The following is a 52,861-nucleotide window of genomic DNA, read 5'->3' as shown; positions in this document are numbered from 1 at the left end:
AGCGAGACGACGTAGCGCCGGATCGCCGGGTCGACGTAGACGCGCCGGACCAGTGCCTGCAGCTCGACGACGTCGGCCAACGTGGCGACCGGCTCGACCCGGTCGGCGTGCTGGCCGAGCGTGTCGTCGCCGATCCGGTCGAGCACCATCAGCTCGTCGGCTTCCTCGGGGTAGTCGACGACCTCCTTGAGGAGGAAGCGGTCCATCTGCGCGTGGGGGATGACGTAGGTGCCCTCCTCCTCGATGGGGTTCTGGGTCGCGAGCACCATGAACGGCCTCGGCAGTGGGTGGATCGTGCCGGCGATCGAGGTCTGCCGCTCCTGCATCGCCTCGAGCATCGCCGACTGGGTCTTCGCGCTCGCCCGGTTGATCTCGTCGAGCAGCACGAAGTGGGCGTGCACCGGGCCGAGCTGGGTCTCGAACTCGTGGTTGCGGGGGTCGTAGACCTGGGTGCCGATGATGTCGCTCGGCAACAGGTCGGGGGTGCACTGGATGCGCGAGAAGTCCGCGCTCACCGCCTGCGCCAGCGTCGAGGCGGCGAGCGTCTTCGCCAGGCCCGGCACCGACTCCAGCAGGATGTGGCCCTCGGAGAGCAGCGTCACGAGCAGCGCCGTGCGCACCTTCTCCTGGCCGACCACGCGGCTCGAGAAGGCCGCGGATATGCGGTCGACCGCTTCGGTCGCGCGGGCCACGTCGGTGGCGGTGAGCGGTGTGCTCGGCTCTGCAGTCCCCAGGGTGTTCATCGCCGGACAACTTACCTGGGTGCCGGTCAGCTAGTCCCGGCTTGCGAGGCGTTGGCGGAGCTCGTCGTCGCGGCGCAGCCGCGCCAGATCACGGTCGCGGCGCTCGGCGATCACGGCGCCGAGCACCAGCTCGACGGGGGCGTCGGCGGGCGGCAGCGGGGCGACGTAGCGCCGTACGTCCTCGAGCAGGTCGGTCCCCACCCGGTGCCGGGTCGCGGGGTCGAGCGTCGGGAGGCGCGCGATGTATTGCCGCACCGCGAGGGCGAGCCCGGTCGGGAGCGTGGCGACGTCGGCGGTGCGTGCCCACTGGGCGAGCTGGGGCGGCATGGGCGGTGGCATCGGCAGGCGCAAGCCGACCCGGTCGCGGATGACGTAGGTGCCGGCGGCGAGGTCGCCCAGCCGCTTGCCGCGGTGGTTGACCAACATCGAGAAGAAGGCCAGCGCGCCGGAGGCGAGGTAGATCTCGACGAAGCCGATCAGGGCTCGCACGACGGCGTGGTGGAAGGAGATCGGCCCGGCGTCGTCGCGCACCGTGCGCAACCCCATCGCCAGCTTGCCCAGCGACCGGCCGCGGGTCAGCGTCTCCAACGTCGTCGGGAACACCACGAAGGTGAGGATGATCGCGACGACGAGCGCCAGGGCGATCAGGTCGTCGGAGCCGCGCGCGGTCGCGATGACCAGCACGAAGAGGGAGACGAGGAACAGCACCACGGTCGCGACGGCGTCGATCAGGCCCGAGGTGAGCCGCAGCCCGAGGCTGGCCGGCGGCAGGTCGAGGGCGACGCCCTCGCCGGTGACGAGGTCGTCGGTCGTGATCGTCGCGAACTCCACCTGAGGGGTGGGCGCGGGCTGTGTCGACATCGCCGCGATCGTACGACGTAGTCTGCACGCGTGCCGCGCATCGACCTCGACGCCTACGTCGTCGCGCACTCGCGCGAGTGGGCCCGGCTCGAGGAGCTGGTCAACCGGCGGCGGCGCACCGGCGCCGAGAGCGACGAGCTCGTCGACCGCTATCAGCAGGTCGCCACGCACCTCTCGCTGATCCGGACGTCGGCGCCGGACGCGCAGGTCATCGCCTACCTCTCGTCCCTGCTGGCCAAGGCCCGGATCTCGATGCTGGGCGCGCGGGTGCTCAGCTGGCGAGCGTTCGTCGGGTTCTTCACCCAGCAGTTCCCCGCCGCGCTCTACCGGATGCGCTACTGGTGGCTGGGCAGCACGGCGGTCAACGTCCTCGTGATCGGCGTGCTGATGTGGTGGTTCCTCGACCACCCGCAGGTCGAGCAGACCCTGATCTCTCCGAAGGAGATCGACTCGTTGGTCAACCACGACTTCGAGGACTACTACAGCTCCGGACCGGCCCAGGACTTCGCCGGCCACGTGTGGATCAACAACGCCTGGGTGGCGGCTCAGTGCATCGCGCTCGGGATCACCGGCGTCGGCGTGATCTATGCGCTCTACGCCACGATCCTCAACCTCGCGGTCATCGGCTCGATCATGATGCGCCACGACCGGGGCGACCTGTTCTGGGGCCTGATCCTCCCGCACGGCCTGCTCGAGTTGACCGCCGTCTTCGTCGCCGCGGGGGTGGGCCTGCGGCTGTTCTGGTCGTGGATCGCTCCGGGCGACCTCGGTCGGGGCGCGGCGCTCGCCCACGCCGGACGTACGGCGATCACCTGCGCGCTCGGACTCGTCGCCGTGCTCTTCGTGAGCGGCGTGATCGAGGGCTTCGTGACGCCCTCACCTCTGCCCACCTGGGCGCGAATCGGGATCGGCGTGCTCGCCGAGATCGGGTTCCTCGCTTACGTCTTCATCGTCGGCAGGCACGCCGCCGCGGCCGGCCACACCGGTGACATCAACGCCGACCTCCTCGAGGACCGGGTCGCCACCGCTGGCTAGAGCCGCCGCTGGCTCAGAGCCGCCGCTGGCTCAGAGCAACCCTTGCGCCTTGAGCATCAAGTAGTGGTCGGCCAGTGCGGGCGGCAGCCGCTCGGCGTCGGCGTCGACCACCTGGACCCCGAGCCGTTGCAGGACCTCGGACGTCCAGTCGCGCCGCCGCAGCTCCTGCTCGGCGGCCGCGGCACCGTAGACCTCGTCGAGGGTGTCGCGCTGGTCGGCGAGCAGGTTGAGCTCGGGGTCGCGGACCGACGCGATGACCACCCGGTGGTGCTGGGTCAGCGCGGGCAGGATCGGGAGCAGCCCGTGCTGGATCGCGGAGGGCTCCACCGGGGTCAGGAGCACGACGAGCGCGCGCTGCTTCCCGAATCCCTGGATCGCGCCGGCGAGGGTGTCCCAGTCCGCCTCGGCGATGACCGGTTCGAGCTCGGCCATCGACTCCTGGAGCCGGAGGGCGATGTCGCGCGCCCCTGCCGAGCGCAAGCGGGCGCGGACCCGGTGGTCACCGGCGACGAAGTCGACCCGGTCGCCGGCCCGGGCGGCGAGGGCCGCAAGCAGGAGTGCGGCGTCCATGGCGGCATCGAGCCGCGGCACGCCGTCGGCGCCGCCGACCCGCCCCGCCGCCGTACGCCCGGTGTCGAGGACGAGGACCACGCGCCGGTCGCGCTCAGGCTGCCACGTGCGGACGACGACGTGGGGAGTGCGGGCGGACGCGCGCCAGTCGATGGATCGGACGTCGTCGCCGCGGACGTATTCACGCAGGGAGTCGAACTCGGTGCCCTGGCCGCGGATCCGTACGGCAGCGCGACCGTCGAGCTCGCGCAGCCGCGCGAGCCGTGAGGGCAGGTGCTTGCGGGACTCGAACGGCGGCAGTGAGCGCACCGAGCCCGCCACGTCGTAGGTGTGCTGCTTGGCGGCCAGGTGGAGAGGGCCCCAGGAGCGGACGGTCACGCCGAAGGCGCGCAGGTCACCCCGTCGCCACGGCCGTAGCGGCGTACGGAGGACCTGGCGGTCCCCGGCGCCGAGGGTGAGCCGGTGCCGGTTGTCCGTCGCGCCTGCGGTCGGCTGCCAGGCGTCGCGGACCTGGAGCCGCAGCGCGCGCCGCCCCTCGTTGGTGAGCGTGAGCCGCGACTCGGCCGGGTCGCCGAGGCGGACCGTGCCGGGAGGTCGTCGGGTGATCCCGGCAGCCGCCGACGTGGGAGCCAGCAGCAGGTCGGCGGCGACGAGCAGCGCGACGGCGAGCAGCCACAGCACGACGGTGCCGCCGGAGGGCCGCAGCACGACAGCCACGACACCCAGCAGCACCAGCAGCGGCACCCGACCGGAGATCACCATGACGAGCGCCCCACTAGCGGGGGACCGGCACCGAGCCGAGGGCCGAGGACAGCACCTTCGCCACGTCGACGCCCTCGAGCTCGGCCTCGGGACGCAGGCCGAGCCGGTGGACGAGGGCAGCGTGGGCGAGCGCCTTGACGTCGTCGGGAGTCACGAAGTCGCGCCCCGAGAGCCAGGCCCACGCCCGCGCAGCGCGGAGCAGCGCGGTGGCGCCTCGGGGGCTCACGCCGAGCGAGAGGGACGGGGACTCACGGGTGGCGCGGGCGATGTCGACGATGTAGGTCGCCACCTCGGGGGCGACCTGCACCTGCTTGACCGCCGCCTGCGCGGCCTCGATGTCGGCGCCGGAGGCGACGGCACGTACGCCGGCGGCCGCCACGTCCCGCGGGTCGAAACCCGCTGCGTGGCGGGTGAGGATCGCGATTTCGTCGGTGCGCGGCGGCACCGGCAGCACGACCTTAAGCAGGAACCGGTCGAGCTGCGCCTCGGGGAGGGGGTAGGTGCCCTCGTACTCGACCGGGTTCTGGGTCGCGGCGACGAGGAACGGGCGGGGGAGCGGCCGCGTCACGCCGTCGGCGGAGACCTGACCCTCCTCCATCGCCTCGAGCAGCGCCGACTGCGTCTTGGGAGGCGTCCGGTTGATCTCGTCGGTGAGCAGCAGGTTGGTGAAGACGGGGCCCTCGCGGAAGGACAGTTGGCCGCCCTGGCCGCCCGTGCTATCGATGACGAGCGAGCCGGTGATGTCGCCGGGCATCAGGTCGGGGGTGAACTGCACCCGCCGGGTCTCCACCGAGAGCGTCGCCGCGAGGGTGCGGACGAGCAGCGTCTTCGCCGTACCGGGGACGCCCTCCATCAAGACGTGCCCGCCGCACAGGAGCGCGACCAGCAGCCCGGAGACGGCGGCGTCCTGGCCGACGACGGCCTTGCCCACCTCGTGACGTACGGCGAGCAGCCGCTCCCGCAGGGCGTCGTGCTCGCTGGCGCTGTGAGTGGTCGTTTCGGTCATCCGCGGCGTACCTCCGTGTCGAGCTGCGTGAGAGTCTGCGCCAGTCCGACCAGGTCCTGGTCGTGCAGGGGCGCAGGGGCATGGTGGGCGAGGAGAGCACCGATCTCGTCCTCGCGGCGGCCGACGTGCCGCGCGACGGCGGTGATCACCTCGGCCTCGGTGGCGCCGCGGCCGAGCCGCAGGTGCTCGGCCAGTCGGCGGCGGGCCGCGGAGCGCAGGGCCGACGTCGCGTAGGCGCGGTCGTCGACCTGTCGGTAGAGCCGGCCGCGGCTGCGCGTCGTCTCCACGGCGCGGACGACCACGGGAAGCGGCTCGACGGCGAGCCGCCCGAGCCGGCGGCCCCGCCACCACATGACGGCGACGATCGCGAAGAAGCCCAGCCACAGCGACGGCACCAGCCACCGCGGGGCGAACGACCACAGGCTCACGGTCTCGTCGGCCGCGGCGTCGTCGAAGGTCGGGAGGTACCAGACCAGCCGGTCGTGGGTGCCTAGCAGGCGCAGGGCGACGGCGGCGTTGTCGCCGCGCAGGACCTGGTCGTTGGTCAGCGCCTGGTCGGCGCCGAAGTAGGTCGTCTCCCCTGGCCCGCGGGCCAGGACGTAGCCGCCGCGGCTCGCGAAGCAGCCGGTCGAGGTGGCGTAGGCCTCCGCGCGGTCGACGGTCAGCGTGAGGCCGTCGAACCGGTCGTCGGCGCAGTCCCCGGTGGTCTCATCAGCCGCGATCGAGGTGTCGAGCCCGGTCTGGACGGCATCGAGCAGGTAGGGCGGCGGCTGGACCAGGACGACCTCGGCGCCGCGGGTGTCACGCTGCAGCCGGTCCAGGGTGCTCGGCGCGAGCTGGTCGGTGCCGGTCACCAGCACGGTGGTGCCGTCGCCGGCACCGGCCGCGTGGAGCTCGTCGGCCGACCTTGCGACGTCGACCTCGACGCCCCGGTCCTCGAGCACCCGCGCGAGCGCCTGGGCGCCGTCGGGATCGGGGTTGTCCGGGTCGAGCGGGCGGGTGCGGCTCTGGTCGCCGCTGCTGGCCCAGATGGAGATGGTGATCGCCACCAGCACGGCGGTGACGACGCCGATCCACAGGCGATGGCGACGGACGAAGCTCATCGCGCCCGCTCCCTGCGCCCGCTCAGCTCGTCATCGAGCGCCAGGACGTCGATCGCCTGCTCGCGGGTGGCGGGGTGGTCGCCGTAGAGGACTGCGTCGAACAGGTCGGCGCTCCGGTCGACGAGGTGGCGCTGCGCCGGGAACTCGCGGCCCAGGGCGGCCGCGAGCTCGTGGGCGGTCGCCTGGGGGAGGTCGTCGACCCGGCCGCGTTCGACCTGCTGCACCGCGAGGGCGCGGTAGGCGTCGACCAGCGCGTCGTCGAAACGCCCTTCCGCGAGCGCCGCCTCGGCCCGAGCGCGCAGCTGGGCCGCGGTGACCGACTCGTCACCGAGGGCGGGCTCCCGCCCGGCCCGGGCCTGCGCCGTACGGCGGGCGCGCGAGGCGAGCATCCCGACGCCCACCACGAGCAGCAGCACCACGAGGATCGCGGCGAAGGTGCCGATCACCGGGAAGTCGGCCGCGGCGCCGGTGCCGTCGTCGAACAGGCGTGAGACCCAGTCGATGATCCGCTCGATCGGGTTGGTCTCGTTGTACTCCGGCTTGGCGAGCTCCTTGCGCAGCCACGACCGGGCCTCCCCGCCGCTCGGGTCGAGCGGTGGGTCGGAGAGGCGCACGGCCGCCATGCCGAGGAGGGAGACCAGGGGAGTCACCGCGGGATCAGCCCGGCCTCGCGCATCAGCTCGACGTCGTAGGCCTCCTTGCGCATGCGCTGGTCGAGGTATTGCAGCGACGTGACCGCGGCCGTGAAGGGCGCGACGAACGCGTTCTGGATGACCAGGGTCACCGCCTGGGTGACCACGAGGATCGCGACGCCCGACTCGATGAAGACGCCCGACAAGATGTTGCCGACCAACGAGACCGGAGTCGTGAGGATGCCGCCCGCGACACTGACGATCACGACGGTGAGCAGGGCGATGCCGAAGACCCGCCACCACGCACCGCGGGTGAGGTTCCAGCAGCGGCCGAAGGCGGCGAAGACCCCGATCGGTTCGAGCACGAGCGCGGGGGTCGCGAGCGACACCAGCTTGACCCACAGCCAGACGTAGAGCGGCACCGCGGCACCGATCAACGCCAGCGACAGCAGGATCGTCGCGAGCACGTCCTGGGTGGCCACCGCGACCAGCACGATCAAGACGATCAGGACCGCGATCGCCAGCAGGCCGATGATGCCGACCAACATCGCCTGGCCGAGCAGGCGCCACCGCTTGCCGAGGGTCGCGGCCCAGGCCTCGGCGAGGGTGAGCTTGCGACCGACGGCCGCGGCGCGGGTGACGTGGGCGATCATGCCGGTCACGAAGATGACGCCGACCTGGGCGGCGTAGATGCCGATGAACAGCGAGCCGAAGGAGCCGAGCAGGCCGAGCGTCTCCGCCGTGCTCGAGCCGTCGTCGAAGCCGCCGCTCGCGTCGAGACCGCTGCCGACGGTGAAGGCGGTCACCGTGCTGACGACGACCGGCAGGACCATCGCGACGGCCGTGACGAGCGCGGCCGCGCCGACCGTCGCCTTCGGGTTGAAGCGGATGATCCTGAAGGCACCGTCGTACATGTCGCCGAGGCTCAACGGGCGCAGGGCGATCGCGCCGGGCTTGTGGGCGGCACCGAGCATCCCGGGCATCGGAGACGCGCTGCGCGGGGGTGGGGGAGGCGGCGGAGGGGCGTACGGCGCACCTGTCGGCGCAGCGCTCGGCTCCTCGGGCAGCGGTGCCCCGGGCGGTGGGTAATGATGTGATCCCGTCATCGCGGGCCATCCTTGCATCCGCCCTCGCCAAGATCGGGTGCGGTCAATTTGGTGCGGTGCCCGGACCTCTGCCAAGATGTCCAGGTTGCTCCGACGGCTACGTCGGGGCGTGGCACATCTTGACTCCTGAATCGGTCTTCCAACGCACGGGGATTCGTCCGCGCGCGGTGAGCCTGCTCGGCGTTGTCATGTGTCACGCCTCGTGAAGATCGATCAGGACAACAGTGGCTCGAATCCCCAGGGAGACGTGCGTGCCGAAAAAGTTGCTTGAAGGCGCGACACGCCCGACCTCGGGGGTCGGAGCGGACCAAGACCGGTTGAGTTGAGACGAGAAGGACGAGAGAGACCTATGGCGGGACAGAAGATCCGCATCAGGCTCAAGGCCTATGACCACGAGGTGATCGACTCCTCGGCGCGGAAGATCGTGGACACCGTTACCCGTACGGGTGCGAAGGTTGCCGGCCCGGTGCCGCTGCCGACCGAGAAGAACGTCTTCTGTGTCATTCGCTCGCCGCACAAGTACAAGGACTCGCGCGAGCACTTCGAGATGCGCACGCACAAGCGCCTCATCGACATCATCGACCCCACGCCGAAGACCGTTGACTCGCTCATGCGTCTCGACCTGCCGGCCGGTGTCGACATCGAGATCAAGCTCTGAGGTAGTTGTCATGACTGTCGAACGCAACGTGAAGGGCCTGCTGGGCACCAAGCTCGGCATGACCCAGCTCTGGGACGAGAACAACCGCATCGTCCCCGTGACCGTGGTCGCCGCGACCACCAATGTGATCACCCAGGTCCGCCAGCCCCAGCCGGACGGCTACAACGCCATCCAGATCGGCTACGGCGAGATCGAGGGTCGCAAGGTCAACCAGCCGCAGGCGGGTCACTTCGCCAAGGCCGGCACGACCCCGCGCCGTCACCTGGTCGAGATCCGCACCGCGGACGCCTCCACCTACACCGTGGGCCAGGAGCTGCCGGTCGACACGTTCGAGGCCGGCCAGGCCATCGACGTGACCGGCACCAGCAAGGGCAAGGGCTTCGCCGGTGTCATGAAGCGTCACGGCTTCGCCGGCGTGAGCGCCTCCCACGGTGCCCACCGCAACCACCGCAAGCCGGGCTCGATCGGCGCCTGCGCCACCCCCGGCCGTGTCTTCAAGGGCATGCGCATGGCGGGTCGGATGGGTAGCGACACGGTCACCACCCAGAACGTCACCGTGCACGCGGTCGACGTCGAGAAGGGCCTGATCCTCCTCAAGGGTGCCGTCCCCGGCCCCAAGGGCGGCGTCGTCGTCCTCCGGACCGCTGCGAAGAAGGGCTGATTTCCCCATGGCCATCAAGACCGTCAAGGTCGATCTCCCCGGCGAGATCTTCGACGTCGAGGTCAGCGTCCCGCTGATCCACCAGGTCGTCGTCGCCCAGCAGGCTGCTGCGCGTCAGGGCACGCACTCCACCAAGTCTCGCGGCGAGGTCCGCGGTGGTGGACGCAAGCCCTACAAGCAGAAGGGCACCGGCCGCGCGCGTCAGGGCTCGACCCGTGCGCCGCAGTTCGCCGGCGGTGGCGTCGTCCACGGCCCGCAGCCGCGTGACTACAGCCAGCGGACCCCCAAGAAGATGAAGGCGGCCGCCCTGCGCGGTGCCCTCACCGACCGGGCCCGCAACGAGCGCATCCACGTGGTGGAGGGCCTGGTGTCCGGCGACAAGCCGTCGACCAAGGTCGCCCTGGCTGCCCTCAAGGGCCTCACCGACCGCAACAACTACCTCGTGGTGCTCGAGCGCACCGACACCATCACCTGGCTGTCGCTGCGCAACGCTCCCGAGGTGCACCTGGTCGCCGTTGACCAGCTGAACACCTACGACGTGCTCGCGAGCGACGACGTGGTCTTCAGCAAGGGCGCTTACGAGGCGTTCGTCTCCGGCACGGCCTACGGCAAGAAGACGGAGGGCGACAAGTGAGCACCCTGCACAAGGACCACCGCGACATCCTGCTCGCGCCGGTGGTGTCGGAGAAGAGCTACAGCCTCCTCGACGCCAACAAGTACACCTTCTTGGTGCACCCCGACGCGAACAAGACCGAGATCAAGATCGCGGTCGAGAAGATCTTCAACGTCAAGGTCACCTCGGTGAACACGCTCAACCGCCAGGGCAAGACGCGCCGCACCAAGTACGGCATCGGCAAGCGCAAGGACACCAAGCGCGCCATCGTCAGCCTGGCCGAGGGTCACCGCATTGACATCTTCGGAGGACCGAACTGATGGCTATCCGTAAGTACAAGCCGACCACCCCGGGCCGTCGTGGCTCCTCGGTGGCCGACTTCGTCGAGATCACCCGGACCACGCCGGAGAAGTCGCTGACGCGTCCGCTGCCCAAGAAGGGCGGCCGCAACAACCAGGGCCGGATCACCACCCGGCACCAGGGCGGCGGTCACAAGCGTGCCTACCGCATCATCGACTTCCGTCGCTACGACAAGGACGGCGTGCCGGCCAAGGTCGCTCACATCGAGTACGACCCCAACCGCACCGCGCGCATCGCGCTGCTGCACTACGCCGACGGCGAGAAGCGCTACATCATCGCGCCCAAGGACGTTGTCCAGGGCCAGCGCATCGAGTCCGGCGTGGGTGCCGACATCAAGCCCGGCAACAACCTGCCGCTGCGCAACATCCCGGTCGGTACCACCATCCACTGCGTGGAGCTGCGTCCCGGCGGCGGTGCCAAGATGGCCCGCTCCGCTGGCAACAGCGCCCAGCTCGTCGCCCGTGAGGGCTCGCACGCCACGCTGCGTCTGCCCTCGGGTGAGATGCGCTACGTCGACGTGCGCTGCCGCGCGACGGTGGGCGAGGTCGGCAACGCCGAGCAGTCCAACATCAACTGGGGCAAGGCCGGCCGCATGCGGTGGAAGGGCAAGCGCCCGACCGTTCGCGGTGTCGTCATGAACCCGGTCGACCACCCGCACGGTGGTGGTGAGGGCAAGACGTCCGGTGGACGCCACCCGGTCTCCCCGTGGGGCAAGCCCGAGGGCCGCACCCGCAGGCGCAAGGCCTCCGACGCCCAGATCATCCGTCGCCGCAAGTCCGGCAAGGGTAGGAAGTAACTGACATGCCTCGCAGCCTGAAGAAGGGCCCCTTCATCGACGGCCACCTCCTCAAGAAGGTGGACGCGGAGAACGACAAGGGCACTCACAACGTCATCAAGACCTGGTCGCGCCGGTCGATGATCATCCCCTCGATGATCGGTCACACCATCGCGGTCCACGACGGTCGTAAGCACGTGCCGGTGTTCGTGTCCGACTCGATGGTCGGCCACAAGCTGGGCGAGTTCGCCCCGACCCGCACCTACCGCGGCCACGTCAAGGAAGACCGGAAGGGGCGTCGTCGATGACTGCCACTGACCGCCAGCGCACGAGCGCGCGTCGCGAATCCGTGCTGGGCGACCAGCCCGGTGCGTTCGCGAGCGCCCGCTACGTCCGCATCACCCCGATGAAGGCCCGCCGGGTCGTCGACATGGTCCGCGGCCTGCCCGTGGCCGAGGCGCAGTCGATCCTGGCCTTCACTCCCCAGGCAGCCGCCAAGACCGTCGGCAAGGTGCTCGACAGCGCCGTGGCCAACGCCGGGACCACCGAGGGCCTGCCCACCGGTGACCTGGTCGTGTCGGTCGCGACCGTCGACGAGGGCCCGACGATGAAGCGTTGGCGTCCGCGTGCGCAGGGCCGGGCCACCCGGATCAACAAGCGCACCAGCCACATCACCATCGCGGTCCAGCCGGCCGACGTCGTCGCCGGGAAGGGCGGTAAGAAGTAATGGGTCAGAAGATCAACCCGAACGGCTTCCGTCTCGGCATCTCGACCGACCACAAGTCGCGTTGGTACGCCGACAAGCTGTACAAGGCATACGTCGGCGAGGACGTCGCGATCCGCAAGCTGCTCTCCAAGGGCATGGAGCGGGCCGGCATCGCCAAGGTCGAGATCGAGCGCACCCGTGACCGGGTCCGCGTCGACATCCACACCGCCCGGCCGGGCATCGTCATCGGCCGCCGCGGCGCGGAGGCCGACCGGATCCGCACCGAGCTCGAGAAGCTCACCGGCAAGCAGGTCCAGCTCAACATCCTCGAGGTCAAGAACCCGGAGATCGACGCTCAGCTCGTCGCTCAGGGTGTGGCCGAGCAGCTGTCGGGCCGTGTCCAGTTCCGCCGTGCGATGCGCAAGGCCATGCAGACCTCGATGCGTTCGGGTGCCAAGGGCATCCGGATCCAGTGCTCGGGCCGCCTCAACGGCGCCGAGATGTCGCGCACCGAGTTCTACCGCGAGGGTCGCGTCCCGCTGCACACGCTGCGCGCCGACATCGACTACGGCTTCTACGAGGCCAAGACCACCTTCGGCCGCATCGGCGTGAAGGTCTGGATCTACAAGGGCGAGGTCGCCGGCACCCGTGCCGAGCGTCAGGCCCAGGCCGCTGCCCGCGCCGGTGTCCCCGGCCGTGGCGGCAGCGGTCGTCCCAGCCGTGGCGGCGACCGTCCGACCCGTGGGTCGCGCGGAGACCGTCCGACCCGCTCGGACCGCGACGGCGCTCCCGCCGCGGAGGCCCCGGCTGCCGAGCCCAGCACCGGAACGGAGTCCTGACCCATGTTGATGCCGCGTCGCGTCAAGCACCGTAAGCAGCACCACCCCAAGCGTCGGGGTGCTGCCAAGGGTGGCACTTCGCTCGCGTTCGGTGACTACGGTATCCAGGCGATCGAGGGTCACTACGTGACCAACCGACAGATCGAGTCCGCTCGTATCGCCATGACCCGCCACATCAAGCGTGGCGGCAAGGTCTGGATCAACATCTACCCGGACCGCCCGCTCACCAAGAAGCCCGCTGAGACCCGCATGGGTTCCGGTAAGGGCTCGCCCGAGTGGTGGGTCGCCAACGTCAAGCCCGGTCGCGTCATGTTCGAGCTGTCCGGTGTCCCGGAGGATGTCGCCCGCGAGGCGATGCGCCGTGCCATCCACAAGCTGCCCATGAAGTGCCGCTTCGTCACCCGAGAGGCTGGGGAGTTCTGATGAGCCAGGACGTCAAGGCCCACGAGCTCGACGAGCTCAACGACATCGACCTCGAGGCCAAGCTGCGCGAGGCCAAGGAGGAGCTGTTCAACCTCCGGTTCCAGGCGGCCACTGGCCAGCTGGAGTCGCACGGTCGGCTTCGCACGGTCAAGAAGGACATCGCCCGGATCTACACCGTGGTGCGCGAGCGCGAGCTCGGCATTCGCACCACGCCGGGCTCGGAGGAGGAGAGCGCATGAGCGACCAGACTGTGGAGCGCAACACGCGCAAGACCCGTGAGGGCCTCGTCGTGAGCGACAAGATGGACAAGACCGTGGTCGTGTCCGTCGAGGACCGCGTCAAGCACGCCCTGTACGGCAAGGTCCTGCGCCGCAACACCCGCCTCAAGGCGCACGACGAGCAGAACGACTGTGGCGTCGGCGACCGGGTCCTGATCATGGAGACCCGCCCGCTGTCCGCCACGAAGCGCTGGCGCGTCGTCGAGATCCTCGAGCGCGCTAAGTAATCCACCGTTCGGCCAGGCTCAGCCCCCGTCGTGGGACTGAGAACCGGCACGACAACCAGGAGAAGAAATGATTCAGCAGGAGTCGCGACTGAAGATCGCCGACAACACCGGTGCCAAGGAGATCCTTTGCATCCGCGTGCTCGGCGGCTCCGGTCGACGCTACGCCGGGATCGGCGACGTCATCGTCGCCACCGTCAAGGACGCGATCCCCGGTGGCAACGTCAAGAAGGGTGACGTCGTCAAGGCTGTCGTCGTGCGCACCGTCAAGGAGCGCCGTCGTCCCGACGGTTCGTACATCAAGTTCGACGAGAACGCCGCCGTGATCCTCAAGAACGACGGCGAGCCCCGTGGCACCCGCATCTTCGGCCCCGTGGGTCGCGAGCTGCGGGAGAAGAAGTTCATGAAGATCATCTCGCTCGCACCGGAGGTGCTGTGATGACCGCCTCGAAGAAGGCCCCGAAGATCGCCCTGAAGAAGGGCGACACCGTCAAGGTGATCGCGGGCAAGGACAAGGGCGCCGAGGGCAAGATCATCAAGGTGCTCCGCGAGGAGCAGCGGGTGATCGTCGAGGGCGTCAACCGGATCAAGAAGCACACCAAGGTCGTCAACCAGGGCGGTCGCGCCGGCACCACCGGCGGGATCATCACCACCGAGGCCCCCATCCACGTCTCCAACGTGATGCTGGTCGAGGGCAAGGGCGTCACCCGGATCTCGTTCAAGCGGGTCGAGGTCACCAAGCGTCGCCCCGACGGCTCGGAGTACCAGTCGACGCGCAGCGTCCGGGTCTCCCGCAAGACCGGTAAGGAAATCTGAGATGACCGAGACGACTGACGCTCCGGTGGCCGAGAAGGTCACCCCGCGCCTCAAGGCCAAGTACCGCGAGGAGATCGCCCCGGCGATCAAGTCCGAGTTCGAGATCGCCAACGTCATGCAGGTCCCCGGTCTGGTCAAGATCGTGGTCAACATGGGTGTCGGCGAGGCTGCTCGCGACTCGAAGCTGATCGAGGGCGCGATCCGCGACCTCACCCTCATCACCGGCCAGAAGCCGGCGGTGACGAAGGCTCGCAAGTCCATCGCGCAGTTCAAACTCCGTGAGGGCATGCCGATCGGCACCCACGTCACCCTTCGCGGCGACCGCATGTGGGAGTTCCTCGACCGGCTGCTGTCGCTCGCGCTCCCGCGCATCCGCGACTTCCGTGGCCTGAACCCCAAGCAGTTCGACGGCAACGGCAACTACACGTTCGGTCTCACCGAGCAGGTCATGTTCCACGAGATCGACCAGGACAAGGTCGACCGTCAGCGGGGCATGGACATCACGATCGTCACCTCGGCCACCAACGACGAGCAGGGTCGCGCGCTGCTGAAGCAGCTCGGCTTCCCCTTCAAGGAGAACTGACATGGCGAAGACTTCGCTCAAGGTCAAGGCCGCCCGCAAGCCCAAGTTCGCGGTTCGTGGCTACACCCGCTGCCAGCGGTGCGGTCGCCCGAAGTCCGTCTACCGCAAGTTCGGCCTGTGCCGTATCTGCCTGCGGGAGATGGCCCACCGCGGCGAGCTGCCCGGCGTCACCAAGTCGAGCTGGTAATCACCACTAACAGCTGAAGGTCCGACCCGCCGCGAGCAGGCGGAAACCGCAGCAGAAGGAATCACACATCATGACGATGACTGACCCGATCGCAGACATGCTGACTCGTCTGCGCAACGCCAACCAGGCGTACCACGACACGGTTGCGATGCCGTACAGCAAGCTCAAGCAGGGCGTTGCCGAGATCCTCAAGCAGGAGGGTTACATCTCCTCCTTCGACGTGGCCGACAACGACAACGGCGTGGGCAAGACGCTCACGATCACCCTCAAGTACGGCCGTAGCCGCGAGCGTGCGCTCGCCGGCGTCCGCCGCATCAGCAAGCCCGGCCTCCGGGTCTACGCCAAGCACACGGGTCTCCCGAAGGTGCTCGGCGGCCTCGGCGTGGCGATCATCTCCACGAGCCAGGGCCTGCTGACCGACCGTCAGGCCAACCAGAAGGGCGTGGGTGGGGAAGTCCTCGCCTACGTCTGGTAACGAGACCAGGAAGAGAGGCACAGCATGTCCCGCATTGGCAAGCTCCCCGTCCCGGTCCCGGCCGGCGTCAACGTGACGTTCGACGGTCCGCAGGTGACGGTCCAGGGTCCCAAGGGCACCCTGTCGCACGTTGTGGCTGCCCCCATCGTGGTCGAGCAGGGCGAGGGCGTCCTCGACGTCAAGCGCCCCGACGACGAGCGCATCAGCAAGTCGCTCCACGGCCTCACCCGCACCCTGATCAACAACATGGTCGTGGGTGTGACCGAGGGCTACGAGAAGAAGCTCGAGATCGTGGGCGTCGGTTACCGCGTCCTGTCCAAGGGCCCGACCCAGCTGGAGTTCCAGCTCGGCTACTCGCACGTGATCATCTTCGACGCGCCGGAGGGCATCACCTTCACCGTCGAGAGCCCCACCAAGCTCGGCGTCGTCGGCATCAACAAGCAGCAGGTCGGCGAGGTCGCTGCCAACATCCGCAAGCTCCGCAAGCCCGAGCCCTACAAGGGCAAGGGCGTCCGGTACGCAGGCGAACATGTCCGTCGCAAGGTCGGAAAGGCTGGTAAGTGACCATGGCGATCACACTCAAGCACCAGCGGCACCTGTCGGCGCGCGCGAAGTCGCGTCTGCGCCGTCAGATCCGTGGCCGCAAGAAGATCAACGGCACCGCCGAGCGTCCGCGCATGGTGGTCACCCGGTCGACCAAGCACATCACTGTGCAGGTCGTCGACGACCTGGTCGGCAAGACCCTGGCGTCGGCCTCCACCATGGAGGGCGACCTGCGGTCGTTCGACGGCGACAAGACTGCCAAGGCGAAGAAGGTCGGCGAGCTCGTTGCTGCCCGTGCCAAGGAGGCCGGTGTCGACTCTGTCGTCTTCGACCGAGCTGGCAACAAGTACCACGGTCGCATCGCGGCCCTGGCCGACGGCGCCCGCGACGCCGGCCTGACCTTCTGATCGCGATAGCAAGGACTGAGGAGAAATCATGAGCGGACCCCAGCGCGGACAGCGTTCTGGTGGCGACCGCGGCGGACGCGGTGGTCGTGACGACCGCCGCGGCGGCGCGGAGAAGAGCCAGTACGTCGAGCGGGTCGTCGCGATCAACCGTGTTGCCAAGGTCGTGAAGGGTGGTCGTCGCTTCAGCTTCACCGCCCTCGTGGTCGTCGGTGACGGTGACGGTCTGGTCGGCGTCGGCTACGGCAAGGCCAAGGAGGTGCCCGCGGCGATCGCCAAGGGTGTCGAGGAGGCGAAGAAGAACTTCTTCCGCGTCCCCCGCGTCCAGGGCACCATCCCGCACCCGGTGCAGGGTGAGAAGGCGGCCGGTGTCGTCTTCCTGCGTCCGGCTGCGCCCGGTACCGGTGTGATCGCCGGTGGCCCGGTGCGCGCCGTTCTCGAGTGCGCCGGCATCCACGACGTTCTCAGCAAGTCGCTGGGCTCGTCCAACCAGATCAACATCGTCCACGCGACTGTTGCTGCCCTCCAGCTGCTCGAGCAGCCCGAGGCCGTGGCCGCCCGTCGGGGTCTCCCCGTCGAGCACGTGGCCCCGGCCGCGCTGCTCAAGGCGAAGGCTGCTGGCGAGGCCGAGGCCGCTTCGGCCAAGGCCGCCGCAGGGGTGAGCTCCTGATGGCGCAGCTCAAGGTCAAGCAGTTGAAGTCGGGCATCGGCCGCAAGCAGAACCAGCGTGAGACGCTGCGTTCGCTGGGGCTGAAGCGCATCGGCGACGTGGTCATCAAGGAGGACCGCCCGGAGATCCGCGGCATGGTCCAGACCGTCCGTCACCTGGTGACGGTTGAGGAGGTCGACTGACATGGGTGCTCTCAAGCTGCACCACCTGCGTCCGGCGCCGGGGGCAAAGAAGGCCAAGACCCGCGTCGGCCGTGGTGAGGGTTCCAAGGGAAAGACCGCTGGTCGAGGCACCAAGGGCACCAAGGCCCGCTACCAGGTGCCGGTGGCCTTCGAGGGTGGACAGATGCCCATCCACATGCGGCTCCCGAAGCTCAAGGGCTTCAAGAACCCGTTCAAGGTGACCTTCCAGGTCGTCAACCTCGACCGCATCAGCACCCTGTTCCCGGAGGGCGGCGACGTCACCCCGGAGCTGCTCGTGGCCCGTGGCGCGGTTCGCAAGGGCGAGCCCGTCAAGGTGCTCGGCCAGGGCGAGCTGACGGTCAAGGTCGCGGTGAGCGCCAACGCCTTCTCGACCTCCGCCAAGGAGAAGATCGAGGGCGCGGGCGGCAGCGTCACTGTTCTGTGACGCTCTCCTGAGTTGAGGCGCGGCCGGCCTGGTCTACAGGGCGGCCGCGCCTTTCTCGCTCCCTGTTAGGCTTCCCGACGGCCCTCAGGTGTGGTCGGCCCCGTCAGAAAGAGGACCTTCAGTGCTCAGCGCGTTCGTGAACGCATTCCGGACACCGGACCTGCGGCGCAAGCTGCTGTTCGTCTTCCTGATCATCGTCGTATTCCGGGCAGGTTCGCAGATCCCCGCCCCGGGTGTGCACGTCGCCAACGTGCAGCACTGCCTCGGCGACGCAGCCAACAACACCGGCGTCTACAACCTGATCAACCTGTTCTCAGGCGGGGCGCTCCTCCAGCTGACGATTTTCGCGCTGGGGATCATGCCCTACATCACCGCGAGCATCATCCTGCAGCTGCTCGTCGTGGTGATCCCGCGCCTCGAGGCCCTCAAGAAGGAGGGTCAGGCCGGTCAGACGAAGATCACGCAGTACACCCGCTACCTGACGCTTGGGCTCGCGCTGCTCCAGGCCACCGGCATCGTCGCGCTCGCGCGCACCGGCAGCCTGCTGCAGAACTGTGACACCGCGACCTATCCGCTGCTCCACAACGACAGCACCACGACGTTCCTGGTCCTGGTCATCACCATGACCGCCGGCACCGCGGTCATCATGTGGCTCGGCGAGCTCATCACCGAGCGCGGCATCGGCAACGGCATGTCGATCCTCATCTTCACCCAGGTCGTCGCGACCTTCCCGACGACCCTGTGGTCGGTCCAGAAGAGCCAGGGCTGGTGGACCTTCGCCCTGGTCATCGGCATCGGGCTCGCGCTGGTCGGCGCGGTCATCTTCATCGAGCAGGCGCAGCGCCGGATCCCGGTGCAGTACGCCCGCCGGATGGTCGGCCGCAAGATGTTCGGCGGCAGCTCGACCTACATCCCGCTGAAGGTCAACCAGGCCGGCATCATCCCGGTCATCTTCGCCTCCTCGCTGCTCTACCTGCCGGCGATGGCGGTCCAGTTCAACCAGACGAGCGATTCCGCCTGGGTGAAGTTCGTCGCTGACCACTTCGTCCGCGGCGACCACCCGCTCTACATGGCGAGCTACTTCCTGCTCATCATCTTCTTCACCTACTTCTACGTTTCGATCACCTTCAACCCGCAAGAGGTGGCCGACAACATGAAGAAGTACGGCGGCTTCATCCCCGGGATCCGGGCGGGCAAGCCGACCCAGGACTACCTGTCCTACGTCCTTTCCCGCATCACGCTGCCGGGTGCTCTCTACTTGGGTCTGATCTCGCTGATCCCGCTGATCGCGCTGGTGCTGATCGACGTCAACCAGAACTTCCCCTTCGGCGGAACGTCCATCCTGATCATGGTTGGCGTCGCGCTCGACACGGTGAAGCAGATCGAGAGCCAGCTCCAGCAGCGCAACTATGAAGGATTCCTGCGTTGAGGCTTCTGATCATGGGCCCCCCGGGCGCCGGTAAGGGCACCCAGGCGGTGGCTGTCGCCGAGCACATCGGTGGCGCGCACATCTCCACGGGCGACATCTTCCGCGCCAACGTCGCGGGCGAGACCGAGCTCGGCAAGACCGCCAAGCAATACATGGACGCGGGCAAGTACGTCCCCGACGAGATCACCAACGCGATGGTGCGTGACCGGCTCGCCGAGCCCGACGCCGCCGCGTTCGTCCTCGACGGCTACCCGCGCACCGCCGAGCAGGTCGCCGTGCTCGACGACATCCTCGGGAGCCTCGACGAGAGCCTCGACGTCGTCTTGTCGCTCGTGGTCGCCGACCGCGAGGAGCTCATCCAGCGGATGCTCAAGCGCGCCGAGACCAGCGGCCGTGCCGATGACACCGAAGAGGTCATCCGGCACCGTCAGGACGTCTACGAGGCCGAGACGGCGGTGCTGCTGCCGATCTACCGCGAGCGCGGTCTGCTCGTCGAGGTCGACGGCGTGGGCACCATCGAGGACGTCCAGAAGCGGATCTTCGAGGCGCTCGACGCCGTGCCGCAGGCCTGACGCGACACCCCACGTTGTTCGGCACCAGCCTGGAGATCAAGACTCCGGAACAGATCCTGCGCATGCGGGAGGCGGGGCTCGTCGTCGCCGACGCGCTGGCAGCAGTCCGCGACGCCGTACGACCGGGCATCACCACCGGTGAGCTCGACCGGGTCGCCGAGGACCTGATCCGGTCGCGGGGGGCGACGCCGTCGTTCCTCGGCTACGGCGTCCCGCCGTTTCCAGCGACGATCTGCGCCTCGGTCAACGACGCGGTCGTGCACGGCATCCCCGGGCGTCAGGTGCTCGCGGAAGGTGACGTCGTCTCCATCGACTGCGGGGCCATCGTCGCCGACAGCGACGGGCAGGGGTGGCACGGTGACGCGGCCATCACCGTCGCGGTGGGAGAGGTCCCGGACACGGTGACCGAGCTGATGCGGGTCACCCAGGAAGCGCTGTGGCAGGGCATTGCGGCTGCCCGCGTCGGTGGCCGCGTCGGCGACATCTCCCACGCCATCGAGCACTACCTGCACCACCAGGGTGACTACGGCATCGTCGAGGACTACACCGGCCACGGGATCGGCACCGAGATGCACCTCGAGCCCGACGTGCCCAACTACGGGCGTGCCGGCCGCGGTCCCCGCCTCAAGCGCGGTCTCGCGCTGGCCGTGGAGCCGATGGTCACGCTCGGCACCCACCAGACGCGCGTCGCCAGCGACGACTGGACCGTCGTGACGACCGACGGGTCCGTGGCGGCCCACTTCGAGCACACCTTCGCGTTGACGGAGACGGGCATCTGGGTGCTGACGGCCCACGACGGCGGCCAGGCCGCCCTCGAGCGGCTGGGTGCCCCTTATGGCGGTTCCTGAGCGTCGCGCGAGCCGACGTACCATCGATGGCATGTCCCTGCCGTCGCGACCGCTGCTCTTCGCCTCCGGTGAGGACGCCTACGTCGCCGACCGGGTGATCCGTTCGTGGACCACCGAGGACGGGGCCGACGCCGCGTGGGCATCCGAGGTCATTGCCGCACTGCCGGCGGGGGAGCGAGCGATCGGCGCACTCTCCTTCGCAGCGGGCGCGCCGGGGATCCTGCACCAGGTCGTCGGGTCCGAGCGGCCGCTGGTCGGTCCGGAGACCACGCCGCGCGAGCGCAAGTACGAGGTCTACGAGTTCCCCACCGCGGAGGCCTACGCCGACATGGTGCGTGCGGTCCTCGACAAGATCGCCGCGGGCGTGGTCCGCAAGGTCGTGATCGGTCGCTGTCTCGACGTGATCAGCGACCCGCCGCTCGAGCCCGCCGAGATCATCGACCGCCTGCTGGAGACGCGGCCGGGGCGCTACGTCTTCTCCGTGCCGCTCACGGAGTCACTCGTCGACGGCCCGTTGTTGGTCGGCGCCAGCCCGGAGCTGCTGGTCAGCCGCCACGGCGACCAGATCGCCTGCACCCCGCTCGCCGGGTCGGTGCCGCGGTCCGCGGATCCTGATGAGGACGCCCGCCGCGCCACGGCGCTCCAGGCTTCCGACAAGGACCTCGCCGAGCACGCCTTCGTCGTCGACGCCATCGTCCACGCGCTCAAGGAGGTCTGCGTCGACGTCGAGCCGCCGACCGGACCCACGATGCTCGCGACCGACACCGTCTGGCACCTCGCCTCGCCGATCACCGCCCGGCTGGAGGACCCCGCCACTGGCCCGAGCGCGCTGCACCTGGCCCAGATGCTCCACCCCACGCCCGCCGTCGGCGGCGTGCCTGCTGCGGCGGCTGCAGAAGCCATCGCCGACCTCGAGGGCGACCTCCGCGACTACTTCGCCGGCTGCGTCGGCTGGGTCGACGGCTCCGGCGACGGTGTCTTCGCGATCACCATCCGTGCTGCCGTCATCGACGGCGCCCGGATGCGCCTCTTCGCCGGCGCCGGCATCGTCGCGGGCTCCGACCCCGACTCCGAGGTCCGCGAGACCGGCGCCAAGCTCGCGACCATGACCAAGGTCGCCGGGCTCTCCTGACCCACGAAGTGTCGGGTGAATCGGCGTCAGCCGAGGGTTGTGCGAGGATGAGGGCACCAGAGGGGAGTATTCCTCCGCTGCGTTCTCGTCATCACGATCGGTAGCAGGTCTGAACCGGTCCGGGAGCGTGGGTCGCCGCAAGGCGGCGGAAGAGACCTCGGGCGACCGGCCGACCCCGATCACCGAGAGGCAACTCTGTGGACGTCACCACCCTCGAATGGACCATCACCATCGCCGCCACCATCGGCGTGCTGCTCTTCGACGTCATCGTCATCGCTCGTGACCCGCACGAACCGACGTTGAAGGAGTGCGCGGTCGCGCTCTCGATCTACGTCGGCGCGGCGATCGCGTTCGGGATCTGGACCTTGTCCTTCCACGGCCACGACTACGGCGTGCAGTTCTTCGCCGGTTGGCTGACCGAGTACAGCCTGTCGATCGACAACCTCTTCGTCTTCATCATCTTGATGGGGGCGCTCAAGGTGCCGAGGAAGTACCAGCAGGAGGCGCTGCTCGTCGGCATCGTCTTGGCGCTGATCTTCCGCGGTGTGTTCATCGCGCTCGGCTACACCCTCATCGAGAACTTCAGCTGGGTCTTCTACCTGTTCGGCGCGTTCCTCGTCTACACGGCCGTCAAGCTCGTCAAGGCCTACGGCAGCCACGAGGACGAGCACCCGGAGGACAACGCGGTCGTCAAGCTCGCCCAGCGCCACCTCAACGTCGGCACGGCCTACCACGGCCTCAAGCTCTGGTACGTCGAGAACGGCACCCGCTTCGTGTCGCCGATCCTCATCGTGATCATCGCGCTCGGCATCACCGACGTCTTGTTCGCGCTCGACTCGATCCCGGCGATCTTCGGCATCACCCAGGAGCCCTACCTGGTCTTCACGGCCAACGTGTTCGCCCTGATGGGTCTGCGGCAGCTCTACTTCCTGCTCGGTGGACTCCTCCAGCGGCTGGTCTACCTCTCGCTCGGCCTCTCGTTCATCCTCGCCTTCATCGGCGTGAAGCTGATGCTCCACGCGCTGCACGAGAACGAGCTGGCCTTCATCAACGGCGGCGAGCACGTGACGGGCGCACCGGAGATCTCCTCGCTCGTGAGCCTCGGCGTGATCATCGTGACGCTCATCGTGACCGCGGTGGCGAGCCTGCGGAAGGCGCCGGCGCCTGCCGCTGATGGCGAGCCGGTCCCGGTCGACGTCGACGATACGCCGGGGCCCGACTGGAGGGAGTGACCCGTGGGCGGGGCGGAGATCCAATAGGGTGATTCCGTCCCCGCACCCGAGCTCCCCGAGGCCCATGACGAACGCACCGGACCGCTCCGGCGGCCAGCACCACCTGCGCGTGGAGTGGGCAGGATCGACGCAGACCTTCGAAGGCGACCGCGTCGTGATCGGTCGCGAGGCCGACTGCCAGGTGCAGGTCTCCGAGAGCAGCGCCTCGCGGCACCACGCGGTGCTCCAGCGTGAGGGCGGCGACTGGGTCGTCGTCGACACGAGCAGCAACGGCACGTTCGTCCGTGGTCAGCGCATCACGCGCCTGGTCGTGCCGATGAGCCCGCTCAGCCTGCACCTGGGCGGGCCGGCGGGCGAGGCCGTGGTCGTCAGCCTGGTGCCGGTGGCCCGGCCGCAACCGGTCGCACCCGCCCAGCCGGTCATGCCGCCGCCGTACAACCCGTCGCGACCGACGCCCGCGGCGCCGGCACCCCAGCCGCCCCAGCCGCCGCCGGCCGACGACTGGTGGCGCAACCTGCCGCCGCCGCAGCTGCCTGCCCAGGCCGCTCCGGTCGACGCCTGGCAGCCGCAGGCGGTGCTGCCGCCCGGACAGCTGGCGCACGGCCACTCGGTGGTGCTGCCCCAGCTGGCGGCGTCGGGCCGCCCCCTCAGCATCGGTCGTACGGCGGACAACGACGTCGTCCTCGACGACGCCCTCGTGAGTCGGCACCACGCGCTGCTCCACGTCGGTGGGCCCGGCCAGCCGGCCCTGCTGCAGGACCTCGGCAGCTTCAACGGGAGCTATGTCAACGGCCACCGCGTCCAGGGCACCGTGCAGCTCGCGGTCGGGGCCGAGGTCATCTTTGGCAACCAGACCTTCCGCTGGGACGGCAGCCAGCTGCTCGCCTCGGCGACGACCCACGAGTTCACGCTCTACGCCGACGGCCTCACGACGGTGCTCCCCGGCGGCAAGCAGCTGCTGCAGAACGCGTCGTTCCAGCTGAAGCCGTCGAGCCTGACTGCGGTGATCGGCCCCTCCGGCGCCGGCAAGTCGACCCTGCTGCGCGCGCTGACCGGGCTGCGCCCCGCGACGCACGGACGGGTCATCTGGCAGGGCCACGACCTCTACGCCAACTACGACCAGCTGCGCTTCCAGATCGGCCTGGTGCCGCAGCAAGACATCCAGCACCCCCAGCTCAAGGTGCGTCAGGCGCTCCGGTTCGCCGCGCAGCTCCGTCTGCCTCCGGATACCACGCGTCAGGAGCAGGAGGCCCGGGTCCTGCAGGTCGCCGAGCAGCTCCAGCTGACCTCGCGGCTCGACAACCGGATCGGCACCCAGCTCTCGGGCGGGCAGAAGAAGCGCGTCTCGATCGCGACCGAGCTGCTGACCGCGCCGCCGCTGCTGTTTCTCGACGAGCCGACCTCGGGCCTCGACCCCGGTCTCGACCTCGAGGTCATGAAGCAGCTGCGCATGCTGGCCGACGGTGGTCGCGTCGTCATGGTGGTGACCCACTCGGTGCTCGCGCTCGACGTCTGCGACAACGTCATGGTGCTGGCCCCCGGCGGCCGGATCGCCTACTTCGGCCCGCCCTCCGGCGTGCTCGCCCACTTCCGCCGGCCGAGCTATCCGGAGGTCTTCGACCTCCTCGACGACCCGAACCTGTGGTCGCAGATCCCGGCACCACAGGCACCAGCCGCGACCACCGGCGCGATGCCGGCCGCGACGGCCGCCGTACCGCCACCGCCGCGGCAGTCGCCCGGTCGTCAGCTGTCGACGCTCGTGCGCCGCAACACCGCGGTCGTGGTCTCCGACCGGCTGCTCCTCGGCATGCTGCTCCTGCTCCCGCTGGTGCTCGGTGGGCTCAGCCGTCTGGTGCCCGGTGGTTTCGGGCTGTCCCTCGACGAGTCGCTCATCTGTCCGGGGCGCACCGAGTCGATCGGCGACGGCAAGTGCTCCGCGATGCAGGGCGGGGTGCCGGTCGGCGACGTGATCAACATGGTCTTCCAGCAAGGTGAGGCCCGACAACGCCTCATCGTGCTGCTCGTGTCGGCGTGCCTGATGGGCACAGCGATATCGATCCGCGAGCTGGTGGGGGAGCGCCCGATCTTCCGGCGGGAGTACGCCGTCGGCCTCTCGCCGAGCGTCTACTTCCTGAGCAAGGTGCTGGTCCTCGGCAGCGCGGCGTTCTTCCAGGGCCTCATGGTGACCGTCATCGCGATGGTGGGCCTGCCCGGGCCCGACGGCCGGCTCGGGGCGCTGCGCATGTGCCTGGCGGTCGCGCTCCTGGCCTTCACCATGGTGATCGTCGGGCTGACCCTCTCGGCCCTGGTGAAGAGCAACGAGCAGACGATGCCGACCCTCGTCGGCGTCATCATGATCCAGTTGGTGTTGTCCGGATCGCTCTTCGGCGTCGCTGGTCGGCTCGGGCTCGAGCAGATCGCGTGGCTGGCGCCGTCCCGATGGGGCTATGCGGCGACTTCGTCGACGATGGGGCTGGTGCGCGGGCTCGGGCCGGGGGAGAGCGACTGGATCGCCAACGCCGGCGCCGGCCACTACCTGATGGCGCTCGTCATGCTCGGTCTGCTCTGCGCCGGCACGTTCGTCGTCGGCATGTGGCTCACCGCTCGCAGCAGCGCGGAGGAATAGCAGCAGGGTCCGCTGGCTTGGACAGAGCGATGTCTCTCGCTCTCTCCGTCCTCGATCTCGTGCCCGTCCGCGCCGACCAGACCTCGGCCGACGCCGTCGCTGCGTCGCTCGACCTCGCCCGCGCCGCCGACCGGCTCGGCTACCGCCGCTACTGGGTGGCCGAGCACCACAACATGCCGGCCGTGGCCGCCACCAACCCACCGGTGCTCATCGGGCTGATCGCGGGACGCACGGAGCGGATCCGGGTCGGCTCGGGCGGGGTGATGCTGCCCAACCACGCGCCGCTGGTCGTGGCCGAGCAGTTCGCGCTCCTCGAGGCGGCCTTCCCCGGCCGGATCGACCTCGGCATCGGCCGCGCTCCCGGCACCGACCCGGTCACCAGCTGGGCGCTGCGCCACGGCGCGGGCGGTGTCAGCGACGAGGCCGTGAGCCAGTTCCCCGAGTACGTCGACAACGTGCTCGCGATGATGGAGCCGGCCGGCGTCGGGCTGGCCCTGCGCGGCCGCACCCACGTGCTCAAGGCGACGCCGTCGGCGAGCTCGGTCCCGACGATCTGGCTGCTGGGGTCCTCCGACTACTCCGCGCGGTTGGCGGCGGAGAAGGGCATGCCCTACGTCTTCGCCCACCACTTCTCCGGATCGGGCACCGCCGAGGCCCTCGACCTCTATCGGAGCACCTTCCAGCCCTCGCCCGAGCTCGCCGAGCCGCGCACCTTCCTCACGGTCAACGCCGCCGCAGCCGACACGGCCGAGGAGGCCGCCCGGCTCGCGCTGCCGCAGCTGCTCCAGATGGTCGCCCTGCGCACCGGACAGCCGCTGGGACCGCAGCGCCTGGTCGAGGAGGCCGAGGCCGCGGCCGCGGAGGGGCTCCCCGACGCCCACCGGTCCCTGCTCGAGGCCATGCGCAAGCGCTGGGTGATCGGTGATGCCGCCGGTGCGCGAGCAGAGATCGAGCGGCTTGCGGCGTCGTACGGCGTCGACGAGGTGATGATCAACCCGGTTGCCGGCGCCCTGGCAGGGACACCCGGAGCGAGCGCGCCGGGGCGGGTGCGCACGCTCGAGCTGCTGGCCGGCTGAGGGCGACTCCCTCAATTGGGAGATTGTGAAGCCGTCCGACTAGACTGGCATGTCGGCCCAACGTGGGTCTGTGTCGTCATGCTCGCGGCTGCCCCTGCGCGGATTCATTTTCGCGCTCGGGGAAGAGCGAGGCGACACGGCTGCACGAGGTCCACCATCCTGCCCGGTGCGCGTCCCAGGACGCTCCCAGGTCAGGGCGGAGGTTCCCGGGCCAACCGGTAGACCAACCCCAACCAGAAGGACGGCATGGCGAAGAAAGAAGGCGTCATCGAGATGGAGGGCTCCGTTGTGGAGGCCCTTCCGAACGCGATGTTCCGTGTCGAGCTGAGCAACGGCCACAAGGTCCTCGCTCACATCAGCGGGAAGATGCGCCAGCACTACATCCGGATCCTCCCCGAGGACCGGGTCGTGGTCGAGCTTTCGCCGTACGACCTCTCTCGCGGGCGCATCGTCTACCGCTACAAGTAACCGATAGCCGCTAGCGGTACTGATTTGAGAAAGGGCTGACATGAAGGTCAACCCGAGCGTGAAGCCGATCTGTGACAAGTGCAAGGTGATCCGTCGCCACGGCCGCGTCATGGTGATCTGCGAGAACCCGCGCCACAAGCAGCGCCAGGGCTGAGCACCGCTCAACCTGCGCAGCACCACAACTGAATACGACATCTACGTGATCGCTTAGCCGTCAGCTCACTTGAGCAGACGGTGAACAACCTCCGGAGCGGATGGCCGGAGCCGGCACTACGAGCACAACCAGCTGGACGCATCACGACCACACCACCGTGAACCGAAGGGAAAGCCATTCATGGCACGCCTTGTTGGAGTTGACCTGCCGCGCGACAAGCGCATCGAGGTTGCTCTCACCTACATCTACGGCATCGGCCGTACTCGCGCCCAGCAGCTGCTGGCCGCCACCGGGGTTTCCCCCGACCTCCGCGTCCACGAGCTGGGCGACGAGGAGCTGGTCAAGCTCCGCGACGAGATCGAAGCCAATTTCAAGATCGAGGGTGACCTCCGTCGCGAGGTCCAGGCCGACATCCGCCGCAAGATCGAGATCGGCAGCTACCAGGGTCGCCGTCACCGCATGGGCCTTCCGGTCCGCGGCCAGCGCACCAAGACCAACGCTCGCACCCGCAAGGGCCCGAAGCGCACGGTTGCCGGCAAGAAGAAGAAGTGATCTGACACCTCACGGTGTCTCACTGACTTCCCCACAGACCAGCTACTCCAGGAGATAACGCATGCCTCCCAAGGCTCGCGCGGGCGCGAAGAAGGTCCGCCGCAAGGAAAAGAAGAATGTTGCTCAGGGCGAGGCCCACATCAAGAGCACGTTCAACAACACGATCGTGACGATCACCGACCCGACCGGTGCGGTGATCTCGTGGGCGTCTGCCGGCACTGTCGGCTTCAAGGGCTCCCGCAAGTCCACTCCCTACGCCGCTCAGATGGCCGCCGAGGCCGCGGGTCGTCGGGCGATGGAGCACGGCATGAAGAAGATCGACGTCTTCGTGAAGGGCCCGGGCTCGGGCCGCGAGACGGCGATCCGTTCGCTGGGTGCGATCGGCCTCGAGGTCGGCACCATCCAGGACGTGACCCCCGCCCCGCACAACGGCTGCCGCCCGCCCAAGCGCCGGCGCGTCTGACCCCGAGACTGAGAAAGAGAGCGTAAGTAATGGCCCGCTACACCGGTCCCATCACCAAGAAGTCGCGCCGTCTCGGTGTCGACCTCATCGGCGGCGACGCCGCCTTCGAGAAGCGCCCCTACCCGCCGGGCCAGCACGGCCGCGCGCGGATCAAGGAGAGCGAGTACCGCAACCAGCTGCAGGAGAAGCAGAAGGCCCGCTTCACCTACGGCGTGCTCGAGCGTCAGTTCCACAAGTACTACGTCGAGGCAGCTCGTCGCCAGGGCAAGACCGGCGACAACCTGCTGCAGCTCCTCGAGTGCCGCCTGGACAACGTGGTCTACCGTGCCGGCTTCGCCCGCACGCGCCGCCACTCCCGCCAGCTCGTGGCCCACGGCCACTTCCTGGTCAACGGCAAAAAGGTCGACATCCCGTCCTTCCAGGTGACGCAGTACGACATCATCGACGTCCGCGAGAAGTCGCTGGAGATGACGCCGTTCATCGTCGCCCGTGAGACCCACGGCGAGCGCATCGTGCCGGCTTGGCTCGAGGCCCTCCCGACGCGGATGCGCATCCTGGTGCACCAGGTTCCGGTTCGGGAGCAGATCGACCTCCCGATCCAGGAGCAGCTCATCGTGGAGTACTACTCCAAGAAGTGACGCGCGTGGGAGGCTCCGACTGAGACCTCTGACGGAGCCTCCCGCCGCCCACCCCTAGCTTCAGCCGTCCCCAGCACCACATCTGGACCCTCATATAGCGGTCGGTCCGGAAAGGAAAGAAACAAGTGCTCATCGCACAGCGCCCCTCCCTGTCGGAAGAGACCGTCGACCAGTTCCGGTCGCGGTTCGTCATCGAGCCCCTCGAGCCCGGCTTCGGCTACACGCTCGGCAACTCGCTGCGTCGTACCCTGCTGTCCTCGATCCCCGGTGCCTCCGTCACCAGCATCAAGGTCGACGGCGTGCTCCACGAGTTCTCGACGCTCGACGGCGTCAAGGAAGACCTCACCGAGATCATCCTGAACCTCAAGGGCATCGTCGTCTCCTCGGAGCACGACGAGCCGGTCACCATGTACCTGCGCAAGTCCGGTGCCGGTGACGTCACCGCTGCCGACATCGCGCCGCCGGCCGGTGTCGAGGTGCACAACCCCGACCTGAAGATCGCCACCCTGGGCGACAACGGCAAGCTCGAGATGGAGCTCGTCGTCGAGCGTGGCCGTGGCTACGTCTCGGCCGTCCAGAACAAGGGTGCCGACAACGAGATCGGCCGCATGCCGGTCGACTCGATCTACAGCCCGGTCCTCAAGGTGACCTACAAGGTCGAGGCCACCCGTGTCGAGCAGCGCACCGACTTCGACAAGCTCGTCATCGACGTCGAGACCAAGCCGTCGATCCTGCCCCGCGACGCGATCGCGTCGGCCGGTAAGACGCTGGTCGAGCTCTTCGGCCTGGCCCGTGAGCTCAACGTCGAGGCCGAGGGCATCGACATCGGCCCGTCGCCCGTCGACGAGCAGCTCGCCGCCGACCTGGCTCTGCCGGTCGAGGACCTGCAGCTCACCGTCCGGTCCTACAACTGCCTCAAGCGCGAGGGCATCCACACCGTGGGTGAGCTCATCAGCCGCTCGGAGCAGGACCTGCTCGACATCCGCAACTTCGGTGCGAAGTCGATCGACGAGGTCAAGGCGAAGCTGCACGAGATGGGTCTGTCCCTCAAGGACAGCGCCCCGGGCTTCGACCCCCACGCCGCCCTCGCCTCCTACGGCGATGACGACGACGACACGTTCGTCGAGGACGAGCAGTACTAAAGCGTTTCCGGATCCTCCGGAACCCACTACCCCGGTACCTGACACGGCCGGGGAGAATCGAGAGAAGCAATGCCCAAGCCCAAGAAGGGTGCCCGCCTCGGCGGTAGCCCGGCTCACCAGCGGCTCATCCTCCGCAACCTGGCCACCCAGCTCTTCGAGCACGGCCGGATCACCACCACGGAGGCCAAGGCCCGCACCCTGCGGCCCTACGCCGAGAAGCTGATCACCAAGGCCAAGAACGCGCACCTGGGTGAGAACCCGTTGCACAACCGCCGCGAGGTGCTCAAGAGCATCACCGACAAGGGCGTCGTGCACCACCTCTTCACCGAGATCGCGCCGGCCTACGCCGAGCGTCCGGGTGGCTACACCCGGATCACCAAGATCGGTCCGCGCCAGGGCGACAACGCGCCCATGGCCGTGATCGAGCTGGTCACCGAGGCCTACAACCCGAAGCCGTCCGCCCCGAAGAAGAAGGCCGAGGAGCCCAAGGCTGCTCCGGTCGTCGAGGAGCCGGCCGAGGAGACCGTCGACGAGGCTCCCGCTGAGGACGTCGTCGAGGAGACCGAGGCCGCTGAGGCCGAGGTCGAGGTCGCTGACGAGGCCACCGAGGAGGCTCCCGCTGAGGAGACCACCGAGGAGACCGACGAGCAGGCCTGATCTGCCGATTCGTCCGCTGACCCGGCTCATCGAAGGATGAGCCGGGTCAGCGCATTTTTCGGGCAATCTCGCCCCGCACCTAGACTGGAGACCATGAACATCGACCTGGGCAATCCGCGCGTACTGTCGCCTGACGACGCCGAACGACAGGTCCTGCTGGCCGACCCGCGCGGCTACTGCGCCGGCGTCGACCGGGCAGTCGTGACGGTCGAGGAGGCGCTCGACCTCTACGGCGCACCGGTCTATGTGCGCAAGCAGATCGTGCACAACAAGCACGTCGTCTCCAACCTCGAGAAGCGCGGTGCGATCTTCGTCGAGGAGCTCGACGAGGTGCCTGTCGGCGCCACCGTCGTGTTCTCGGCCCACGGGGTCTCCCCGGCGGTCCACCGCGAAGCGGCTGAGCGCGAGCTCAAGACGATCGACGCCACCTGCCCACTGGTCACGAAGGTCCACCGCGAGGCCGTGCGCTTCGCGCGCGAGGGCTACACGATCCTGCTGATCGGTCACGCCGGCCACGAGGAGGTCGAGGGCACTGCAGGTGAGGCTCCCGACCAGACCGTGCTGGTGGAGCACCCTGACGACGTCGACAAGCTCGAGTTCCCGGCCGACGCCAAGCTCGCCTGGCTCTCGCAGACGACGCTGAGCGTCGACGAGACGATGGAGACCGTACGCCGGCTCCGGTCGAAGTTCCCCCAGCTCGAGGACCCGCCGAGCGACGACATCTGCTACGCGACGCAGAACCGTCAGGTCGCGGTCAAGGAGATCGGTGCCGCCGCCGACCTCGTGATCGTGGTGGGCTCGGCCAACTCCTCCAACTCGGTGCGCCTGGTCGAGGTCGCGCTGGAGGCGGGCGCGAAGTCGTCCTACCGCATCGACGACATCTCCGAGCTCGACGAGTCCTGGCTCGACGGCGCGAGCACGGTCAGTGTCACCTCGGGCGCCTCGGTGCCCGACCACCTGGTCCAGGAGGTGCTGGCCTACCTCGCGGAGCGCGGCTACCCGGACGCCCGTCCGGTCCAGACGGCGGAGGAGACCCTGGCGTTCTCGCTGCCCAAGGAGCTCCACAAGGACCTCAAGGCCGCGGGGCGCTGACCCACGATGGCTCCCCTTCATGGCTAGATACCTCGACGTCCACCCGGACAACCCGCAGCCACGGTTCCTGCAGCAGATCGTCGACGCGCTCCACGACGACGCGCTGATCGCCTACCCGACCGACTCGGGCTACGCGCTGGGCTGCCGGATCGGCAACAAGGACGGCCGCGACCGGATCCTCAAGATCCGCGGCCTCGACGACCGTCACCACTTCACGCTCGTCTGCCGCGACTTCTCCCAGCTCGGCCAGCTGGTCCACGTCGACAACGCGGCGTTCCGTGCGATCCGGTCAGCCACGCCGGGGCCTTACACGTTCATCCTCCCGGCGATGCCGGAGGTGCCGCGGCGCCTGATGCACCCGAAGAAGCGCACGGTCGGGGTCCGCATCCCCGACCACCGTGTCGTGCACGACCTCCTCGACCTGCTTGGCGAGCCGATGTTGTCGAGCTCGTTGATCCTCCCGGGTGAGACCGAGCCCCGCACGATGGGCTGGGAAATCAAGGAGGAGCTCGACCACGCGGTCGACATCGTGGTCGAGGCGGGGGAGACCCCTGCCGAGCCGACGACGGTGGTCGACTGGTCGGAGGGTTATCCCGAAGTCCTGCGCCGCGGCGCCGGTGACCCCGACCGGTTCTGATCCGACCGGTTCTGCACCTGGTTGCGGACCGCGAGCACGCCCAGGCACAGCAGGTAGCCGATCACGAGTGCGATCGCGTGCCCTGACAGCCCGGAGATCGTCGCCTGCACGACGCCGTCCTCGGGGTGGGCGATCGATGCGGGCTCCGCGAACGCGAGCAGGAGGAGTGAGCTCAGCATCGCCAGGGGCGGCAGCACGCCGACGGTGAAGAAGTCGGCCGGTCGCACCCGCAGCGCAGCAGTGGCGCAGACGGTGACGAATGCCAGGTCGAAGAGCAGCCCGAGCGCGTCAGCGAGCGCGAGGTCGATCGTGGTCGCGGTGAGCAGCAGAGCGACGGCGAGGGCGGCCACCTCGTGGCCCGGCTCCTCGCCCTGCTCCCAGAGCGTCGGCGCTGCGCTCGTCACGTCCCCACGCTAGGTCGGCAGGCGCGCGCGACGTGCGCGGCACGCCGTACGGCGCTCCTCAGTCCGCGGTGCGCAGGGCCAGGCGCGCGAGGCGGATCGAGGCGCGTCGCGAGATCGGATCAGGTTCGTGGGGGCCCACGGTCTGGTTCCAGAGATCGATGCCGATGACGGTGTCGCCCTCGCGCATCCAGATCCGGCGGCTGACGTAGTGGTTGCGCAGGTGGGTGTCGATGTCGGTCCAGTCGTCGTTCATCTTCCACGCCACCGGGGTGCCGTCGCCGAGCCTCGGCACGTCGGCCGCGCGGCGGACGAGGGTGCCGTTGATCGAGGCATGGTGGTGGGTGCCGTAGCAGCCCTCGGCGTTGTTCCGGATGGTCCGGATCGCCTGCTTGGCAGCCGCGACCGTCGCGAACTCCTGGACGTGGACGCGGGGATTGGCGGGCTGGTCGGACTCGATCGCGTAGTAGTAGGCCCATTTCCTGACCTCGCCCGACGGCCCGTTGCGATAACCCGAGCAGTCGCTCTGGAAGATCCAGATCGGGTTGTCACCCTCGACGAAGCGCTCGCCTCCGGCGTAGGCCGGAAGGACCATCGCGACCTGGTCCACCGTGGGGAAGTCGCTCGCGTCGACGGCGCGGAGTTGAGGTGCGGCTTCGGTCGCACCGCCGACGAGCGTCAGCCCGCACACGATGGTCAGTGTGGCTCCGAGGAATCGGCTTCGTCGCGTCATGGCGACCTACCGTACGCCGTGACTACTTCCCGGCGTCGAGCTTTCGGTTGCGAGCGATCCGGAAACCCGTCCAGACGACGACGAGCAGGAAGAGCACCGCGATGCCGCCACCGACCAACTGTCGTGTCGTCGTCGTGCTGTCGTCGTCAGATTCGGCCGGGCTGCTCGACGAGTCGTCGGTCGCCTGCTCGCTGACCAGGTCGGCGGGGTAGCCGACCGCGCCGGAGTTGAAGCCGGCCGGGTCGTGGTGGGGTGCGATGACGAAGACGTCGCTGCCGGCGAGCGCTGACCACGGCTGCTCGGCGACCGCTTCGGTCAGCCGCCGGGATGCTGCCGACGGGCCGCGGTCGTCGTCGTCCCATGCCGCGAGGGTGAGCAGGCGGACGCCGTCGTCGACCTGGCTCGCCTCGAGGACCGCGAGCCGCGAGGACTCCTCGACGGTGAATCCGTTGGGGTCGAGGGTGCGCTCCGCGCCGGGTTCGAGCGGGAGGTCAGCGTCGTCGGCCTCCTCCTCCGTCGGATACAGCAGTACGGCGCTAGGCGCGTCACCCTCGAGCACGTCCTCCAGGCTCGCGATCTCGACGGTCAGTGGTCGGGCCGCGAAGCGCTGGAGAGTGGTGAGGAGGCGCGCCGCGTCGCGTGCAGCAGTGAAGTGGTCGTCCGCGGCACCGCCGAAGACGACGGGCACGTGACCGCTGAACGCCTGGGGGAAGGCGACGAAACCGCCGGGGCCGGCGCCGTGGGTGGCCGTGACCGCCGAGGCGGCGGAGTCGAGGTGGACCTCGACCGGCGATGCGGTCACCTCGCCACAGCGCCCGCGCGGGGCGTCGGCATCGAGGGCGAACACGAGGGCGTTGTCGGCGGTGAGGAGCCCGGCCGGCACGTCGACATCGACCTTCAGTCGGTCGCCGCCGCTGAGGTCCTGCGAGTCGAGCAGGGTGCCGTTGACGTAGGTGTCGAACCTCGCGTTCACGCCCTCGGGCACCACCGAGTGGGTGCCGCGCACGGTGACGTGGAGGCTGTCGACCGGGCCGCCGAAGGAGTCCTGCAGGACCCGGACGTATTGCTCGGAGTGGCCGAAGCCCGCGAGGTGGGCCCAGCCCGCAGCGAGGTCGGTGAAGCTGATCCGGGTGGCCTCGGAGGTGGCGGGCGGCGTCGCGGCCAGGCCGGTCGTGTCGCCGCTGTCGGCGAGGCCGAGGTTGGCGGAGGTGAGTGCGGCGGCTGCGCTGGTCAGGCCGTCGGGCGTGCCCGTGATCGTCAGGGTCGGCACGCCCCTGCTGCGGTCGATGGTGGTGGTCGTCTCGCCGGTGCCGGAGACCAGGCGGATGACCCGGGCACCGGTGCCCGTGTGGACCAGATCCGCCACGTCCGGGATCAGGTTCACGTCGACGTCGGCGGGATAGCGGCTGCTCACCGCGGTGACGGTGCTGAGCGCGGCACCGAGCAGCGCGTCGTCGGCGTCAGGTGCCACCTCGATGGTCACCTTGCGCACACCTGCCGAGAGGAAGCCGGCCAGCGTCTCGGGCGCTGCCTCGTCGCCCGCGACCTTCAACTTGATCCGGTCGAGGGTCGCGAGACCTTCGGGGAAGTCGTCGCACCGACCGGTGTTGGTGGACGTCGTGCCCGGGCGCGGGACCAGCGTCATCCGCAGCGGGATGACCCCGGCCGCGCTGACGTCGGAGGGACGGACGCGGAGGGAGACCGGCCCCGGCCGGGCCGGGAGGGATGCCAGGAGACGGCCGCCGGCCGCGATCTGGACCTTCGCCAGCTCGCTCGGGTCGGGCGCCTCGATCGTCAGCCGGGCGTCGATCCGCCTCGGGCGCAGGCCGGCCGGGACCGGTACGTCCAGCTCGACCGTGGCGCCGACCCCTGCGGCGAGGGTGCCGGGCACCGGTGTGGTGTCGGCGTACGCCGGCTGGTTGAGCGGCGTCGCGGACACCCCGAGGAGGGCGACGACGGCAGCGGTGAGGAGGCGGTTTCGCACGGCGCAGACGCTAGCGGCTCCGCGCTGCTCGTGTGGGTCAGTCGGCGAGGTCGACCGTGGCCGAGGTGCGAGGGCAGACCGGGGTGGTCGGTACGGTTCCGCCATGGCAGATGAGGCGAGGCGTGCGGATCAGCGGCTCAGGCTTGCGATCGTCGTCTGCCTCATCGGTGGTCCTCTGGTCACCCTCTCGTCGCTCTGGTACCTGTCCCAGCCGTTCGGCGTCCGCAAGGGAACCGTGGGTGGGATCTTCCTCGGCGTCGGGATGTTCGCCCTCGGCCTGTACGAGTTGAGACACCGGATCCGGCTCGGGCCGCAGCAGCTCGGGCGGCGGATGAAGCGCCCCGACGCCTGACTGCGGCGGCCCGCCGGTCTAGGAGACTTGGATCGTCCAGGATCGACTGGCGGGCGAGGGATCGGCCAACCCCTCGCGGTCGATCGAACGCACCCTGAAGGTGTGGGTGCCGGCGGACTGCCCGGTGTAGGTCTTGGGCGAGCTGCAGGTCGTGTAGAGGATCAGCCCGCCCCCGAGGGTGTTGGCGCACTCGGCGGAGACGGCGAACGGGTTGTTGCCCTTGAAGCTGAAGGTCGCCGTCGTCGAGGTCACCGTGCCGCTGGGGCCGGCGGTGATCGAGGTGTCGATCGGGCTGCGCCACACCGAGGAGTACCGCACGCTCCCGGAGCCGTTGTCGTAGGCGGTCTCCGAGCGCGTCAGCCGGCCGGCGGCGAGGTTGGTGTTGAACGCCGTCTGGTATTCGGCGCCGGTCTTGGCGACCAAGGTGGTCGTCGTGCCGCCGACGCCGCCGATGTAGACCTGGACCAGGAAGGGCGTGCTGCCGTTGAGGAAGCCGTTGAGGTAGGTGAGCTTGCGCCCTGCCGCGCCCTCGGTGTTGATCCGGTTCTGGACCGCGCTGGCCGGCTCGATGTAGGCCGTCCACCCGGTTGCGGTCAGCTTCTCGAACAGGCCCGTGTAGCGCAGCGCCCCGCTCACGTTGAGCACCGCGATGTTGATCGGCACGTAGCCGGCGGCGGCGAGCTGGTTGAACTTGGTGTCGAACTGCGCCTGCGACAGGTTGACGAACTTGTCCTGCAGCGGCCCGGGACGGGTCACGAAGATCGCGGCGTAGCGCACCGAGCTGCCCGACTTGTAGGCGTCGAGCCACTGGATCTTGCGCCCGGCCGCCAGTTGGGTGGTGATCTGGCTGTTGAGGGCCGCCTCGTCCATGTCGTGGAAGGCCGCCCAGCTCGCGCTCGTCGAGCGGAAGGTGACGTTGAAGTACGACGTACCGCTGACGTCGAACCCGTCCACCATCGTCGGGCGGTAGCCGGCCGCGGTCGCGACGTTGAAGTAGTCCTGGTAGCACTCCGAGGTCAGCCCGGAGAAGGTCAGCTCGGCGGATCCGGAGTAGAACTCCGGCAGACCGCACGGGTTGGGCTGGAACAGCGAGTTGGCGTGCACCGTCGCGCCGTCGAACTGCCCGTAGGTCGGCGAGCCGCCGAGGCCGTCGATCGTGCCCGGGTTCGCCGCGGAGACGTACGGCGCGGCGACGGCCCGCATGTTGCGGAACTGCAGCGGCACGCTGCGGCCCGCGTTGGAGTCCTGGGCCGCGCCGTTGTAGGCGTGGATGTGGATGTGGGGTCCGCTGGACCGTCCGGTGTTGCCCACACGGCCGATGAGCTGACCGGTGTGGACCGCGATGTGCAGCCCGGTGTGGAGGGTCTGGTCCTCGTCGCCGGGGCACAGGCCGGCAGGGATGGAGCCCTCCTTGTTGTGGGCGATCACCACGGTTTCCCCGTTGCCGTAGTCGATGGCGAGGTGGTTGCCCATGTAGTAGCCGTAGTTCGGCGGGTTGTCGACGATCGGGCCGGGGGCGTGGTCAGGATCCCCGTCGAAGCAGGAGGTGACGAAGCCGTTGCCCATGGCGTAGAGCGGAAGGTTCCAAGTCAGCGAGTCGCTGTTGGCGCTGCCGGTCTTGCCGATCTTGTTGGCCGACCAGGTGCTTCCCGTCCACCGGCGCACGTTCATGTCGTAGGCCCACGCCTGGTCCCTCGTGCCGTTGTTGAACTTCACCGTCGAGGCGGTCACGGTGTGGTTGGTGCCGTAGCCGAAGACCTGGTTCGAGCCCTGGGCGGGATCCAGGTCGGACATCTTGGCGGGGAAGACGAACGAGCCGCCGGGCACCGCGTTGCTGCGGTAGGCCAGCGACTTCGTGAAGGTGACCGGGTCGGTGTAGCCGTCGAAGTAGACGTCGTAGCGGACGGTGGAGGGCAGCGTCGTCGAGTTCCGGGTCCAGCCGTCGGACGCCTCGAGGTCGAGGGTGCCGCCGTTGCCGACGGTGCGGTCCGATCCCGAGTAGGTGATCGTCTTGGTGCTCAGGCCTGAGGAGGGATAGCTGAGTACCACCTTGTTCAGTGAGAGCTGGCCGCCGCTGCCGTTGTGCAGGAAGAGGGTCGAGTTGAACTGCCACGACGGCGTGCCGGTGCTGTTGGTCGCCGCGATCCGGGCGACCGCGACAGCGTTGCTCGACGTCTGCGGCGCGAAGTCGGAGAGTGTGACGTTGGTTGGCGCGGCTGCCTCCGCGGGGCCCGTGGCGGCGAGCACCGCCGTCGAGCTGAGGAGCAGGCCGAGAAGGGGGAGCCAGGGACGTCTCATGAGACCGATGCTAGGGACGACCGCCGTCATTCGAATCGGGGTTATCCCTACGGTTCGTCACGTCGTCAGGTCGACCACGACCGGCGCGTGGTCCGAGGCACCCTGGCCCGCACGCTCCTCGCGGTCGACGAACGCGCCGGTGACGCGGGACGCCAGCGGGGGAGAAGCGACGACGAAGTCGATCTTGAGGCCGCGGTCGCGCTCGAAGCGCTGGCGGTAGTAGTCCCAGTAGGTGTAGCCGGGGTCGTGCGCGCGGGTCACCTCGGCCCACCCGTCGTCGAGGAACGCCTGAAACGCGGCCCGCTCCGCGGGGGTGACGTGCGTCGAGTTCTTGAACTGGGCGACGTCGAAGACGTCGTCGTCGGTCGGGCAGATGTTCCAGTCGCCGACCAGGGCGGTCGGCGTGTCCTGCCACCCCGCTGCGGCCTCGCGCAGTCGGCCGAGCCAGTCGAGCTTGTAGGCGTAGTGCGGGTCGTCGGGCTTGCGGCCGTTGGGGACGTAGAGGCTCCAGATCCGTACGCCGGCACACGTCGCCGCGATCGCACGAGCCTCCGGCTCGGCCGGGTCGCCCCAGCCGGGCATGCCGGGGAAGCCGACCTCGACGTCGTCGAGCCCGACCCGGCTGATGAGTGCGACGCCGTTCCACTGGTTGAGGCCGACGGCCGCGACGTCGTAGCCGCGGGCCTGCAGGCCCATCAGGGGCAGCTGGTCCTCGCGGGCCTTGGTCTCCTGCAGGGCGAGCACGTCGATCTCGTGCCGGTCGAGGAGGGCTTCGACGCGGTCGATCCGCGAGCGCAGCGAGTTGACGTTCCAGGTGGCGATCCGCACCCGGAGACGCTAGCCGATGCGGTGTGCCCGCACGCCGGTCGGTTGGGGTCGCTCGTCAGCGGACCGCTCGACGCAGAACTCGTTGCCCTCCGGGTCGGCGAGCGTCACCCAGCCTGAGCCGTCGTCCTTGCGGAAGTCGCCGACGAGCGTGGCGCCGAGCTCGAGCGCCTGGGCGACTGCTTCGTCGCGGGTGCGGTCGGTCGGCTGGACGTCGAGATGGAGGCGGTTCTTGGCCGTCTTCCCCTCCGGCACGGGGATGAAGAGCATCGATGTGCCGCTCGGCGGGAAGTGCGGAGCGACCAGCACCTCGGGGTCGTCGTCGTAGAAGACGACCCACCCCATCAGCACCGCCCAGAACTCCGCGAGCTTGCGCGCGTCGGCCGCGTCGAAGGTCATGTTGTTCACCGTCATCGCCATGGCGCCCACTCTGCCTGCGCCTGCCGACAGTGCGCGAGAGGTTTACGGCGGCCGCACGATTGAGCGGTACGCCGTACTGCCTCGTAGACTGCCCGCCCGTGGCTCTCACCATCGGCATCGTCGGTCTCCCCAACGCAGGCAAGTCGACGCTCTTCAACGCGTTGACCAAGAACGACGTCCTCGCGGCGAACTACCCGTTCGCCACGATCGAGCCCAACGTCGGTGTCGTCGGCGTCCCTGACGAGCGGCTCGCGCAGCTCGCCGAGATCTTCGGATCCGAGCGGATCCTGCCCGCGACGGTCGAGTTCGTCGACATCGCCGGCATCGTGCGCGGCGCCTCGCAGGGCGAGGGTCTGGGCAACAAGTTCCTCGCGCACATCCGCGAGTCGTCGGCGATCTGCCAGGTCACCCGCGTCTTCCGCGACGAGGACGTGACCCACGTCGACGGCGAGGTCAACCCCGGCAACGACATCTCCACCATCCAGACCGAGCTGATCTTCGCCGACCTCGAGACCGTCGAGAAGGCGATCCTGCGGCTGGAGAAGGAGGCGCGGAAGGTCAAGGACCTCGTCGCCAACCTCGAGGCCGCCAAGGAGGCGAAGGAGGCGCTGGAGTCCGGTACGCCGATCATCGCGACCAAGATCGACCGCACCCTGCTGCGTGAGCTCTCGCTGCTCACCGCGAAGCCCTTCATCTACGTCTTCAACTGCGACGCCGACGAGCTGCACGACGAGGACCTCAAGGCGCAGATGCGCGCCATCGTCGCGCCCGCCGAAGCGATCTTCCTCGACGCGAAGTTCGAGTCCGAGCTCATCGAGCTCGACGACGACGAGGCCGCGGAGTTCCTCGCGGAGGCCGGCGTCATCGAGCCCGGTCTGGAGGTGCTGGCCCGCGTCGGCTTCGACACCCTCGGCCTGCAGACCTACCTCACCGCGGGCCCCAAGGAGTCGCGTGCGTGGACGATCCGGAAGGGCGACACCGCGCCCCAGGCCGCGGGCGTCATCCACACGGACTTCGAGAAGGGCTTCATCAAGGCCGAGATCGTGTCCTTCGCCGACCTGACCTCGGCTGGCTCCATGGCCAAGGCCAAGGAGGCCGGCAAGGTCCGCATGGAGGGCAAGGACTACGTCATGCAGGACGGCGACGTCGTGGAGTTCCGCTTCAACGTGTGACAGACGCCAGCTGTCGCGGCGGTCTACTGTCTAACATGCCGCATGGCGTCGATCACCGGCTGGCGACGATGGTTGTTCTTCCTCTGCCTTGTGATGTCGGCATGGTCGATCGCTGGTCTCATCGCCAATCCGGACTTCTCGGTGGGGCAGGAGGCGACCTCAGTCCAGGTCCTCGGCGTCGACTTCAACGCGTGGCATGCGCTCGCCGGCCTCGCGATCTTCCTCCCAGGCCTTGTTGCTGCTCATCGGGACGCCTACGCCGTTCCCTACACGTGGGCGGCGATCGTCTCGATGTCGGGCGGCCTGCTCGGGCTGTTCACTGATCGACCGTTGGGCCTGTTCTACTTCGCGAACGTGGCCAGCGACATCGCACTCCACCTCGGCACCGTTGCTGCGTTCGCGGCGTTGCTCTTGTTGCGGCGTTGGGAGTTGGGTCGATCTCTCGGCTCTATGTCTGTTACCCGCGATGCGGACGGCTGATGCCTATCCGTGACGGGACGCGGTCGAGTTCCGCGTCAACGTCTAGGCCCGCACGTCATCGGTACCAGCAGAGCTGTTCGGTCGTCGCGAGCAGGACGCCGTTGCGCGACCACAGGTGTGCCCGTTGGCCGGAGAGGGACTGCTCGCCCCGGGTGCCGATGCCCTCGTTGAGGATGTAGTCGTCGCCGACGGCGTCGAGCTCGTCCTCCGTCGCGAGGAAGTAGACCGACATCGTCAAGGTGGCGCTCGGTCGCAGCCCGGTGCCCCAGAGGAACGACCTCGGCGCCCACTGGTCCGCCAGATACGCGAGCTGCGGGTAGTCGAGCCGACGGCCGTTGCTGTCCCGGACCCATTGGGATGACTTGGTGTCGCCGCTCCCGAACGCCACGGGCGCCGTCGGGCGGATGTCGCTCTGCTGACCTTGGGGGCCGGGAGCGAAGTAGCGCTCGAGGCTCTCTGGAGCCGGGACCGACGGCATCGTCGGCTCGACGTGCGGCTCGGTGGGCCGCCGGTTGGCGAGGACGATCATGGCGGCAGCGCGTGTCTCCCCGCCGCACGACGCCGCGACGCTCCAGTGCTCCATCGACCGGGTCGCGCCGACCATCGTTGGCGAGAGCTCGACGTCGCTGCCCGGAGCGATGCTCCCGACGAAGTTGATCGTCATCGACACGGGCCGGGCGTCCGAGGTCGACGCGTTGATGACGCTCGAGAGAGCGACCGCGGCGGTCCAACCGCCGAACATGCCGGTGATCGACTGGTGATCAGGGTCCGCGTGGATCTCCCGGCGGTGCGACATTCGGCCACGATGCCCGATCCGGCCGGTGCGCTCAACAACTGGGGTCGAGGGCGCGCTTCTCGAGGGTGGCCCCGTCCGGTGGGCGCAGGCCCCGCTTGAGGTCGTAGTGGCGCACCCAGTCGATCTTCACGACCGACTTGTTCATCTCCGCGGTCCCGTGGCCGAGCAGCGTCATGCGTACCGTCATCGGCACGGAGGGGAGGGCTGCGGCGGCGTCGGTCGAGGCGACGGCCCGGCCGTTGATGAACCAGGTGATGCGGCGAGCGGTGACCTCGACCGCGAAGGCGTAGTGCGTGCCGTGCTGGCGGTAGCCCGAGAGGGTTCGACCCCAGGTGGACGTGCCCGCGTTGACGCCGACGGAGACGCGGTCGTCGCCGGGGGACAGGCGGGCGATGGTGAGGTCGTGGGCGCCGCAGTCGTCGTCGGCCGGGTCGGCCGGCACGAGCTGGAGGAGGAACCCGTAGTCGCGCTTGCTCTGCTCGTAGCGGTAGGACCGCTCCTTGATCTCCCAGCGTCCGCGCTTGGCCGGCTGGTCCTCCAGCGTCAGGGTGCTGGTGCCGAAGTCGGGGTCGTCGGTGCCCTTGCGGACCAGCGCGCTGTGGAACTCGACGCCACCGCCGTACTTCACTGCCCGACCGGTGCCAGTGGTCCGCTCGACCCACCGGCCCGAGGTGATGTCCTGGCCGCGGTACGGCGGACTGTCCAGGGACTCGCCGAACTCCCACGCGAAGTCCCACATCATCCGACCCCACTCGTAGCGCTGGGCTGCAGTGTCGCCGCCGGCGGCGCGCGAGGCGCTTGCCGGGGCTTCGGCGATGCCGGGCGCGAGGGCTGCCGGTGCGATCCCGAGCGCGACCGCGACCAGGGCGATGCGCGCCATCAGCCCGGTCGTTCCCGTCAACCCCCGGCGTCGCTGTCCCATCAGCGCCCCCTCTGGAGCGGCGTGGTGGTCTCGATGCGGGCCTCGGCGGCGGTGTAGATGCCGTCGGCAGTGACGCTGTAGACCGCGTAGTTGTAGGTCTTCCTCGCGACGATGTCGAGGTCGGTGTAGCGGTCGGTCGAGGCGGGGAGGGTCGCCACGATGGCCGAAGGCTCTGCCGCCGTCGGCTGGGGAGCGAGCAGGCCCGCGCGACGCGCGATGACGATGTTCGCCCGGCGAGGGTCGGCCGACAGGGTCCAGGTCAGCACCACCCGGTGGGATTCCGGCGCAGCTGCCAGGTTCGTGACGGGTCGCGGCCGGTCGACCACGCGCAGGTAGAGCGGAAGCGAGGGGAACCAGCCGATCTGGTCGCCGTCCTGGGTCCACTCGCCGAGCACGACTCGGTAGAAGCCCGGTACCTGCGGGGAGTCCCCCGGTCCGTACGGACCGAAGCTCGCGAGGCCGTCCAGGCCGATCCTGGCGCTGTCGACCTCGGTCCACTCGTCGGTGCCACTCCCGTGGAAGAGCAGCGTGATCTCCCGCCCGCCGAGGATCGGTTTCAGGATGCCGGCGGCCCCTCGCTTCGTGTCGACCGCGATCCGATAGCGCTCACCGGTCACCGCGAAGCCGCGCGGCAGTGCGACGTCCGAGGGGCGCGGGGTGGCCTCGCTGATCGTGAGGTCGGCGTCTTGGTGCTGGGTCTTGAAGAGGTACGCCGGAGTCGCGCCGGCGTCGCTGACCACGCGGAAGTGGACGCCGTTCATCGCCGGCGCCGGAAACACGAACGAGAACGACCCGTCCGGTTCTGTCGTGAAAGTGGAGTCCCGGACGTCGGCCCAGTCCGAGGTCGGGCTGCCCCGGCGCTGCAGGTGAATCTGCTGGACCCCGCCGACGCCGATGCTGCCGCTCCAGGTGACCTGCTGGCCGCCGTAGGCACCGGACCCCGGGACGACGGTCAACGAGCTGCGCGCGGCGACGCCGCTGCTGCTGGGCGCCAGGAACAGCGCGAGGACTACTCCGAGCGCACCGAGCCAGGCCGTCAGGGCCGAGCCCGTCGAACGTTTCACACGTTCATGGTCGGCGGCTGACGGCACCGACCTGACCGTCCTTCGGCAGAACTGACCGCACGATCGACGGGCTAGTCAGCACAAGCCAGGACGAACGGCCCAGGGCTGGCTACCGACCCACCGTAATGTGACCCCGTGAAACGGGTGTCGGTCGTTGGCAGCTCGGGGGCCGGGAAGACCACGCTGGCCCGCCGCTTGGCCGACGCGATCGACGCGCCGCACGTCGAGCTCGACGCCCTCTTCTGGGGAGCCGGCTGGACACAGGCGACCGCCGACGAGCTGGCCGCCCGGGTCGTCGAGGCCACCGGAGCGGACGCGTGGGTCGTCGACGGCAACTACCAGAGCAAGGTCGGCACCTTGGTGTGGAACCGCGCTGACACGGTCGTCTGGATCGACGCTTCCCGGTGGCGGTCCATGTCCCAGGTCGTCGGCCGAACGGTGCGTCGGATCGCAACGCGGCAGGAGCTGTGGAACGGCAACCGGGAGAGCTGGCAAGGGCTCTGCTTCTGGCGTGGAGAGGACTCGATCTTGTGGTGGGCGTGGACCTCGCACGCGCGGGTCCGCGAGCGCTACCTCGAGGCCATGACACAGGCGTCCTCGTCCGGGCCGGAGTGGCACCGGCTGCGCACCCGGCGCGATGTCGCGAGGTTCCTGGCGACACAATGCGAGGCGTGACGTTCCAGGAGAAGTACGGCCCGTGGGCCCTGGTCGCCGGAGCGAGCGAGGGCGTCGGCGCGTTGTACGCCGAAGCGCTCGCCGAGCGCGGCCTCGACGTCGTACTGCTCGCCCGTCGTCAGGGCGTGCTCGACGAGGTCGCCTCGCGGATCCGTGAGAAGTACGGCGTCGAGACGCGCACGCTCGCGATCGACCTGGCCACGCCTGACGCCGCTGCCGCGGTGACGGCAGCACTCGAGGACCTCGAGGTCGGCTACCTCGTCTACTGCGCGGGTGCTGACGCCGACTACCAGGCTCTCCTCGACAGTCCGGTGGCCGCCGCCGAGGCGATGATCCACCGCAACTGCACGGTGCTCGTCCAGCTCTGCCACGCGTTCGCGGCGCCGATGGTCGCCCGCGGTCGCGGAGGCATCGTGATCTTCGGGTCGGGGGCGGGGTTCGCCGGCGTACCGAAGCTGGCGACCTACGGCGCGACCAAGGCCTTCGACATGGTCTTCGCCGAGGGCCTGTGGGCCGAGCTCGCGCCGCACGGGGTCGACGTACTCGGTCTGGTCCTCGGGGAGACCGACACCCCGACCCTGCGCCGTACGCGCCACCGGCTCGGGCTCGCGACCTCGGTCGACGATCCACCGCCGGGCGCCGCACGCGCCGAGGACGTCGTCGCCGACGCCCTCGCCAGCATGGAGCGGGGGCCGATCCGGATGCCCGACCGGAAGGTGCGGCTGGGCTCGCGCGGCTTCTTCCCGATGGGCCGCAACCGGATGGCAGCGATGATGACCAAGGCCACCGTGAAGGCGATGGAGCCGCGCTGACCCCTATCCGCTGCCGGGCAGCAGGAGTCTCGCCACGAAGGCGTCGCCCTCGCTGTTGGACGTGGTGTCGAAGGCGCCGGGCGTGACGGGGAAGTCGGCGCCAGCAAATCCGGCGACGTAGGCGTAGCCGCCGTCGAGGGCGAGTGCGTAGGCACCGTCTTGCTTCGGGCCGCCGAGGAACGTGGCGTACTTGAGGTCCTTGCCTCGACGACCGCCGAGCGCGAACACCGCGAGGAAGCCGTCGTTCTTCCCGTTGTGGGTCGAGTCGTAGGGGATGCCCTTGGTGGGCAGCCCCGGCGACTCGGTCGTGCCCACGAGGTAGACGCGACCGTCACTCACCCGGATGCTGCCGGAGTCGTCGTCGGCGCCGGCGCCGAAGAAGGTCGAGTACTTGAGGTCGTGCTCGACGCCCCGATTGGTGGCCAGGACGGACACGATGACGTCGCACTTGGCGTTGTAGGAGCGATCGTAGGCCCCCCGGGTCGTCGGAAAGTCGTGCGAGCACGTGCTGCCGGTCAGGTAGACCTTGCCGTCCCTGACCGCGATCGCGCTGGAGCCTTCGGAGCGGCGCGTGCCGAGGAGGGATGAGTACTTGATGTCGTCCCTCTTGTTGCCGTCCGGGGAGATACGCATGACGTAGATGTCGTACTCGCCGTTGTAGGTCCGGTCGTAAGCGCCCCGGGTCGCGGGGAACTTCTTGTCGGTCAGCTCGTAGTAGGCCGACCCAGTGAGGTAGACGTCTCCGCCGCTGATAGCGATGTCGGACAATCCCTCGTCGCCGGCGCCGCCGAGCATCGCGCCGTAGACCAGGTCGTCCTCCCCGTTGCCGTCAGGGGAGATCCTGGTGAGGAAGATCTCGGCGCTGTAGTCGTTGTGGTAGGGAGCGCCAGGCGTCTGAGGGTAGGGCCCTCCGTCGGTGCTGCCCGCCAGGTAGATGTCGCCGTTGTGCACGGCGATCGCGGCGCGTCCGCTGTTGTAGTAGTTGCCGCCGAGGAAGCTCGAGTAGGCGAGGTCGGCGGCGCCGTTGCCGTCGGGCGAGATCTTCGCGAAGAACGTGTCGGTCCCGCCGCCGTCGGACCCGTAGAGGTCGTCGTCGAAGGCGCCCGCGGTGATGGGGAAGTTCGACGACTCGGTATCGCCTGCGACGTAGATGTCTCCGTCCTCGACCGCCATGTCGCTCATGGTGTCGTAGGCGCCCCCGCCGAGGATCGCGGAGTAGACGAGGTCGGCCGATCCGCCGCCGTCGAGCGCCAGGCGGCTGACGAAGACGTCGCTCCCGCTCGGGGTGTCGGGGTAGGCGCCCGGCGTGGTCGGGAAGTCGTCGGAGTAGGTGGTGCCGGCGACGTAGACGTCACCATCGCGGACCACCACAGACACGATGTCGTCGTCATCGTTGCCGCCGAGGTAGGTGGAGTACTCGAGGTCGGTCTCCGGGTCGATCACCAATCGCCGGCTCGCGTCGTAGGAGCCGAGGGCGAAGCTGACCACGCCGTGCCGGAGCCGGAAACGTGCGTCGACGCGTCGGCGCTCGCCGTCGATCCGTTGGTAGGCGACCGGTGCGCGGTGGATGAACCTGCCCGCGGCCGTCGAGGCGACCAGGTCGCCGTGGCGGATCCGGAGGCGGTCGGCCCCCTGGAGCCGGTAGCCGATCCGTGAAGGGTCGGCTCCTGCTGCGACGACGAAGTCGTACTCCGCGCCGGAGCGGTTGCCGCGCACGACCATGTCGATGCCGCGGTAGAGGCCTTGGTAGCGGACCCGGCCGAAGGCCGGGACGCCGCGTCGCCACCTGCTCGGGTCCTTGCCGCGGAAGTAGCTGGTGGTGGCCTGCTGTGGGGACCGGCCGACGAGACGTGGGTTGCGAGCGGCGCCGACCGGCTTCAGCGCGACCGCCGCGCCGTCGAGGCCGAACACCGCACGGTGCCGGGTGAGGAAGAGGGTGAAACCGTCGCCGCGGGCGAGGTAGCGCACCCGGGCGTCGCTCTGGCCGCGGTTGGCCTCGAACGACAGCGGCAGGTCGGCCAAGGCGTGCCGCGCCTGGTGCTCTGTCGCCTTAGAAGCGTCGGCGCTCGCGGGGGGAGGAGTGGCCTGCGCGGCCGGCTGGGCGGTGAACGCCGTGAGCGTGGCGGTCAGTGCCAGGGGGACGAGAGCTGCGAGCTGCCGAGAGATCGAGTGCACGCTCCATGATGCGCGCATCCAGCGCCCGGCGTCGTCGTTCATCAGGATGAAGTCGGGCGCACGGTCCGTGGGTCGGTGGTGGATGATCCTCCCGATGAGCGACGGACGCGTAGTGATCCACACCGACGGCGGGTGCACGCCCAACCCCGGGCCCGGCGGATGGGGCGCGGTGGTGCGCTACGGCGAGCACGTGCTCGAGCTGTACGGCGGGGAGTCGGACGAGACGACCAACAACCGGATGGAGCTGACCGCTCCGATCATGGCGCTCGAGACGCTCAACCGGGCCTGTGAGGTCGAGCTCCACACCGACAGCACCTACGTCCGCAACGGCATCACGCAGTGGGTCAACGGCTGGAAGAAGAACGGCTGGAAGACCTCGGCCAAGCAGCCGGTCAAGAACGTCGATCTCTGGCAGCGGCTCGACGCTGCCTGTGCGCGCCACCAGGTCGAGTGGTTCTGGGTGAAGGGGCATGCCGGGGTCCCCGACAACGAGCTGGCCGACCAGCTGGCGACGCGGGGGATGGCCGAGGCGATCGGCCGCTGATCCGTACCCGCGGTTCACGCGACCCGGATAGGGTGCGGCGATGCTCCCATCGTTGGACGAGTGGATCGCCGGAGGCGGCTTCGCGGAGGTCGACGGACACCGGATCTTCGTGCGTCAGGACGCCAGTCCCGACGGCGTGCCTGTGACGCTCCTGCACGGCTTCCCGACGTCGTCGCACGACTGGGCGGGCGTCGTACCTGCGCTGGTCAAGGCGGGCTGCCGGGTGACCACCCTCGACTTCCTGGGCCTCGGGGCGAGCGACAAGCCGAACCCGCACGACTACCGGATCGTCGAGCAGGCCGACATCGTGGAAGCGATCTGGGACCAGCTCGGCATCGGCCGCACCGCACTCGTGGCGCACGACTACGGCGTCAGCGTCGGCCAGGAGCTCCTCAGCCGCAACGCCCAACGGATCACCTCGATGTCGTGGCTCAACGGTGGCCTCTATCCCGATCTCCACCGCCCGGTGCTCATGCAGAAGCTCCTCCACGGCCGCCTCGGACCCGTGCTCGCCCGGCTCGGCACCGAGCGCACCTTCCGGTCCGTGATGGGCAGCATCATGGGCCGCGAAGTCAGTGACTCCGACCTGCACGCGATGTGGGCGTCGGTGACGACCAACGACGGGCGGCGGGTGCAGCCGGCGGTCCTGAAGTACATCGACGAGCGACGCCTCCACGCAGATCGATGGCGTGAAGCCCTGGAGGGCTACTCGGGCCCGACGCAGTTCATCTGGGGCCCCGCCGATCCGATCAGCGGCGGCCACGTGCTCGAGCGCCTCCTGGAGCGGCTTCCCGATGCCGAGTACGTCGTGCTCGACGACGAACCGGTCACGGGTCACTACCCCCAGGTCGAGAACCCCACCGTGGTCGCGGAAGCGCTGGCGCGGTTCCTCAACGCCTACCGCGGGGCGTAACGCAGCCAGCCGGGAAGGGCGTCGACGAAGCCGGTCCGGATCGGGCGTCGGGTGGTCGCCGTCCAGTCGACGACGCCGCCGACCTCAGGCTCGTTCTTCTTCCACTCGAACCAGTTGACCATCTTCAGCCACGGCAGGCGGCGGGAGTTGGCCGGATCGAGGACCTGGTCCCACCAGGCGCTCTTGATCGCCATCTCGCCGGCCCCGCCTCCGTCAGGGACGTAGAGCGCCGCCGTCTCGGTGACGGCGACCGGGAGCTGAAGGGCGGCGCCGTACTCGGCGTAGAAGTCAGGTACGGCGAGCTCGTTGCCCGCGGCTCCGTCGTAGGTGCCGCGCAGCAGGTCGCGGAACTTGCCGGGCTCGGGCACCTCGTTCTCGCCCCAGGGATAGACCGCGCCCCAGTGGTAGACCGACATGCCGACCCAGTCGACGTACTTCTTGCCGGGCCAGTAGGGGCGGTAGGGATCGTCGGCGCCGGTGACCGAGCCGTCGCCGTTGGTGTCGAGGACGTCGGCGTCGTGGCTACCGGGCGGCGCCTGGTAGGTGCCGCCGGCGAACGGGTAGCCGCCGCCGTAGTTGGGCGCCCACATCATGGCCGTGCGCGAGGTCAGGTCGTGCACGGCGTTGGCGACGCGGCGGAAGGCCGCGACGTAGGCCTCGGGCTGCTGCGCCCAGGCGTACCAGGAGCCGTTCATCTCGTGTGCGAAGCGGACGTAGATGTCGAGCCCTTGCCGGTTGTAGCGCGCGAGGAGGCGGGCGAGCTCACGCGACCGGGCCGCGGTGACCTCGTCGAGACCGCCCCACGGCTCGAGCGTGAGGAGCAGCCTGCTCTTGCCCGCCTTCGCTTGGTCAGCGGCCTGGTCGAGCCAGATCTTCTCCTGGTCGCTCATCGGGAAGCTCGCGAAGGTCACGGCGACGGCCGGCTTGTGGCCGAGTCGACGCGAGTAGTCGGCGAGGGAGTCGTTGGCCCAGTCGATCGAGACACCGAACCAGGCACCCTTGCGGGGTGCCAGGAAACCGGGGCCGGCAGCACGGGCCGACTCGACGGCGGTCGAGGTGCTGTCACCGGTCGCGTCGTCGCTGTGGGCCGCGCCGGGGACCGCGGCGGTCAGGCCGAGGGCACAGGTCAGCGCCAGGAGGGCGGGCACCCTGCGCAGGTTCGTCAGGCTCACACCGGCGAGCCTAGGTGGGCGATCGACCCAGGCTCACCTCACGCGGGGAACAGCTCGGCAACAAACGCTCGAGGAACTGCCAGGGATCGTCGAGTCACCGCCAACCGGCCGCCGCAGCGCAATATCCGATCGCGGCGGACCGTTCTTCCCTCGTAGGTTCGGGTCCACGAGCCGAGAGCGACAGGCGGGCGGCGATGGACACCAGGTCATCAGGGGCGAGGGTCGGGCTGGTCGCGGTCGCGGTCGCGCTCGCGATCGTCTACGTCGTCTGGGGCTCGACCTACCTCGGCATCCGGGTGGTCGTCGAGGAGATGCCGCCGCTGACCGGGATGGGCGCCCGGTTCGCCCTGGCCGGCCTGCTGCTCGGTGTGGTGCTCAAGCTGCGCGGCACGGACCTGCGCGTCACGCGCGCCGAGCTGCTCGGAGCGGCCCTCCTCGGGCTGATGCTCCCGCTGCTCGGCAACGGCTTCGTCGCTGTCGGTGAGGACATCGGTGCTCCCAGCGGAGTGGCCGCGCTGCTGGTCGCCGCCGTCCCTCTCTTCGTCACCGCCTACCGCTTCCTCGCCGGCGACCGGCCGAAGACCTGGTCGGTCATCGGCGTGCTGCTCGGCTTCGCCGGTCTGGCCTGGCTGGTCCTCGGCGGGCGTGAACAGGGGCACGTGCCCCTGGCCGGCGCCGCCTTCGTGGTGGCGGCCAGCGCCTTCTGGGCGTTCGGCTCGTGGGTCCAGCCGCGGCTGACGCTGCCGGACAACCCGTTCGTCACCACGGTCCACGAGATGTGGACCGGTGGCGTGATGATGGTCGTCGTCGGCCTCGCGCGGGGCGAGCACTTCACGCCCTGGGAGTACGGCGGCCGGACCTGGCTGGCCTGGGGATATCTCGTCGTCTTCGGTTCGATGGTCGCCTTCAGCGCCTACGTCTGGTTGCTGTCCAACGCTCCCATCGGGCTGGTCGCGACCTACGCCTACGTCAACCCGGTGGTCGCGGTCTTCCTCGGCTGGCTGATCCTCGACGAGCCCATCACGAGCGCAGTCGTCATCGGGGGCCTCGTCATCGTCGCGGCCGTCGCGATCGTGATCTCGGTCGAGCGGCACCCGACGCGCGCGGAGGAGCCGGCCCTCGAACCGGTGGGCCTGAGCGACCCCTAGGGTCACCTCCATGGCCGTGACCATCGCTGAGCTGTTCGTGGCTGATCCACCGGAGGCGTGGGAGGCGGCCGGGTTCGCGGTCGACGCCGACGGGACCTGCCGGATCGGTTCGGTCGCCGTGCGGCTGCTCGGGCGCGACCACGACCTCGGCGGCAAGGGCATCGTCGGCTGGACCCTTCGGGGGACCGGCAGCATCGAAGCCGACCTGGACGGCATCCCGACGACGGTCACCGACGCGCCGCAGGGCACCCCGGCGACGCACCCCAACGGCGTCACGATCATCGACCACGTCGTGCTGCTGTCACCGGACCTGGGACGCACGGTCGCCTCGTTGGGGACCATCGGTCTCGAGCCCCGCAAGATGCGGGACGGTGAGCTGGGCGCCGCCGCGGTGCGCCAGGTCTTCTACCGGCTCGGCGAGGTGATCCTGGAGGTGGTCGGCTCACCCGACACGGCGAGCGACGGGCCTTCGACGCTGTGGGGACTCACCCATGTCGCCGGCGACATCGACGCCGCGGTCGCGCTGCTCGGGGACAACGGTGGCCGGGTCAAGGAGGCCGTCCAGCCGGGGCGCCGCATCACGACGCTGCGCACCCGGGAGCTGGGCATGTCGGTGCGGACCGCGTTGATCAGCCCGCACGTCCCACGAAGTCGCTGATCGCCTCCACCATCTGGTCGAGGCCGGGCTGCTCCAGCGGGTAGTGCCCGGCGTTGTCGAGCAGCACCGTCGTCACGGGGACCTTCGTGATCTGGGCCAGGAAGGGCTCGGACAGGTGCAGCGGCGTCCACCGGTCGGCGGCCGGTTGGGTCAGCAGCACCGGGCAGACGTCGAAGTCGCCGGGCTCGGCCACGGGTCGGTAGTTGAGGTAGGAGTCGAGGAAGGCGATCGAGACGCTGTTGCCGGCCGACGTCTTGTCGCGGTAGCAGGCGCGCTTGGCGGCGCGGTCGTTGACGAGGGTCCGCATCTTGCTGACCCACCGCATCGGCACCCGCAGCCGCCGCAGCGGGGTGCGGGCGAGCAGCCTCATGAGGGTCGCGCCCACGAACCCGGTGACCGGGTCGAAGGCGGTCTCGACCCGGACCCGCAGCGAGCTCTGGTCCAGGAAGGTCATGCCGACGATGCCCTTCACGCGCCGGCTCTTCGCGGCCACGTGGTAGGTCTCCATGCCGCCCGCCGAGAGGCCGTAGAGCACGATCGGCCGGTCGTCCTTCGCAAGCTCGGTGTCGATCAGGTCGCAGCCGATCTGCACCCAGTCGTCGTAGGTCACGAGCGCGCCGGGTGCCACCTCGGTGATGCCGTAGGTCGGCATGTCGATGGCGATCGTCTCGTAGCCGCGCTCGGCCAGCGGCCGTCCGAGGATGAGCGACATCTGCCGACCGTTGGTGCCGACGCCGTGGAGCAGGATCACCTTCACCGGCGCTCCCGCGTTGCGGTAGGTGTCGAGGTGGATCCGGTGCCCGCGGTGCTCCCACCATTCCTCGGCGGGGGAGGTGGCGTCGGTGATCCGGTACTGCTCAGGGAGGAACTCCTGGATCGCCCGCCACTCCGCCTGTTCCGCGTAGGTCATGGCGACGACTATCGCCTACCGCTCAGGTC

67 protein-coding genes (2 of these 67 cut by a window edge) are annotated in these 52,861 nt (G+C 69.2%); 47 read left to right on the top strand and 20 right to left on the bottom strand.

Going from position 1 to position 52,861, the window contains the following annotated elements; translation table 11 throughout:
* Both F0U44_RS11460 and F0U44_RS11455 read right to left on the bottom strand, forming a co-directional pair.
* A protein-coding gene (locus F0U44_RS11460; protein ID WP_149728406.1) for an AAA family ATPase crosses the window boundary here: on the bottom strand, window positions 1-743 show its 5' portion. 277 nt of this gene lie to the left of the window's left edge; only the first 743 of its 1,020 coding nucleotides appear in the window; it begins with the start codon at window positions 741-743; its stop codon lies beyond the left edge, outside the window.
* 30 nt (window positions 744-773) lie between these two features.
* On the bottom strand, window positions 774-1,604 hold the full coding sequence (locus tag F0U44_RS11455; protein WP_149728405.1) for an RDD family protein: 831 nt from the start codon (window positions 1,602-1,604) through the stop codon (window positions 774-776).
* Window positions 1,605-1,634: 30 nt separating this feature from the next.
* On the opposite strand from F0U44_RS11455, the gene F0U44_RS11450 reads away from it, so the two are divergent.
* On the top strand, window positions 1,635-2,639 hold the full coding sequence (locus F0U44_RS11450; RefSeq protein WP_246160423.1) for a stage II sporulation protein M: 1,005 nt from the start codon (window positions 1,635-1,637) through the stop codon (window positions 2,637-2,639).
* A gap of 30 nt (window positions 2,640-2,669) precedes the next feature.
* On the opposite strand, the gene F0U44_RS11445 is transcribed toward F0U44_RS11450, so the two are convergent.
* Genes F0U44_RS11445 through F0U44_RS11425 form a run of 5 tightly spaced genes read right to left on the bottom strand, consistent with a single transcriptional unit; the run spans window position 2,670 to window position 7,818 of the window.
* Window positions 2,670-3,971, bottom strand: a complete 1,302-nt coding sequence (locus F0U44_RS11445; RefSeq protein WP_149728404.1) for a DUF58 domain-containing protein — start codon at window positions 3,969-3,971, stop codon at window positions 2,670-2,672.
* A 13-nt stretch (window positions 3,972-3,984) separates the two neighbouring features.
* Window positions 3,985-4,977 (bottom strand): AAA family ATPase, encoded by a 993-nt coding sequence (locus tag F0U44_RS11440; RefSeq protein ID WP_149728403.1) that lies wholly within the window; start codon window positions 4,975-4,977, stop codon window positions 3,985-3,987.
* Entirely contained in the window at window positions 4,974-6,080 is a 1,107-nt protein-coding gene (locus F0U44_RS11435) for a DUF4350 domain-containing protein (protein WP_149728402.1), read from the bottom strand. Before F0U44_RS11435 ends, F0U44_RS11440 begins: the two co-directional genes overlap by 4 nt.
* Window positions 6,077-6,730, bottom strand: a complete 654-nt coding sequence (locus tag F0U44_RS11430; RefSeq protein ID WP_149728401.1) for a DUF4129 domain-containing protein — start codon at window positions 6,728-6,730, stop codon at window positions 6,077-6,079. The genes F0U44_RS11435 and F0U44_RS11430 overlap by 4 nt, the downstream gene beginning before the upstream one ends.
* Window positions 6,727-7,818 (bottom strand): hypothetical protein, encoded by a 1,092-nt coding sequence (locus F0U44_RS11425; protein WP_149728400.1) that lies wholly within the window; start codon window positions 7,816-7,818, stop codon window positions 6,727-6,729. The genes F0U44_RS11430 and F0U44_RS11425 overlap by 4 nt, the downstream gene beginning before the upstream one ends.
* A gap of 349 nt (window positions 7,819-8,167) precedes the next feature.
* Here F0U44_RS11425 and rpsJ point away from each other — a divergent pair, with 349 nt between their 5' ends.
* The 37 genes from rpsJ to F0U44_RS11240 all read left to right on the top strand — a co-directional run bounded on the left by rpsJ (window position 8,168) and on the right by F0U44_RS11240 (window position 32,378).
* Window positions 8,168-8,476, top strand: coding sequence for a 30S ribosomal protein S10 (gene rpsJ / locus F0U44_RS11420; RefSeq protein WP_012923688.1), 309 nt, complete (start codon window positions 8,168-8,170; stop codon window positions 8,474-8,476).
* Window positions 8,477-8,486: 10 nt separating this feature from the next.
* Entirely contained in the window at window positions 8,487-9,137 is a 651-nt protein-coding gene (rplC, locus tag F0U44_RS11415; RefSeq protein WP_149728399.1) for a 50S ribosomal protein L3, read from the top strand.
* 7 nt (window positions 9,138-9,144) lie between these two features.
* The gene (gene rplD / locus F0U44_RS11410) at window positions 9,145-9,771 is read left to right on the top strand and encodes a 50S ribosomal protein L4 (protein WP_149728398.1); all 627 of its coding nucleotides are present in this window, start codon (window positions 9,145-9,147) and stop codon (window positions 9,769-9,771) included.
* On the top strand, window positions 9,768-10,070 hold the full coding sequence (gene rplW, locus F0U44_RS11405; RefSeq protein ID WP_149728397.1) for a 50S ribosomal protein L23: 303 nt from the start codon (window positions 9,768-9,770) through the stop codon (window positions 10,068-10,070). Before rplD ends, rplW begins: the two co-directional genes overlap by 4 nt.
* Window positions 10,070-10,906, top strand: a complete 837-nt coding sequence (gene rplB / locus F0U44_RS11400; protein WP_149728396.1) for a 50S ribosomal protein L2 — start codon at window positions 10,070-10,072, stop codon at window positions 10,904-10,906. The genes rplW and rplB overlap by 1 nt, the downstream gene beginning before the upstream one ends.
* A gap of 5 nt (window positions 10,907-10,911) precedes the next feature.
* Window positions 10,912-11,193, top strand: coding sequence for a 30S ribosomal protein S19 (gene rpsS, locus F0U44_RS11395; protein ID WP_056708017.1), 282 nt, complete (start codon window positions 10,912-10,914; stop codon window positions 11,191-11,193).
* Complete coding sequence (rplV, locus tag F0U44_RS11390) at window positions 11,190-11,612, top strand: 50S ribosomal protein L22 (RefSeq protein ID WP_149728395.1); 423 nt, start codon at window positions 11,190-11,192, stop codon at window positions 11,610-11,612. Before rpsS ends, rplV begins: the two co-directional genes overlap by 4 nt.
* Window positions 11,612-12,430: a 30S ribosomal protein S3 gene (gene rpsC / locus F0U44_RS11385; RefSeq protein ID WP_149728394.1), complete on the top strand. Its 819-nt coding sequence runs from the start codon at window positions 11,612-11,614 to the stop codon at window positions 12,428-12,430. Before rplV ends, rpsC begins: the two co-directional genes overlap by 1 nt.
* 3 nt (window positions 12,431-12,433) lie before the next feature.
* Window positions 12,434-12,853: a 50S ribosomal protein L16 gene (rplP, locus tag F0U44_RS11380; RefSeq protein WP_149728393.1), complete on the top strand. Its 420-nt coding sequence runs from the start codon at window positions 12,434-12,436 to the stop codon at window positions 12,851-12,853.
* Window positions 12,853-13,092 carry a 50S ribosomal protein L29 gene (rpmC, locus tag F0U44_RS11375; RefSeq protein ID WP_149728392.1) on the top strand — a complete coding sequence of 80 codons (240 nt, stop codon included), beginning with the start codon at window positions 12,853-12,855 and terminating at the stop codon, window positions 13,090-13,092. Before rplP ends, rpmC begins: the two co-directional genes overlap by 1 nt.
* Window positions 13,089-13,358, top strand: coding sequence for a 30S ribosomal protein S17 (gene rpsQ / locus F0U44_RS11370; protein WP_149728391.1), 270 nt, complete (start codon window positions 13,089-13,091; stop codon window positions 13,356-13,358). Before rpmC ends, rpsQ begins: the two co-directional genes overlap by 4 nt.
* A 67-nt stretch (window positions 13,359-13,425) precedes the next feature.
* Window positions 13,426-13,794, top strand: a complete 369-nt coding sequence (gene rplN / locus F0U44_RS11365) for a 50S ribosomal protein L14 (RefSeq protein ID WP_149728390.1) — start codon at window positions 13,426-13,428, stop codon at window positions 13,792-13,794.
* The gene (gene rplX, locus F0U44_RS11360; protein WP_223163654.1) at window positions 13,794-14,171 is read left to right on the top strand and encodes a 50S ribosomal protein L24; all 378 of its coding nucleotides are present in this window, start codon (window positions 13,794-13,796) and stop codon (window positions 14,169-14,171) included. Before rplN ends, rplX begins: the two co-directional genes overlap by 1 nt.
* A 1-nt stretch (window position 14,172) precedes the next feature.
* On the top strand, window positions 14,173-14,754 hold the full coding sequence (gene rplE, locus F0U44_RS11355; protein WP_149728389.1) for a 50S ribosomal protein L5: 582 nt from the start codon (window positions 14,173-14,175) through the stop codon (window positions 14,752-14,754).
* Window position 14,755: 1 nt separating this feature from the next.
* A complete protein-coding gene (locus F0U44_RS11350) occupies window positions 14,756-14,941 on the top strand; it encodes a type Z 30S ribosomal protein S14 (RefSeq protein ID WP_056599702.1) in 186 nt (61 codons plus the stop codon).
* A 70-nt stretch (window positions 14,942-15,011) separates the two neighbouring features.
* Complete coding sequence (gene rpsH, locus F0U44_RS11345; protein WP_149728388.1) at window positions 15,012-15,416, top strand: 30S ribosomal protein S8; 405 nt, start codon at window positions 15,012-15,014, stop codon at window positions 15,414-15,416.
* A 24-nt stretch (window positions 15,417-15,440) separates the two neighbouring features.
* Window positions 15,441-15,980 (top strand): 50S ribosomal protein L6, encoded by a 540-nt coding sequence (gene rplF / locus F0U44_RS11340; RefSeq protein ID WP_149728387.1) that lies wholly within the window; start codon window positions 15,441-15,443, stop codon window positions 15,978-15,980.
* A gap of 2 nt (window positions 15,981-15,982) precedes the next feature.
* On the top strand, window positions 15,983-16,366 hold the full coding sequence (rplR, locus tag F0U44_RS11335) for a 50S ribosomal protein L18 (protein ID WP_149728386.1): 384 nt from the start codon (window positions 15,983-15,985) through the stop codon (window positions 16,364-16,366).
* A 28-nt stretch (window positions 16,367-16,394) separates the two neighbouring features.
* A complete protein-coding gene (gene rpsE, locus F0U44_RS11330; protein ID WP_149728385.1) occupies window positions 16,395-17,033 on the top strand; it encodes a 30S ribosomal protein S5 in 639 nt (212 codons plus the stop codon).
* Entirely contained in the window at window positions 17,033-17,215 is a 183-nt protein-coding gene (gene rpmD / locus F0U44_RS11325) for a 50S ribosomal protein L30 (RefSeq protein ID WP_149728384.1), read from the top strand. The genes rpsE and rpmD overlap by 1 nt, the downstream gene beginning before the upstream one ends.
* A gap of 1 nt (window position 17,216) precedes the next feature.
* Complete coding sequence (gene rplO / locus F0U44_RS11320; RefSeq protein WP_149728383.1) at window positions 17,217-17,660, top strand: 50S ribosomal protein L15; 444 nt, start codon at window positions 17,217-17,219, stop codon at window positions 17,658-17,660.
* Between the two features lie 121 nt (window positions 17,661-17,781).
* Window positions 17,782-19,089 (top strand): preprotein translocase subunit SecY, encoded by a 1,308-nt coding sequence (gene secY / locus F0U44_RS11315; RefSeq protein ID WP_149728382.1) that lies wholly within the window; start codon window positions 17,782-17,784, stop codon window positions 19,087-19,089.
* Window positions 19,086-19,661, top strand: coding sequence for an adenylate kinase (locus F0U44_RS11310; protein WP_149728381.1), 576 nt, complete (start codon window positions 19,086-19,088; stop codon window positions 19,659-19,661). The genes secY and F0U44_RS11310 overlap by 4 nt, the downstream gene beginning before the upstream one ends.
* A 14-nt stretch (window positions 19,662-19,675) precedes the next feature.
* Entirely contained in the window at window positions 19,676-20,509 is an 834-nt protein-coding gene (gene map, locus F0U44_RS11305; RefSeq protein WP_149728380.1) for a type I methionyl aminopeptidase, read from the top strand.
* A gap of 31 nt (window positions 20,510-20,540) precedes the next feature.
* Window positions 20,541-21,641, top strand: coding sequence for an isochorismate synthase (locus F0U44_RS11300; protein ID WP_188113436.1), 1,101 nt, complete (start codon window positions 20,541-20,543; stop codon window positions 21,639-21,641).
* Window positions 21,642-21,838: 197 nt separating this feature from the next.
* Entirely contained in the window at window positions 21,839-22,873 is a 1,035-nt protein-coding gene (locus tag F0U44_RS11295) for a TerC family protein (protein WP_149728378.1), read from the top strand.
* 64 nt (window positions 22,874-22,937) lie between these two features.
* Window positions 22,938-25,499 carry an FHA domain-containing protein gene (locus F0U44_RS11290; RefSeq protein ID WP_188113435.1) on the top strand — a complete coding sequence of 854 codons (2,562 nt, stop codon included), beginning with the start codon at window positions 22,938-22,940 and terminating at the stop codon, window positions 25,497-25,499.
* A gap of 29 nt (window positions 25,500-25,528) precedes the next feature.
* Window positions 25,529-26,575, top strand: coding sequence for an LLM class flavin-dependent oxidoreductase (locus tag F0U44_RS11285; RefSeq protein ID WP_149728376.1), 1,047 nt, complete (start codon window positions 25,529-25,531; stop codon window positions 26,573-26,575).
* Window positions 26,576-26,821: 246 nt separating this feature from the next.
* Window positions 26,822-27,043: a translation initiation factor IF-1 gene (gene infA, locus F0U44_RS11280; protein WP_028656368.1), complete on the top strand. Its 222-nt coding sequence runs from the start codon at window positions 26,822-26,824 to the stop codon at window positions 27,041-27,043.
* A gap of 40 nt (window positions 27,044-27,083) precedes the next feature.
* A complete protein-coding gene (rpmJ, locus tag F0U44_RS11275; protein ID WP_004008316.1) occupies window positions 27,084-27,197 on the top strand; it encodes a 50S ribosomal protein L36 in 114 nt (37 codons plus the stop codon).
* A 180-nt stretch (window positions 27,198-27,377) separates the two neighbouring features.
* Window positions 27,378-27,749, top strand: a complete 372-nt coding sequence (gene rpsM / locus F0U44_RS11270; protein ID WP_149728375.1) for a 30S ribosomal protein S13 — start codon at window positions 27,378-27,380, stop codon at window positions 27,747-27,749.
* Between the two features lie 61 nt (window positions 27,750-27,810).
* Window positions 27,811-28,212, top strand: a complete 402-nt coding sequence (rpsK, locus tag F0U44_RS11265) for a 30S ribosomal protein S11 (protein WP_038681087.1) — start codon at window positions 27,811-27,813, stop codon at window positions 28,210-28,212.
* Between the two features lie 29 nt (window positions 28,213-28,241).
* Window positions 28,242-28,850, top strand: a complete 609-nt coding sequence (rpsD, locus tag F0U44_RS11260; RefSeq protein WP_149728374.1) for a 30S ribosomal protein S4 — start codon at window positions 28,242-28,244, stop codon at window positions 28,848-28,850.
* Between the two features lie 125 nt (window positions 28,851-28,975).
* Window positions 28,976-29,992 (top strand): DNA-directed RNA polymerase subunit alpha, encoded by a 1,017-nt coding sequence (locus F0U44_RS11255; protein ID WP_149728373.1) that lies wholly within the window; start codon window positions 28,976-28,978, stop codon window positions 29,990-29,992.
* A 69-nt stretch (window positions 29,993-30,061) separates the two neighbouring features.
* Complete coding sequence (gene rplQ, locus F0U44_RS11250; protein WP_149728372.1) at window positions 30,062-30,649, top strand: 50S ribosomal protein L17; 588 nt, start codon at window positions 30,062-30,064, stop codon at window positions 30,647-30,649.
* Between the two features lie 93 nt (window positions 30,650-30,742).
* A complete protein-coding gene (locus tag F0U44_RS11245) occupies window positions 30,743-31,741 on the top strand; it encodes a 4-hydroxy-3-methylbut-2-enyl diphosphate reductase (RefSeq protein WP_149728371.1) in 999 nt (332 codons plus the stop codon).
* A gap of 19 nt (window positions 31,742-31,760) precedes the next feature.
* Complete coding sequence (locus F0U44_RS11240) at window positions 31,761-32,378, top strand: L-threonylcarbamoyladenylate synthase (RefSeq protein ID WP_149728370.1); 618 nt, start codon at window positions 31,761-31,763, stop codon at window positions 32,376-32,378.
* Here the strand turns inward: F0U44_RS11240 and F0U44_RS11235 are convergent.
* The 3 genes from F0U44_RS11235 to F0U44_RS11225 are packed head-to-tail and all read right to left on the bottom strand — an operon-like array spanning window position 32,330 to window position 35,496.
* Entirely contained in the window at window positions 32,330-32,782 is a 453-nt protein-coding gene (locus tag F0U44_RS11235) for a DUF6542 domain-containing protein (RefSeq protein ID WP_188113434.1), read from the bottom strand. The genes F0U44_RS11240 and F0U44_RS11235 overlap by 49 nt on opposite strands.
* Window positions 32,783-32,840: 58 nt before the next feature.
* Entirely contained in the window at window positions 32,841-33,512 is a 672-nt protein-coding gene (locus F0U44_RS11230; protein ID WP_149728369.1) for a hypothetical protein, read from the bottom strand.
* Window positions 33,513-33,534: 22 nt separating this feature from the next.
* Entirely contained in the window at window positions 33,535-35,496 is a 1,962-nt protein-coding gene (locus F0U44_RS11225; RefSeq protein ID WP_149728368.1) for a cellulose biosynthesis cyclic di-GMP-binding regulatory protein BcsB, read from the bottom strand.
* A gap of 103 nt (window positions 35,497-35,599) precedes the next feature.
* On the opposite strand from F0U44_RS11225, the gene F0U44_RS11220 reads away from it, so the two are divergent.
* Entirely contained in the window at window positions 35,600-35,848 is a 249-nt protein-coding gene (locus tag F0U44_RS11220; protein WP_149728367.1) for a hypothetical protein, read from the top strand.
* A gap of 18 nt (window positions 35,849-35,866) precedes the next feature.
* Here the strand turns inward: F0U44_RS11220 and F0U44_RS11215 are convergent, their stop codons facing one another.
* Genes F0U44_RS11215 through F0U44_RS11205 form a run of 3 tightly spaced genes read right to left on the bottom strand, consistent with a single transcriptional unit; the run spans window position 35,867 to window position 39,391 of the window.
* Entirely contained in the window at window positions 35,867-38,146 is a 2,280-nt protein-coding gene (locus F0U44_RS11215) for a hypothetical protein (RefSeq protein WP_188113433.1), read from the bottom strand.
* 57 nt (window positions 38,147-38,203) lie between these two features.
* On the bottom strand, window positions 38,204-38,974 hold the full coding sequence (locus F0U44_RS11210) for an exodeoxyribonuclease III (protein WP_149728365.1): 771 nt from the start codon (window positions 38,972-38,974) through the stop codon (window positions 38,204-38,206).
* 9 nt (window positions 38,975-38,983) lie between these two features.
* Window positions 38,984-39,391, bottom strand: coding sequence for a VOC family protein (locus tag F0U44_RS11205; RefSeq protein WP_149728364.1), 408 nt, complete (start codon window positions 39,389-39,391; stop codon window positions 38,984-38,986).
* Window positions 39,392-39,489: 98 nt separating this feature from the next.
* Between F0U44_RS11205 and ychF the strand changes: the two genes are divergently transcribed.
* Complete coding sequence (gene ychF, locus F0U44_RS11200; protein ID WP_149728363.1) at window positions 39,490-40,563, top strand: redox-regulated ATPase YchF; 1,074 nt, start codon at window positions 39,490-39,492, stop codon at window positions 40,561-40,563.
* A gap of 42 nt (window positions 40,564-40,605) precedes the next feature.
* On the top strand, window positions 40,606-41,043 hold the full coding sequence (locus F0U44_RS11195; RefSeq protein ID WP_149728362.1) for a DUF4383 domain-containing protein: 438 nt from the start codon (window positions 40,606-40,608) through the stop codon (window positions 41,041-41,043).
* Window positions 41,044-41,098: 55 nt separating this feature from the next.
* Here the strand turns inward: F0U44_RS11195 and F0U44_RS11190 are convergent, their stop codons facing one another.
* Genes F0U44_RS11190 through F0U44_RS11180 form a run of 3 tightly spaced genes read right to left on the bottom strand, consistent with a single transcriptional unit; the run spans window position 41,099 to window position 43,825 of the window.
* Complete coding sequence (locus F0U44_RS11190) at window positions 41,099-41,839, bottom strand: acyl-CoA thioesterase (RefSeq protein WP_149728361.1); 741 nt, start codon at window positions 41,837-41,839, stop codon at window positions 41,099-41,101.
* A gap of 31 nt (window positions 41,840-41,870) precedes the next feature.
* Complete coding sequence (locus tag F0U44_RS11185; RefSeq protein ID WP_149728360.1) at window positions 41,871-42,761, bottom strand: LamG domain-containing protein; 891 nt, start codon at window positions 42,759-42,761, stop codon at window positions 41,871-41,873.
* Window positions 42,761-43,825 (bottom strand): hypothetical protein, encoded by a 1,065-nt coding sequence (locus F0U44_RS11180; RefSeq protein ID WP_149728359.1) that lies wholly within the window; start codon window positions 43,823-43,825, stop codon window positions 42,761-42,763. The genes F0U44_RS11185 and F0U44_RS11180 overlap by 1 nt, the downstream gene beginning before the upstream one ends.
* Window positions 43,826-43,960: 135 nt before the next feature.
* On the opposite strand from F0U44_RS11180, the gene F0U44_RS11175 reads away from it, so the two are divergent.
* The gene (locus tag F0U44_RS11175) at window positions 43,961-44,500 is read left to right on the top strand and encodes a P-loop NTPase family protein (protein ID WP_149728358.1); all 540 of its coding nucleotides are present in this window, start codon (window positions 43,961-43,963) and stop codon (window positions 44,498-44,500) included.
* Window positions 44,497-45,312 (top strand): SDR family NAD(P)-dependent oxidoreductase, encoded by an 816-nt coding sequence (locus F0U44_RS11170; protein ID WP_149728357.1) that lies wholly within the window; start codon window positions 44,497-44,499, stop codon window positions 45,310-45,312. Before F0U44_RS11175 ends, F0U44_RS11170 begins: the two co-directional genes overlap by 4 nt.
* Before the next feature lie 3 nt (window positions 45,313-45,315).
* Here F0U44_RS11170 and F0U44_RS11165 read toward each other — a convergent pair whose 3' ends face one another.
* A complete protein-coding gene (locus F0U44_RS11165; RefSeq protein ID WP_149728356.1) occupies window positions 45,316-47,529 on the bottom strand; it encodes a DUF7948 domain-containing protein in 2,214 nt (737 codons plus the stop codon).
* Between the two features lie 52 nt (window positions 47,530-47,581).
* Between F0U44_RS11165 and rnhA the strand changes: the two genes are divergently transcribed.
* A complete protein-coding gene (gene rnhA / locus F0U44_RS11160) occupies window positions 47,582-48,031 on the top strand; it encodes a ribonuclease HI (RefSeq protein ID WP_149728355.1) in 450 nt (149 codons plus the stop codon).
* Window positions 48,032-48,071: 40 nt separating this feature from the next.
* Window positions 48,072-48,944: an alpha/beta fold hydrolase gene (locus F0U44_RS11155; RefSeq protein ID WP_149728354.1), complete on the top strand. Its 873-nt coding sequence runs from the start codon at window positions 48,072-48,074 to the stop codon at window positions 48,942-48,944.
* Here F0U44_RS11155 and F0U44_RS11150 read toward each other — a convergent pair.
* A complete protein-coding gene (locus F0U44_RS11150; RefSeq protein WP_149728353.1) occupies window positions 48,929-50,116 on the bottom strand; it encodes a glycoside hydrolase family 26 protein in 1,188 nt (395 codons plus the stop codon). The two genes, F0U44_RS11155 and F0U44_RS11150, sit on opposite strands and share 16 nt — an antisense overlap.
* 194 nt (window positions 50,117-50,310) lie before the next feature.
* On the opposite strand from F0U44_RS11150, the gene F0U44_RS11145 reads away from it, so the two are divergent.
* Both F0U44_RS11145 and F0U44_RS11140 read left to right on the top strand, forming a co-directional pair.
* Window positions 50,311-51,264 (top strand): EamA family transporter, encoded by a 954-nt coding sequence (locus tag F0U44_RS11145; RefSeq protein WP_149728352.1) that lies wholly within the window; start codon window positions 50,311-50,313, stop codon window positions 51,262-51,264.
* 10 nt (window positions 51,265-51,274) lie between these two features.
* A complete protein-coding gene (locus tag F0U44_RS11140; protein ID WP_149728351.1) occupies window positions 51,275-51,922 on the top strand; it encodes a VOC family protein in 648 nt (215 codons plus the stop codon).
* On the opposite strand, the gene F0U44_RS11135 is transcribed toward F0U44_RS11140, so the two are convergent.
* On the bottom strand, window positions 51,894-52,832 hold the full coding sequence (locus F0U44_RS11135) for an alpha/beta hydrolase (RefSeq protein ID WP_149728350.1): 939 nt from the start codon (window positions 52,830-52,832) through the stop codon (window positions 51,894-51,896). The two genes, F0U44_RS11140 and F0U44_RS11135, sit on opposite strands and share 29 nt — an antisense overlap.
* 22 nt (window positions 52,833-52,854) lie before the next feature.
* A protein-coding gene (locus F0U44_RS11130) for an SRPBCC family protein (RefSeq protein ID WP_223163653.1) crosses the window boundary here: on the bottom strand, window positions 52,855-52,861 show its final stretch. 467 nt of this gene lie beyond the right edge of the window; only the last 7 of its 474 coding nucleotides appear in the window; the start codon falls outside the window, past its right edge; the stop codon is at window positions 52,855-52,857.

The sequence above is a fragment of the Nocardioides humilatus genome (assembly GCF_008373755.1).
GTDB lineage: Bacteria > Actinomycetota > Actinomycetes > Propionibacteriales > Nocardioidaceae > Nocardioides > Nocardioides humilatus.
The sequence above is the reverse complement of the archived record's forward strand: the minus strand, read 5'-3'. Positions and strand labels throughout refer to the sequence as shown.

Bases quoted from the DNA above. Each gene is read 5' to 3' on its own strand.
- F0U44_RS11350 (WP_056599702.1), top strand. From the start codon at position 14,756: ATGGCGAAGACTTCGCTCAAGGTCAAGGCCGCCCGCAAGCCCAAGTTC.
- F0U44_RS11165 (WP_149728356.1), bottom strand. From the start codon at position 47,529: ATGAACGACGACGCCGGGCGCTGGATGCGCGCATCATGGAGCGTGCAC.
- F0U44_RS11190 (WP_149728361.1), bottom strand. From the start codon at position 41,839: ATGTCGCACCGCCGGGAGATCCACGCGGACCCTGATCACCAGTCGATC.
- rpsD (WP_149728374.1), top strand. From the start codon at position 28,242: ATGGCCCGCTACACCGGTCCCATCACCAAGAAGTCGCGCCGTCTCGGT.
- rpsQ (WP_149728391.1), top strand. From the start codon at position 13,089: ATGAGCGACCAGACTGTGGAGCGCAACACGCGCAAGACCCGTGAGGGC.
- infA (WP_028656368.1), top strand. From the start codon at position 26,822: ATGGCGAAGAAAGAAGGCGTCATCGAGATGGAGGGCTCCGTTGTGGAG.
- F0U44_RS11155 (WP_149728354.1), top strand. From the start codon at position 48,072: ATGCTCCCATCGTTGGACGAGTGGATCGCCGGAGGCGGCTTCGCGGAG.
- F0U44_RS11425 (WP_149728400.1), bottom strand. From the start codon at position 7,818: ATGACGGGATCACATCATTACCCACCGCCCGGGGCACCGCTGCCCGAG.
- rpsJ (WP_012923688.1), top strand. From the start codon at position 8,168: ATGGCGGGACAGAAGATCCGCATCAGGCTCAAGGCCTATGACCACGAG.
- rplV (WP_149728395.1), top strand. From the start codon at position 11,190: ATGACTGCCACTGACCGCCAGCGCACGAGCGCGCGTCGCGAATCCGTG.
- F0U44_RS11445 (WP_149728404.1), bottom strand. From the start codon at position 3,971: ATGGTGATCTCCGGTCGGGTGCCGCTGCTGGTGCTGCTGGGTGTCGTG.
- F0U44_RS11455 (WP_149728405.1), bottom strand. From the start codon at position 1,604: ATGTCGACACAGCCCGCGCCCACCCCTCAGGTGGAGTTCGCGACGATC.
- rpsE (WP_149728385.1), top strand. From the start codon at position 16,395: ATGAGCGGACCCCAGCGCGGACAGCGTTCTGGTGGCGACCGCGGCGGA.
- rpmJ (WP_004008316.1), top strand. From the start codon at position 27,084: ATGAAGGTCAACCCGAGCGTGAAGCCGATCTGTGACAAGTGCAAGGTG.
- rpsK (WP_038681087.1), top strand. From the start codon at position 27,811: ATGCCTCCCAAGGCTCGCGCGGGCGCGAAGAAGGTCCGCCGCAAGGAA.
- F0U44_RS11140 (WP_149728351.1), top strand. From the start codon at position 51,275: ATGGCCGTGACCATCGCTGAGCTGTTCGTGGCTGATCCACCGGAGGCG.
- rplR (WP_149728386.1), top strand. From the start codon at position 15,983: ATGGCGATCACACTCAAGCACCAGCGGCACCTGTCGGCGCGCGCGAAG.
- F0U44_RS11215 (WP_188113433.1), bottom strand. From the start codon at position 38,146: ATGAGACGTCCCTGGCTCCCCCTTCTCGGCCTGCTCCTCAGCTCGACG.
- rplD (WP_149728398.1), top strand. From the start codon at position 9,145: ATGGCCATCAAGACCGTCAAGGTCGATCTCCCCGGCGAGATCTTCGAC.
- rpsM (WP_149728375.1), top strand. From the start codon at position 27,378: ATGGCACGCCTTGTTGGAGTTGACCTGCCGCGCGACAAGCGCATCGAG.
- rplC (WP_149728399.1), top strand. From the start codon at position 8,487: ATGACTGTCGAACGCAACGTGAAGGGCCTGCTGGGCACCAAGCTCGGC.
- rnhA (WP_149728355.1), top strand. From the start codon at position 47,582: ATGAGCGACGGACGCGTAGTGATCCACACCGACGGCGGGTGCACGCCC.
- F0U44_RS11230 (WP_149728369.1), bottom strand. From the start codon at position 33,512: ATGACGCGACGAAGCCGATTCCTCGGAGCCACACTGACCATCGTGTGC.
- F0U44_RS11195 (WP_149728362.1), top strand. From the start codon at position 40,606: ATGGCGTCGATCACCGGCTGGCGACGATGGTTGTTCTTCCTCTGCCTT.
- F0U44_RS11435 (WP_149728402.1), bottom strand. From the start codon at position 6,080: ATGAGCTTCGTCCGTCGCCATCGCCTGTGGATCGGCGTCGTCACCGCC.
- F0U44_RS11135 (WP_149728350.1), bottom strand. From the start codon at position 52,832: ATGACCTACGCGGAACAGGCGGAGTGGCGGGCGATCCAGGAGTTCCTC.
- F0U44_RS11285 (WP_149728376.1), top strand. From the start codon at position 25,529: ATGTCTCTCGCTCTCTCCGTCCTCGATCTCGTGCCCGTCCGCGCCGAC.
- F0U44_RS11185 (WP_149728360.1), bottom strand. From the start codon at position 42,761: ATGGGACAGCGACGCCGGGGGTTGACGGGAACGACCGGGCTGATGGCG.
- rplO (WP_149728383.1), top strand. From the start codon at position 17,217: ATGGGTGCTCTCAAGCTGCACCACCTGCGTCCGGCGCCGGGGGCAAAG.
- F0U44_RS11245 (WP_149728371.1), top strand. From the start codon at position 30,743: ATGAACATCGACCTGGGCAATCCGCGCGTACTGTCGCCTGACGACGCC.
- rplX (WP_223163654.1), top strand. From the start codon at position 13,794: ATGACCGCCTCGAAGAAGGCCCCGAAGATCGCCCTGAAGAAGGGCGAC.
- rpmC (WP_149728392.1), top strand. From the start codon at position 12,853: ATGAGCCAGGACGTCAAGGCCCACGAGCTCGACGAGCTCAACGACATC.
- rplP (WP_149728393.1), top strand. From the start codon at position 12,434: ATGTTGATGCCGCGTCGCGTCAAGCACCGTAAGCAGCACCACCCCAAG.
- F0U44_RS11240 (WP_149728370.1), top strand. From the start codon at position 31,761: ATGGCTAGATACCTCGACGTCCACCCGGACAACCCGCAGCCACGGTTC.
- F0U44_RS11300 (WP_188113436.1), top strand. From the start codon at position 20,541: ATGTCCCTGCCGTCGCGACCGCTGCTCTTCGCCTCCGGTGAGGACGCC.
- F0U44_RS11205 (WP_149728364.1), bottom strand. From the start codon at position 39,391: ATGGCGATGACGGTGAACAACATGACCTTCGACGCGGCCGACGCGCGC.
- F0U44_RS11220 (WP_149728367.1), top strand. From the start codon at position 35,600: ATGGCAGATGAGGCGAGGCGTGCGGATCAGCGGCTCAGGCTTGCGATC.
- rpsH (WP_149728388.1), top strand. From the start codon at position 15,012: ATGACGATGACTGACCCGATCGCAGACATGCTGACTCGTCTGCGCAAC.
- rplN (WP_149728390.1), top strand. From the start codon at position 13,426: ATGATTCAGCAGGAGTCGCGACTGAAGATCGCCGACAACACCGGTGCC.
- rplQ (WP_149728372.1), top strand. From the start codon at position 30,062: ATGCCCAAGCCCAAGAAGGGTGCCCGCCTCGGCGGTAGCCCGGCTCAC.
- rpsS (WP_056708017.1), top strand. From the start codon at position 10,912: ATGCCTCGCAGCCTGAAGAAGGGCCCCTTCATCGACGGCCACCTCCTC.
- F0U44_RS11440 (WP_149728403.1), bottom strand. From the start codon at position 4,977: ATGACCGAAACGACCACTCACAGCGCCAGCGAGCACGACGCCCTGCGG.
- rplB (WP_149728396.1), top strand. From the start codon at position 10,070: ATGGCTATCCGTAAGTACAAGCCGACCACCCCGGGCCGTCGTGGCTCC.
- F0U44_RS11290 (WP_188113435.1), top strand. From the start codon at position 22,938: ATGACGAACGCACCGGACCGCTCCGGCGGCCAGCACCACCTGCGCGTG.
- rpmD (WP_149728384.1), top strand. From the start codon at position 17,033: ATGGCGCAGCTCAAGGTCAAGCAGTTGAAGTCGGGCATCGGCCGCAAG.
- F0U44_RS11145 (WP_149728352.1), top strand. From the start codon at position 50,311: ATGGACACCAGGTCATCAGGGGCGAGGGTCGGGCTGGTCGCGGTCGCG.
- rplE (WP_149728389.1), top strand. From the start codon at position 14,173: ATGACCGAGACGACTGACGCTCCGGTGGCCGAGAAGGTCACCCCGCGC.
- rpsC (WP_149728394.1), top strand. From the start codon at position 11,612: ATGGGTCAGAAGATCAACCCGAACGGCTTCCGTCTCGGCATCTCGACC.
- rplF (WP_149728387.1), top strand. From the start codon at position 15,441: ATGTCCCGCATTGGCAAGCTCCCCGTCCCGGTCCCGGCCGGCGTCAAC.